Here is a 57,671-nt window from a genome sequence, read left to right as displayed (position 1 = left end):
GGATGCAGGAGAATTACGACGATCAGATAGAAATTGTATTGGGTTACGGTGCTTATCATAAAAAAAGCGGTCTGCTCAACAAACTGATCCGTTTTGAGACATTTCATACCGCACTGCAGTATTTCTCCTATGCGCTGGCAGGCAGGCCTTATATGGGCGTTGGCCGTAACCTCAGCTATAAAAAAGACATTTTTCTCCGCAACAAGGGCTTTTCCTCTATCAACCAGATCCCCAGCGGGGATGACGACCTGTTCATCAACAAAGTAGCAACCGCAGCCAATACTGCTATCTGCATCGATCATGAAGCCCATACTTTGAGTGAGCCCAAAGAGACCTGGAACGACTGGATGACACAGAAATACCGTCATTACACTACCAGCAAATATTATAAAGGCAGCCATAAACGCTGGCTGGGCATGTATTCACTGACTTTGTTCCTGGTATATCCTTTACTGGCATTCAGTATCATCTTCTTCAACTGGTGGATGGCGCTGGCTGTATATGGCGTTCGTTTGCTGGTTCAGGCGATCGTGATGTACAAGGGCATGAAAAAGCTGAATGAGAGCGATCTCTGGGGCTGGTTCCTGTTCATGGATATCTGGATGTTCTTTTATTATCTTTTTACACTGCCCGCAATATGGAAAGCACCCCGCAAAAACTGGAACTGATCCGGAAATACTTCAGCGATTTTACCGAAACGCAGCTTGAACAGTTTGCTGCACTGGAAGAATTATATAAAGACTGGAACGCCAAAATAAACGTGATCTCACGGAAAGATATAGACAGCATTTATCTCCATCACGTACTTCATTCGCTCAGCATTGCAGCGGTGGCAGATTTTGCACCGGGCACACAGGTGATCGATATCGGCTGCGGCGGCGGCTTTCCCGGTGTACCACTAGCTATTTTTTTCCCGGAAGTAAAATTCCTGATGGTAGACAGTATCGCCAAAAAACTGAAGGTAGTGGATGCAGTTGCAGAAGGTGCCGGTATTAAAAACATCACCACCAGGCATACCAGGGTGGAGGACATCAAAAACCGAAAATTCGATTTTGCCGTTTCAAGGGCCGTAGCACCGCTGAAAAGCCTCTGGGCCTGGGCTTCTCCCCTGCTGAAAAAAGGCCAGGACCAGGATATTGCCAACGGACTGATCTGCCTCAAAGGCGGGGATCTGGCACAGGAGATTTCAGAAAGCGGGGTCCGGCCGAATATCATGCCGGTTGATAAGATCTTTCCGGAGAGTTATTTTGAGGGGAAGTTTGTGTTGCATGTGAGGAAGTGAGGTGGGTTTGGGGTGAGGGCGAAGTGGAGGGGTGCTTGTTGCACGGGTGAGGGCGAAGTGAGGGGGTGCTTGCTGCACGGGTGAGGGCGAAGTGGAGGGCGTGCTTGTTGCACGGGTGAGGGCGAAGTGAGGGGGTGCCGGTGGCACGGTTAGGGCGAAGTGAGGGGGCTAACCGGGGTTAGCGGTGGGGGTGGTGGCCCGGATAAGAGAGGAGAGGCTTTTAAATATATTTTTCCTTTGCCGGAAAAGCGGTTCCAGCTCGGCGGCAGTAATGTATTCCAGGGCTTCGGCTATACCAAGTGCTGCATCTACCTCCACAAGTGAGCTTCTTGAGATTTCGAAAAAACGGGCCCTTTCTTTTGGCGATCTCCGGGCGCAGCCTTCGGCGAGATTCAGATGAACTGATAATGCTGCACGACGGATCTGAGAAATAAGACCAAAACGCTCATCAGCAGGTAACTTCTTTGTGATCCTGTAACAATTCACTACAAAACTTTTCGATTCTCCGAAAATATACATCCGGGCATGAACTAGCGATGATTCCATGCTTTGCAATGTACTATTGCCATGACTTGTAACTGGTACGTATAAATACGCTATTTAATTATAGGGACTTGCACTTTTTACGCAGGCCGTACATAAAAAAAGCGACAGTATTTACGTACTGCCGCCTTTTTATAAGAACCTGAAACGATTAATCAGGAATGACCAGCTTGTTATTGCTGCGGTTGATATCGGCCATGCGTTGTGACGGATCGATCTCTACTGATTTAATGTCTTTGATGCTGCGTGAGGTTTCGAAAGTGTATTCAGGATGCGTCCAGCGCCATTCGGTATGAACAGTGCGTGGGGTCTGGTCTTCTGCTGCTTTCTCGCCGTACATCAGGTTCAGCGGGATGTAGTGCAGTTCCTGGGTTCCATCCTTGAAGGTAACCAGCACATCTACAGGCATGGGCATTTTACCGATCCTTTTCAGGGTAATAGCAGTTTTGCTGCCGTTCACATTGATATCACCTACTGCATAATCGATGGTTTTGGTGCTGTATACCCAATACTCTTTGTACCACTGCAGTGTAATACCACTTACTTTTTCTGCTACACGGATAAAGTCGTTTGCATTCGGATGTTTGAACTTCCAGAGATCATAATATTTCAGCAATACCTTATCACGCACTTTATCACCCACGATATATCCGAGCTGGCCCAGGAATGTAGCGCCTTTTGAATACGATGCGCTTGAATAAGCCATATTGGTATTGAAATGATCTGAGTGTGTGGTCAGTGGTTCTTCAAAACCGCTTTTCGCGAGTGAGAAATAACCATTATAGTTAGATGCCTGCTTGGCAGGAAGTGCATTCCTTCTCTCGCTGCCGCGCTGTGCATTTTTCTTGGCGGCTTCGCTGGTGAAAGGTGAAAAGGCCGCGCAGCTGTCGTTATAGAAAGAAGAGACTTCTTCAGATGCGTAATTGGTGAATCCTTCATCCATCCATGGGAAAAGGCTTTCATTGGTACCCATGATCTGCTGATACCAGCTGTGCATCCATTCATGGAACACAGTTCCGAGGCCGGAACCTTTCAGCAGGGTAGCCATGGCATATTCCATACCGCCGTCGCCACCTTGTATAAATGAATATTGCGGATAAGGATATTTCCCGAAACGGCGTTCGATATAAGGCAATACTTTTTCAGCAGCCCACAGTACATTGTTCCAGGCACTGTCGGTCTTCGCATCGCCGGCTTTGTAGAATGCATGCAAAGTAACAGTAGGCAGTTTCTTTGAAATGTGAACGTACTTATCATCGGCAGCCCATACAAAGTCGTGCACGTTGTTTCCTACGAAATTCCAGGTAAGGGTATTACCGGTTGGTGCAGGGATTTTTACGTTCGGTGCCTGGTAACCGAAACCGATCTGGTTAGGGTTTTGAAGTACACCTGTAGCAGCTACCATATAGTTTTTATCGATCGTGATCTTCACATCGAAATCACCCCAAACGCCATAAAATTCCCTGGCGATATAAGGATTGGCATTCCAGCCCTGGTAATCATATTCTACCATTTTAGGATACCACTGGCTCATGCTGTAGCGAACGCCTTCCGCGTTATCACGGCCGCTGCGGCGGATCTGCACCGGTACCTGGGCTTCGAATACAACATCCATCACCGTTTTACTTTTTGGCAGCAGTGGCTTATCGAGCTTTACTTCAAGAATAGTCTCATATTCGCGGAGTTGCTGCGCTTTACCGTTGATCATAACGCTCTTTACTTTCTGGTAACCGATCTCGGTATCGGAAAGTTTGCTGATACGGTCTTTTACACGTGCATCCCAGTCTGCAATGGGTTTACCTTCCCGGTCTGTACGGCCGCTGTTTTTTCCCAGCTCCCTGCTGCGCACGTCCATGCTGCTGTTAGGCTGAAATGCATTCCAGTAAAGATGGAAATAAACCTTATCGAGGGTATCGGGTGAATTGTTGGTGTACTCGAGTTTTTCAGTACCGGTGAACCGGTTGGTCACCACATCCATTTTCACATCGATATTGTACTTGATCCGTTGTTGCCAGCGATCGGGCTGTGCCTGTGCGGCCGACAAAGTGCAGACTGCTGATGTCAGCAGTAAAAATCTTAGCAGGTGTCTTCTCATGATTGTTAAGGCTCGTTTATGTGATAGCGGTAAATTTCAGGATTTTACGCTTACAAAACACATGAAAATGACCAATGGGCCAATCTTTTTTGGCCCCGAACACCTGGCTATAGCTGATATTAGGTTATAATGTAATGGCTTCCCTTTTGAGCTGACCTTTTTCGTCGAAAAACAGGTATTTCTTTTCGAGACCGCTTTTGCGGACCAGCAGGCGAAACCTTGTTTCTTTTCCTTTTTCGCTGATCTCCTGTACTTCTTTTACTTCCCATCCGGCAAAACGGCTTTTGTGAAATCCGTCTTTAACCGCAGCACTCAGCTGATCGTAGTTCAGCTCACGGCTCGTTTCAAGCCAGCTGCCTTTACTGTTGAATTTTGCAGCGGAAGGAACACCGTTATCAGAGAACCCGGCTTCGAAATTGGTAAGATTATCTTTCCAGGAAACTTCGGAAGCGGCGGGGTATTTTGCTTTGAACGCTTCCGTAACGGCAGCCGGAACATTACGCAGCTGCGCGAATGAAGTTACTGCGGTTACCAGGCCAAGCAGTAATATTGCCAGGGATTTTTTCATGATATTTTTTTGATGCAGATGCAGCAAGAGTTATGCCAGCTATTCTTTTCCGGCAACGATCAGAACGATCTCTCCTTTCACGGTCTTTGCCTTGAAATGTTCATGCACTTCTGCCAGGGTACCACGTTTATTTTCCTCGTATAATTTGCTGAGTTCGCGTGTTACCGAGCAGGCTCTTTCAGCACCAAAAACAGTAATGAACTGTTCGAGCGTTTTAACCAGCCGCATGGGACTTTCATAAAAGATCATCGTCCGCTCTTCTACTGCCAGCTGGTTCAGTAAGGTCTGCCGGCCTTTCTTCAGCGGCAGAAATCCTTCGAACACAAAACGGTTGGTGGGAATACCGCTGTTAACCAGCGCGGGTACAAAAGCGGTAGCGCCGGGGAGGCATTCTACTTTTACATCTTCTCGGATGCATTGTCTTACCAGCAGGAATGCCGGGTCTGAAATACCGGGTGTACCGGCATCCGTGATCAGCGCAAAGGTTTTTCCGGCTTTCATCTGGCTGGCCAGGTGTTCCACCACTTTATGCTCATTATGCTGGTGATATGGCGTCAGCGGTTTCTGGATCTGGTAATGCTGTAACAGTTTGGAAGATGTGCGGGTATCCTCACAAAGGATCACATCTACCTGCTGCAGCACTTCCAGCGAACGCAGCGTGATATCTTTCAGATTGCCAACAGGTGTGGGAACCAGGTACAGCATGAGGTATGATTAAGGCATGAACCGGCAGGTACGTGCGGCCGGCCAGACCTGCACGGCAGCTCAGTAAGATCAGTTCACCAGTTCGATCTCGTAAAATTCCATTACAGGATTTGCAAGCAGTTTTTTGCTGGCTTCTTCTGCCACCTGTTTTGCTTCTGCTTCACTCGCAGCATCGATCTGCAGGGTGATGTGTTTGCCTACCCTTACATCATTCACAGATTTTACACCAAGGTTCTGCAGGCCGCCCAATACAGCTTTTCCCTGCGGATCCAGCAAATCTTTCAAAGGCATCACCTTGATCTGAACATTATAGGTCATGATTCTTGTTGTTTAAGCGACAAAGATAGAATTACATAAGCAATAAACGTTAACGGAACTGCAAGCCAGCCCAAAGAAATGCCGCCAACCGTTGCTATTACTGCAAGAATAATAAACGGCATTGCTTTTTTCAGTGTGAGTTTTTTGAATTTCAGCGCCATCATCGGCAATGTGGATACCATCAGGTAACTCACGATCAATGTAACCGCATACCAGAACCATTTGTTCAGCATACATTTCATTACCCACGGCTCACTCGTATTCCAGTAGATCAGCGGAAAAGATGCAAATAAAAGCCCTGCCGCAGGGATCGGCACCCCGCTGAAACCATATTGCTGTTTCGTATCGATATTGAAACGGGCCAGGCGGTATGCACCGGCACAGGGCAGTATAAAAGCCGGCAACAACCAGAGCATACTGATGTTAAGTCCGTCTTCCTGCTGCGCATAGCTCAAACGCAGGAACTGGTAAACGATCAGCCCGGGCGCAACCCCGAAACTCACTACATCCGCCAGCGAATCGAGCTGCTTTCCCATTTCGGATGGCACTTTCAGCAGGCGGGCCGTGAATCCGTCGAAAAAATCGATCACCGCGGCCAGCAGCATGAACAGGCTGGCCATATAGATCCTTTCAGGAATCTCTACAATTATATCACCATTTATATCGGACGACATGCTCAGTCCTGTCTGCATAATGCATACAATAGCAAGGCAACCGAATAAAAGGTTAAGAAGCGTAAACAGGTTGGGGATTTGTTTCATGATCTTGACGGCCGTGTAAAAAATGTTGAACAATCAATTATTGAATTGTATCAGCGTTTTTTCATTAATGTTTCTATTTCCTCTGCGGTGATCGGGATATTTTTCATCAGGTCGGTGCTGCCGTTTCTGGTCAGCCATACATTATTTTCGATCCTGATGCCGGTCTGCTCCTCTTCAATATAAATACCCGGCTCAATGGTGAGCAGCATACCTGCCTTGAGCGGCCCGGTACGCGTACCCAGGTCGTGTACGTCGATACCCAGATGATGCGAAATGCCATGATAGAGGTATTTACGGTAAGCACGGTTCTCCCGGTCCTCGTTCTTTACATCCGCTTTGCTCAGCAGCCCCAGTTTGATAAACTGATCTGTTGCTTCCTCACCTACTTTTTCTGTATAGTCAACTACACTGATACCGGGTTTCAGGATGCTCTTGGCGTAATTATGCAGGTGGAGACAGGCATTGTACACCTGTTTCTGCCTTTTGGTGAATTTACCGTTTACAGGTATTGTACGGGTCAGGTCGGCACAGTAACCACCGTATTCGGCTCCGAAATCCATCAGTAACAATTCGCCATCCAGGCATTCCTGGTTATTGCTTACATAATGAAGAGTCCGCGCACGGTCGCCGCTGGCGATTATGCTGTTATAAGCCGGTCTTGTGGCGCGCTGTGAAAGAAAACTATGCCAGATCTCGGCTTCGATCTCGTATTCCATCACGCCAGGCTTGATAAACTGCAGTAATCTGCGGAAAGTTGCTTCCGTAATATCTACAGCCTGCTGCAGCACCACCACTTCTTCCTTCGTTTTGATACCGCGCAGTTCTTTCATGATCTTAGCCGCCCGGTGAAACTGGTGCAAAGGATATTGCTGCTTCATTTCATCTATAAAACGGTAATCACGCGTACGTACGAGTGATGCTTTGCGGTCGTTCTCGTTCGAATCCAGGTAAATACCATCCGCCAGGTGGATCCAGCCCTGCAGGAGCGCATCCAGTGAATCGAGCCAGATCACGGTTTTGATACCGGAAATGGCGGTGGCTTCTTCTGCCCTTAACCGGCGGCCATCCCATTTTTCCTTCAGTTCATTCGGGCGAACCAGCACCAGCACTTCGCGGTATTTAGGATCCGGGCAATCAGGGAAAAGGATCACCATGGAATCTTCCTGCTCGATACCACTGAGCCAGAAAAGATCACTGTTCTGTTTAAATGTATAAAGTGCATCGCCATTGGAAGGCGTTTCATCATTGCTCACAAACACGGCAATGGTTGCCGGAAGCATCTCTTTTACAAACCTTTTCCTGTTATTAACGAACAAGGCAGGATTTACAGGTAAATATTTCATAGCATGGGTTGTTGCACGCAAGATAGATATTAACGGCCCGACCCCGTCAATCACCCCGCAGCTATTTGTTAAAATTTATAAAAGAAAGCAGGATTATTTTTCATTTACGAATATGATCGTACATTTACTACGAAATAATTCGTCAATCATTTAAAACTAATAATTATGTCAGCTTTTACATTAAAACACGCCATGATCGCAGTTGCCGCTGTTTGCGCCGGGATCACATTTGCCGCCTGGCAAGCGCCCGATTCGGGCAAACCTGCCGGAACAATAACTTTCCAGCCGGTGAAAGACACCCTTCCGAAATCCAAACGTTCTTACAGGTATGAACGCAGTTATACAGCCCAGGACCTGGAGAAAGCCATGCGGGAATTAGACATTGCCATGGATAAATTAGACCGCGACGTTATGATCGATACAGGCAAACTGAATGTTGACATCAAACTTGCATTTGATGAGATCGCCAAGATCGATTTCGAACGTATCGGGGTAGATATCCGAAAAGCACTGAATAATATCAACTGGACCGAAACCAAGAATGCCGTAAAGAAATCACTGGACGAAGCTGAGATCCAGCTGAAAGAGATCGACACCCGCGCCATTGAAAAGAGTGTTCGTGAAGCAACCAGGAATGTGAACCAGAATATTTCGCTCGACATAGACGGCATTGTCAAATCCAGCCTGAAACACGCCAAAGAAGGTCTCCGCAAAGCACAGAAAGAAATTGCAGAACTGAAGGAATTCACCGGTACGCTGGAGAAAGACGGCCTGGTTAATCCTAAAAAAGGCTACCGCATTGAAGTGAAGGACAAAAAACTGATCATCAACGGTCAGAAACAGTCAGACGAGATCAACAAAAAATACAGCCGCTTCCTGGATCGTGAAGATTTCAGCATCAGCACCGATGCAGAGGGTGTTTATTCCGTTTAACACGGATATGCCTTACAGCAGCCAGGCCCGCATGGATCGTTGAGAATCGATGCGGGCCTGTTTATATTTATCCGGAAAATTTTCTTGTTATTAATACCCGAATTTAACCGTTGGGCAGCGGACCGAGCGGCCAAGCGAATTGGAGAATACACCACTTTTCACAACCGACAATTCATAGGCACCCCTTGTTCCGTTGAGGTTACTCAGGGTAGAAATGGTAGCGTCGTAGTTCAGTATGATCTTCAGGTCGTTCACTTCATAACCGATCATGGGAATGATCGCGTCTGCATTGCGGTAATAAAGTCCGAAGATCATCTGCGAAGTTCCGTCGCCGCTGAGGTTACGGTTGGCATTGAAACCGATCACCGTTTCCCAGGCTGTTCCCATTTTGCTTACATATAAGTTAGGGTTGATGATCCAGAGGTCTTCAATTTTAAGGCTTGCATTCGCAAACCCGGTGATCCGTCTTTTTACACTCGCATCGGACACTGAAGGATCAAAAAAACTTTCTCTCGGTTTATTCACGTGCATGATGCTGACCCCGGCATTGAAATAAAGATTGTCGGAAGCGAAATAAGCATAGTTCAATCCTATCTGCAGATCGAGATAGGATACGCTGCTGTTGGCGAAAGCCTCATTGGGTGGAATCGAAACATCAAAGAAACGTCCGTTCCACTGGTTATCGAAAGTAAGTTTGGAAACATCTACCCTTTTATTCACATAACCAAGACTGAATCCGCCGCTTAACAGACTGTTGTATCCGATCATCTGGTGATAAGCGATCGATCCTACAGCAGTTGTGGCGCTGAGATTACCTGAGCCGGCCACATCTTTCATCAGTGAAAGCCCTACACCCATCCATCCGTTCTCGAACCGGTCTGCAAAGATCTTTGCATCGCCCCAGGCGCTCATGGTTTTGTAGGGGTTGCCCACGGATGCCCACTGGTTACGGTAATTTCCACCTACACGGTAATCATAATCCGGGTTGAATCCGGTATTGGCCGGGTTCACCAGCATGGGTGTATTGAAGTACTGCGAAAAATGCAGATCCTGCGCCTGCAGCGATGTAACTGCGGCGAAGCATATCAGCAATCCTATATATATTTTTCTTGCACTGTCCATATCTCGCTATCTATCTGAGTAAAGTAATATCGCCTTTCCTGGTTATTTTTTTGCCGTCGGAGAACTCAAGCAGGAGGGTATAATGGTATACATCCTGTGGCTGGATCGCGCCTTTATACGTTCCGTCCCAGCCTTCGTTCTTATCTACTCCGGTATATACCAGTACTCCCCATCGGTTATAGATCTGCCAGGTCATTTTGGCAATGCCGTAACCCCGCACGTAAATCCTGTCGTTCCTGCCATCGCCGTTCGGAGAAAATGCATTCGGTATATCGATCAGCGGTATAATGGTGATCGGTATTACCTGGCAAACCGTATCCGAGCAACCTGCATTGTTATAAGCCACCAGGCAGGCATTGTAATTCCCTGAACTGTTATACAAATGTTGTACTATGGTATCGCGCCTGATCGTCATCAGGGTATCGCCATCGCCAAACAGCCATTTATAATAATCCGCTCCCGCCGATATATTATTGAATGTTACCGGTGTATTCGGCTGGGTTGGCTTGGGGGTATAACTGTAGCCTGCCTGCGGTTTGTCTTTTACGGATATCGTAAAATAGGCCGTATCCCTGATGTTACAGGTATTGGGATCTATCGCGATAAGCCGTATTGTATAATCGCCTATGTTATTATACAGGTGTGTTGGACTGGTTGCCGTTGATGTGGCACCATCGCCAAAATCCCATTCAAAACTCTGTCCGCCGAGCGACGTGTTATCGAACACGGCCGTATAAGGAGCACAGCCCAGGGCAGGTGTATTGAACTGTGCTTTTACATTGGTAGCTATCCGGAGCTGCATGGATATTGTATCGTCGTAATTGCAATAACCCGTATCCCTGAGCACCAGTTTTACATCGTAGGTACCGGCTGCGGCATAAGTATGTGTTACGGCCCTGCCGTCTGTTATCATGGTAGTACCATCGCCGAAGATCCAGAGGAAGCTGGTATCATTAAAAGGTTTGCCCGGCGGTGCGGTGGAGGTATTCGTAAACAGATAATTGAGTGCTGTACAGGGAGGTTGTTTGGTGGCGGTGAATCCAAGCACCGCTTCATCATTCCGCACCCGCATGGTCACATAGCTCGTATCGGTGATGTTACAGGAAGAAGAATCCACCGCGATCAGCATTACCCTGTAATCACCCACATTGCTGAATGTATGTGTAGCTGAAGGAATGGTAGTGGTATCACGCCTTGACCCATCGTTATAATCCCAGATATATGTTTTTGCGATCGCCAGTGTATCCGAAAAGACTGCTGTTAAAGGCGCGCAACCTGTGGTATCCCTGATCACGCCATTGATGGAAGAACGTAGACCTGCGCCTACACCTGCAAGATTAAATGCAATTTTCAGCGCCGCCAGGTTACAGTTGGGTGAACCGTTGTTCGGCGCCCATACACCTGCCGACGTAGGGAACCGGCCACCACGGCCGCAATTCGCACACATCGACTGGTAGATCACACCGTTTTTGTCAAACCTGCTGGTACCGCCGTCCACGTGATCAGCACCGCCGATCTCACCGAAGAATGAACCATACAACTGTGCTTTTGCATCACGTTCCAATACGATAAAATAAAAATCGCTTCCATCGGTTACATTCTGGTAAGCATCCGGGGTAATTGCCAATCCACGGGTGCCGCTGTTGGGGTAATTGTTTCGTATATCCAGTTCACCGCCCCATCCTGATACATACAGGTTCTCGCACCTGTCTACAAGAAAGGCTGTTGGCGAGATATTAGGCGTTGCTGCTGCGGTTCCGAAAGTGGTAGAGAACACATAATCCGAAAGATTCTGTTCCAGCTTGCTGATAAATTGTTTACCTCCTGCCTGCTGGAAAAAAGTTGCTGCACCTGCAGGCTGTTTTATTGTCCAGCCGCCGGTAGTGGTACCCATGATATAGGGATAACCCGATTTATCGAACTGCAGTCCGTAAACCAGGTCTGTTCCTGACGTACCAACATAAGTACTTCTCACATAGGTTCCGGCGGGTGTAAATTCGTAAATGAAACCATCGCTTGTACCGCCGTTGTATGCTGCGCCGATCACGCCGCTGCGTGCGCCGGGCATATCTGCACTTGCAGTTGCACCTCCCACCAGGATATTACCGGTGAGCGGACTGATGGCAAGTACAAATGCCGCATCATTATCGGTTCCGCCCATGCGCGTACTCAGTAATACGGCCGATAAATTCGGGGTGAATTTCAGTAATACAGCATCCTGTTTCCTGCCTGTACTGCCCGGCATCGGTGCAGCCTGGAAAGCTCCGGGCGTAGTTGGAAAATCATCAGACTGCGTACAGGATGCCACAAGTATATTTCCGGCTCCATCCAGGATCACTTCACTTCTTGCATCATCGCCATAATTCACATCAATGGATTCAGGACCCGGGTTAGGATATTTATTGCGGATGTTCACACCATCATTACCTGATCCTGCTACTTTCACAGACCCGACCAGGTTTGTTCCCGTGGCGTTGAGTTTGGTAACAATAATGTCCAGCCCGCCGCCCGGCGAACCTGCAGACCTGTATTCTCCTACTGCCCCGCGTAAAGGATAATTGGGTGAATTGGTGCGCCCTGCAATAACAAGGTTACCGGAAGCATCCACTACCATACTGTGCGGCTGTTCATTACCAGAGCCGCCTATATAAGTTGCATAAACCCTGTTAACGCCGGTAGGGTCGAATTTCATAATACCGATATCATATGCACCCGTACCATCTGAAGTAGAGCCGCCCTGGAATGTTGACTGAAACGCACCATTACTCACCGGAAATCCTGCAGAGAACACAGTTCCTCCCGCGTAAAAATTACCGGCACCGTCGTAAGTGGCCGTATAGCCCCAGTTATCAGCAGCGCTGCCTGTGAATGTTGAAAACACCAGGGAAGGATCTATTACCAGTGTGGCCGCTTTCGAATAAGAACCATCTATTTTGAACCGAACGATATTTCCTTTTACCTCGAACCGGCTCGGTATTTCCTGGCGGGTTCCGTTTACCAGCTGATAGGTGTATGGGGGTAATTCTTTTACTTCATCTACCGTAGTCTTCATTACCAGCCCGCCCTCACTCTGTTTAAGACTTTCCAGGCCTTCATAATACATGGCTACCTGAGACACATCTGCACCGGGATTAACGATAATATCGTATTTCAATGTACCGTTGGCAGTATAATACCGCACGTCAATGCCAGGATACATGTTCTTATATGTGATTGCCTGGAAAATTTTGCAACCCTCGCCCCATTTGGAAGGATCATTGCCGATAATGTAATTATTATAAGCAGGCAGGGCCTTATCAGGCACTGCCTGTGCAGCAGGATTGGCATTGAGAAAACGCATCTGGTAAACATGCCCTCTCAGCGTAACCTTATCGGCAGGCTGCGAAGTTCCTCCATTGCCGCCTGAACCACCACCGGTTTCTGGTAACGGGCGTCCTTCTTCATCTGCGAGGTTTGTTTTTTTATTGGTTGTTGCGGAAGTTTTATGAAGAGGGTGAGCCATTTCGTAGAACTTCTCCATATCATCCTGGTTATAGAGTATAATTCTATAACCGTCCTTATGCAATGCAAAAGCACCGGCGCCGATATCACCCTTGTAACGGATGGCTGCATCCCATTGTCCTTTGTTCTCAATAAATTCAAGATACCCCTGCGCAGAACAATACCCACAGATCATCATCAGCATGCAAATCCTGACTAATCCTTTCACTACAGTCAAAGCAATTTTTTTTAAAAGTTACGATTTAAATACGGTTTTACCGCTCAACAGGTTTGGTTATGATATCTTGCTCCAGGCATTTTTACGCCCCTGCGACTGCAGATGGATTTTTAACTGCAAATTCTTTGCCATATCCAGTTCCGGGTCTTCGCTGCAGAGTTGTTCGGCTTCTGTTTTTGCCTTTTCCAGCAACTCTTTATCGTTTACGATACTTGCGATCCTGAAATTGAGCGCACCGCTCTGCCTGGTGCCTTCTATGTCGCCCGGACCACGCAATTCTAAGTCCTTTTCCGCAATTTTAAACCCGTCGTTGGTCGCACACATTATCTTGATCCGTTCGCGGGCATCTTTGCTGGCTTTGACACTAGTTAATAAAATGCAAAAACTTTTTTCACTGCCTCTTCCCACGCGTCCGCGGAGCTGGTGCAGCTGGGAGAGACCAAATTTTTCTGCGCTTTCAATTACCATAACCGATGCATTAGGCACATTTACACCTACTTCAATTACAGTGGTGCTTACCATCAGCTGCGTATCGCCGGTAACGAAGCGTTGCATGTTGGTTTCTTTCTGTTCGGCGGGCTGCCTGCCATGGACCATGCTGATGCGATAAGGCGGATCGGGGAAAAAGCTTTTTACCTGTTCATAACCCTGCATCAGGTCTTCATAGCTTAACTTCTCACTTTCTTCAATCAGCGGATAGATAAAATAAGCCTGCCTTCCTTTGGTGATCTCGGTTTTCACAAAATCCATCACGTTTGCCCTCGCGGTTTCATAGCGATGTACGGTTGTGACAGGCTGGCGGCCGGGTGGCAGTTCATCCATGATGCTGTAATCAAGATCGCCGTAGGCAGTCATGGCAAGTGTACGCGGGATTGGCGTTGCCGTCATAACGAGTACGTGCGGAGGAATGACGGCTTTCTCCCAGAGTCTTGCACGTTGCGCAACGCCAAAACGGTGCTGTTCATCAACGATCACTAGACCGAGGTTTTTAAATTGTACCGTGTCTTCAATAACAGCGTGCGTTCCAACAACAAAATGAATCGTGTCTTCCTGCAGGCCCTTCAGTATTTTTTTACGCTGCGCAGCTTTGGTACTGCCGGTGAGCAATGCTATTTCAACAGGCATTTCCTTCAGCAGTTCACTGAGACCGTTGTAATGCTGTTGTGCCAGTATTTCTGTAGGTGCCATCAGGCAACTCTGGTAACCGTTATCTGCCGCCAGCAGCATGCTCAGTAATGCCACGATCGTTTTACCGCTGCCCACGTCTCCCTGCAGCAGCCGGTTCATCTGGCGTCCGCGCCCCGTATCTGTCCGGATCTCTTTCAGCACCCTTTTCTGTGCACCTGTGAGCTGGAAAGGAAGGTATTTTGAGTAAAACGTGTTAAAGTAATCGCCCACCTTTTCAAACACAACACCTCTGCTGCTGTTATGTCGCTGTAGTCTTACCAGGTTTAGCCGCACCTGTGCAATAAACAGTTCTTCAAATTTCAGTCTTTGCAGCGCCCTCTCATAGAGTACCGGTGATGCCGGGAAATGAATATTACGGTAAGCTTCATACCGGCCCATGAGCCGTAGTTTTTCTACCAGGTATTGCGGCAGGTTCTCGGGAATATCTTCTGCCTTCAGTTGAGCCAGTAAAGTATAGGTGAGCTTGCCGATCTGTCTTCCGTTGAGCGATTTTACCTTCAGCTTTTCCGTTGTGGGATATACCGGCTCAAGGAACTGTTTGCCATCGGCTTTGGCGGGAACATAAGGTTCTATTTCAGGATGAACGATCTGGGGTTTCCCGTTGAAAAAGCCGGTACGGCCGAATACGAGGTACTGCATCCCTTCCGTAAGTGATTTCTGCACCCAGCTGATTCCCTGAAACCAGGTCAGTTCCAGTATACCGGTATTGTCTTTCAGTATGGCGGTCAGGCGCCGGCTTCTTTTTTCGCCACTGATGGTCATCTGCAGGAGTTTTCCCGCCACCTGGATATATTCCGTGGCAGGGCTGATCTCTGCAATGGCGCTGACTTTGGTTTTGTCGATATGCCGGTTGGGAAAATGCAGCAGCAGATCGGAGAAAGTAAAAATATTCAGTTCTTTCTTCAGCATATCGCCGCGCAGGGGTCCCACACCTTTCAGGTATTCGATCGGGGCAGCTAATATGTTCGACGGTGTGCTGATAAGATTCTTTTTACTGATACATTAATCAGCAAATATCGGTGTAATGATCATTAGAAATTCCATAGCGGTATTCCGGCATTTACATCCCGAAACCATTCATTATCTTCGCGCCCATGGAAAAAGAGGTTGTAGTAAGCGGTATCCGCCCCACAGGTTTCCTGCATCTGGGCAATTATTTCGGCGCAATGCGCAACTATGTGCGTATGCAGAACGACGAGAAGTTCAATTGTTATTTTTTTGTAGCCAACTGGCATAGTCTCACCACTCACCCCGATACAAGAGAGCTGCAGAGCAGTGTGCACCGGGTGATTGCAGAAAATATCGCCTGCGGGCTCGACCCGGATAAAGTAGCCCTGTACATCCAGAGTGATGTTCCGGAGATTGCAGAACTCTACCTCTACCTGAACATGCTCGCCTATAAAGGCGAGTTGGAAAAAACACCAACATTCAAAGACAAGGTAAGGCTGCAGCCCGATAATGTAAACGCAGGTCTGCTCACATATCCGGTACTGATGGCCGCCGATATCCTGATACACCGCGCCGTGAAAGTACCTGTAGGAAAAGACCAGGAACAGCACCTGGAGATCGCCCGTAATTATGCAGACAGGTTCAACCACCGCTACGGCGAAGTACTGCCGGCACCTTATGCTTTCAATTATGGTGGCGAGCTGGTTAAGATCATGAGCCTTGACGGGAACGGGAAAATGAGCAAAAGCGAAAACCAGATGAATACGCTTTACCTGGCCGACGATGCCGACCTGATCCGTAAAAAGATCATGAAAGCGAAAACAGACCAGGGACCTGCCGAGCCAAATTCGGTGAAACCGGATTATATAGAGAACCTCTTCACCCTGATGAGGCTGGTAAGCACCGAGGATACTGTGGCAAAATTCGAAGCCGATTTCAATGCAAGCTCAGCGGGTAATGTAGTGATCCGTTATGGCGACATGAAAAAGCAACTCGCGGAAGACATGGCAGCTTTTATGAAACCGATCTCCGAAAAAGCGGCTGATATACAGAACAATAAGGAATTACTGAACAGGATCATCAGGCAGGGAGCAGATAAGGCAAGGGCCAGCGCCAGCGCCACGCTGAAACTGATCAGAAGCGCCATCGGGATGGATTACAGTTAGACCGGCTTATTTTGTAAGCCCGTTTTAAAATCTTTACCTTAAGTTCGTAATTCTTACCTCCAAACTGTTGTTCATTTTATGTCTATGCCAAAACTTAAGAAACCAAAACATGTAGCGGTAGCCGGTAATATCGGTGCGGGAAAAACCACGCTGACCGAAATGCTGAGCAAGCACTATCGCTGGATACCACAGTTTGAAGATGTGGATCATAACCCTTACCTCATGGATTTCTATGAGGATATGCCACGCTGGAGCTTTAACCTGCAGATCTTTTTCCTGAACAGTCGCCTCAACCAGCTGCTCGATATTCATCATGGTACAGAAACGGTTATCCAGGACCGCACTATTTATGAAGATGCCAACATTTTTGCACCTAACCTGCACGAAATGGGGCTGATGAGCAAGCGCGATTTCGATAATTACTACCAGTTCTTCCAGACCCTGAAAACCATGGTACAACCACCGGACCTGCTCATTTACCTGAAGGCATCCGTACCTACGCTGGTTGCACAGATCCAGAAAAGAGGGCGTGAATACGAAGAGAATATCCGCCTGGATTACCTCAAAAGACTGAATGAATATTATAACAAATGGATCGACGGGTATAAGGAAGGCCAGTTGCTCGTGATCGATTGTGATAAAAATAAATTTGCCGAGAACGATGAGCATTTCGGGGACATCATCGGTAAAATAGACGGCATGCTGTTCGGATTATTCTAAGAACAGCTGTTGTGAAATCATTGAAAAGCATACTCCGGTATGCTTTTTTTATCCCCGGATCCAAATAAAAACTCCACCCGAAGGTGGAGTTTACAGACAAAGCAATCGAAGAGACCGGTAAACAAAAACTTATACTTTCGGAGCGGCTGCGAGTATCTCTTCATTAACGCCATCTGCGTATTTTTTGAAGTTCTGGATAAACTCTTTCGCCAGTTCCGTACATTTTACATCATAGGCAGCAGGATCGCTCCATGTGCTGCGTGGGTTTAAAATTTCTGCAGGTACGCCGGGACAGCTCTGCGGTACTTCCATACCGAAAACAGGATGCGCTTCATAGTGCACATTATTCAGATCTCCGTTCAGTGCCGCAGTGATCATGGCCCTGGTATAGCTCAGCTTCATACGGCTTCCTTCGCCGTAAGCACCGCCGCTCCAGCCGGTATTGATCATCCATACGTTCACCTTATTCTCCTTCATTTTCCGGCCCAGCATTTCTGCATACTGACCAGGATGTAAAGGCAGGAAAGGTGCGCCGAAACAGGCGCTGAATGTAGATTTAGGTTCTGTAACACCCGCTTCCGTACCTGCCACTTTAGCTGTGTAGCCGCTGATGAACTGGTACATGGCTTGCCCGGGGGTCAGTTTGCTCACCGGAGGCAATACGCCTTTCGCATCGCAGGTGAGGAAGAAGATATTCGCCGGCAGTCCGCCCATAGCAGGCTCCTGCGCATTGCTGATATAGGAAAGCGGGTAGCTTACCCTTGTGTTCTCGGTTATTTCCTTGCTGGTGAAATCGATGGTATTGGTGCCGTTCAGGAAAGTAACGTTCTCCACCAACGCACCCGGACGGATCGCGTGGAAGATCTCAGGTTCTTTTTCTTCCGTGAGGTCGATCGTTTTGGCATAACAGCCGCCTTCGAAGTTGAACACACCATCTGCGGTCCAGCCATGCTCATCATCTCCGATCAGTTTACGTGCAGGATCAGCACTCAGCGTTGTTTTACCCGTACCGCTCAGTCCGAAGAATACAGCCACATCACCTTCATTACCCATATTGGCACTGCAATGCATGCTGAGCACATTCTTTTCGTGCGGCAGTACATAATTCAGGATCGTGAAAATGCCTTTTTTCATCTCACCGGTATAACCCGTTCCGCCGATCAGGATGGTTTTATGTGTAAACGATACTATGGCGAAATTATGCTGACGGGTACCATCCACTGCAGGGTCTGCCTTGAAGCCCGGTGCCTGGATAATATGCCAGTCGGCCTTGAAATTCTCCAGTTCGTTTTCGGAAGGACGCAGGAACATATTGTAAGCAAAAAGATTGCTCCACGGGTTCTCATTGATTACACGGATATTGATCCTGTAAGCCGGGTCTGCACAGGCCGCCGCATCCCTTACCCATACAGCAGGACGCTGGTTCAGGTAAGCCATCATTTTCTCCTTCAGCTGGTGAAAATATTTTTCGTCGATGGGAATATTGAAATTATTCCAGTTCACTGTATCTGCCGTAACAGCATCTTTTACAATGAATTTATCCTGCGGACTGCGGCCGGTGAATTCGCCGGTGCGGATGCAAAGCGCGCCTGTATCATTACGTACGCCTTCGCCGCTGATCACAGCCTGTTCCACAAGTTCTTCAGGTGATAACTGGTAATGTACACGGGTTGATGCCTGAAGACCAAGTACTTCAAGCTCTTTGCCAGGGATAGATAAGGTTTGTAAAGTCATATGCGAACAATCGTTAGTTAGTGAGGCAAAAATAGGAGTTTCGATGCATGTATCATTTGCTTTGTGTTTTGGCTACACGTTAGTATTCATCAATGTTTCGGAGATATTGGTATATAATTTCAAAACATATTACGGGTAATTGCGGTTTCTAATAGAACAACATGACCATAATTGAAGATTTACAAAAAATAAATCTGGAAAAACCGGCAGAATAACGCACATCTCCGCTCAAGCATCTATTTTTACAAAAAATTGAAAAGTATGCAGGCAACAGCGCCAAAAGGACTGGTAACAGCTGAACATCTGGAGTTTTTCAAGGCAACCATTGGTGAGCAGTACGTGCTGGTTGACCAGGAATCACTTACAGATTACGGTCATGACGAAACGGAACGTTTACAGTATTATCCTGAAGTGGTGTTGAAACCACGGACCGCAGAAGAGATTGCGGCAATTATGAAATGCTGTAACCAGTTTCATATTCCTGTTACCCCACGTGGTGCCGGAACCGGGCTGAGCGGCGGTGCACTTCCGCATCTCGGCGGCGTACTGATCTCCAGCGAAAGGATGAACAGTATTCTTTCGATCGACGAACGCAATCTTCAGGTTATTACCGAACCGGGTGTGATCACTGAAGTGTTGCAGAATGCTGTAAAAGAAAAAGGCCTGTTCTACCCGCCGGATCCGAGCAGCCGCGGCAGTTGTTTCATCGGCGGTAATATTGCCGAGAACAGCGGCGGACCGAAAGCAGTTAAGTACGGCGTTGTAAAAGATTATGTGCTGAACCTCGAAGTGGTATTGCCTACCGGCGAGATCATCTGGACGGGCGCCAATGTATTAAAAAATTCCACCGGCTATAACCTCACACAATTACTGGTAGGAAGTGAAGGAACACTCGGCATTGTTACCAAGATCGTTCTGAAACTGATCCCTCACCCGCAATACGACCTGCTGATGCTGGTCCCCTTTGCATCGCTCGAAAAAGCAAGTGAAGCTGTGAGCGCCATTTTCAGGGCAGGATTTGTACCAAGCGCACTCGAGCTGGTAGAGATCGATGCACTGAAGATCGTAAGCACTTTTGTAGACAGTACGGCCGTGCCTGTTAACGATGATATAGCCGCACACCTGATCATAGAAGTGGATGGTAACAATATGGATGTACTGATGGGCGAAATGGAGGCGATCTCTGAATTGCTGACCCAGTTCGATGCCGGGGAAATATTTTTTGCAGACGATGCCCAGCAGAAAGCGGAACTCTGGAAGCTCCGCCGCCGCGTTGCAGAAGCAGTAAAGACTACCGGTTATACCATTGAAGAAGACACTGTAGTACCAAGAGCCGAATTACCGGCGCTGATCAGGGGTGTGAAAGAACTGGGCAGACAGCATGGTTTTCACGCGGTTTGTTACGGACATGCCGGCGATGGCAACCTCCATATCCGCATCAATCACCCGACCATTAAGAATAGTCATGGCAATGCAGAAATGACCGCAGCGCTGACCGAATTGTTCCACCTTGTAAAAAAGCTGGGCGGAACCATCAGCGGCGAACATGGCGTTGGGCTGATCCAAAAACCGTACCTTGATACTGTTTTCCAGGCAGCGAACCTGCGGCTGATGCGGGAGATCAAAAAAGCATTCGATCCTAACAATATTTTGAATGCCGGAAAGATTTTCGATCTGCAATAATCAGTTAGGTTTGTATAAATGAAAATGATCATGAAGAAATTCTTTTTTACCTGTTGCCTTTTATTAGGCACCGCGGGACTTTTTGCGCAGCAGGAAGAGAACCCGGACCCTGAAAAAGGAAAGTTCAAAAAAGAGAATATATTTCTTGGTACCAGCCTCAATCTTGGTTTTGCCGGCAATTCTTTCAATCTCGGGCTGAACCCGGAGATCGGCTACAGTATTGCCAACTGGCTGGACGCGGGCATGTCGTTCAACGTGAATTATTTTTCGCAGAATGCTTCAGATTATAACAGCATCCGTTACAGGAATTTCAGTTTCGGCGGCGGGCCCTTTATCAGGCTCTGGCCGGTGAACTTCCTGCACGTGCAGGTGCAGCCCGAACTGAACTGGATCAGCTCTTCCCAGAAAAACATGGTGAGCAACCAGTCCAACACCTACAAATTCAATTCTAGCAGCCTGCTCGTAGGCATCGGTTATGGTTCCAGGATGATCGCCGATCATTATTCCTACATCACACTGATGATCGATGTGCTGCAAAACCCGAATTCGCCGTACCGCGACCGTTACAACGATCCGTTACCGGTATTCAGGGCAGGCTTTGGTTTTTACCTCAGCAAAGGGCGCCGATAGCTGTTTCCGCATCATGACAAACGATCAGGCGTTCTTCCCAGTTCTCATAAAGAAAACCCTGGTAGCTCATATTCCTGATATGGGCCACCAGGTGATCATAATATCCTGCTGTATTCAGCAGGATTATTTTTTTATCGTGGATCTGTAATGTGTTCCAGGTAAGCATTTCGAACAGCTCATCGAGTGTGCCGTGCCCGCCGGGAAGTACAATGGCAGCATCACAACGCTCATACATCATACGCTTCCTGATATGCATATCCGGCACCACGTGGATCTCCGTAAGCGCATCGTGCATCTGTTCCCAGGCCAGCAGCAGTTCGGGTATCACACCGATCACTATACCGCCGTTATCCATCACACCGTTGGCCACAGCTCCCATCAAGCCTTTATTACCGCCACCATAGACCAGGCTGATCTGCTTTTCCGCCATCAGTTTCCCCAGCGCTGCCGCTTCCTGCTCAAACAAAGGGTTATTACCGCTTTTTGAACCGCAGAAAACTGCTATACATTTTACCTCCATACCTTTATTTTTCGTGTCGCAAGGTAGTAATTGCCGGGAGCATTTAATGGTTGGTTTCAAAAACAGCAGAAACACGCAAACTGAATGCTGATTTCATCATCACTTCCCTATCTTTACCACCGTTGTCCTGTCATATTTAAAATATAAATGTTATTAGTATGTCCCCATTGCTGCTATTTTCTTTTGTGATCCTTTATTTTCTTTTATTGCTGGTGGTAGCCTGGTATACCGGCCGCAACAGCAATAACGAATCTTTTTTCATTGGTAACAAGAACAGTAACTGGATGCTGGTTGCTTTCGGCATGATCGGTACTTCACTCAGCGGTGTCACGTTTGTAAGTGTGCCGGGTGCAGTGGGCGATGTGGCAGGCAACAGTTTCAAAGGCTTCGCTTATATGCAGGTGGCTATCGGTTACCTGATCGGTTATGTGGTGATCGCTTATGTGTTGCTGCCGCTCTATTACCGGCTCAATCTTACATCGATCTATAACTACCTGCAGCAGCGTTTCGGGAATGTGGCATACAGAACAGGTGCATTGTTCTTCATCATCAGCCGTACCGTTGGTGCAACAGCAAGGTTATACCTCGTGATCAACGTGATCCAGTTCTTTATCCTGGATAAAATGGGTGTTCCCTTCGTGGTTACCGCGGCCGTGATCCTGCTGATGATCCTGCTCTATACTTTTGAAGGCGGTGTAAAAACCATCGTTTACACCGATACCCTGCAAACATCGCTGATGATCGCAGGCCTGATCATCTGTGTGGTGTATATTCTCAGTCACCTCAACCTTTCTGTAGGCGAATCACTCAGCCAGATGAAAAGTGTGGGCTATCTCAACGTATTCAATACCGATGTGAACAGCAAAGGTTTCTTCCTGAAACAGATCATCGGCGGAGCATTCATTACCATCGCCATGACTGGTCTCGACCAGGAAATGATGCAGAAAAACATCAGCGTAAAACGACTGGGCGATTCGCAGAAAAATGTAATCACGCTGGCCATCGTGCTGGTATGCGTATTATTCCTGTTCCTCCTGCTGGGCGGCCTGCTTTACCTGTATGCCACATCCCAGGGTGGTGTTTACCAGGATGTGATGGTGAACGGTAAAGCGGTAAAACAACTGGTGCTCGACAACAACAATATCATCGGTGATAAAATGTTCCCTTCCGTGGTGCTGAATTATTTCCCGCCTGCGGTTGGTATCATTTTCATTATCGCGCTGATCTCAGCACTTTTCCCGAGTGCAGACGGAGCTCTGACGGCACTCACCTCTTCATTCTGTATCGATATCATCGGCCTGAAGGAAAGGCACGACCTGGACGAGAAGCAGAAAAAGAAACTGAGGCTCACGGTTCACCTGAGCTTTACGGTAGTGTTCCTGTTATGCATCATGGGCTTTAAGGTGATGAACGATAACAGCATCATCGACAAGATCCTGGACCTCGCAGGTTATACCTACGGACCGTTGCTGGGCCTGTTCGCCTTCGGCATCTTCACCCGCAAAAGCCTGCCAAATACACTGGCCATAACGGTGATCTGCGTGCTGGCGCCGGCAATCTCCTATTTCCTGAGTATCAATGCGAAGGACTGGTTCGGTGGTTACCAGATCGGTATCGAGCTGCTGATCATCAACGGACTGATCACTTTCCTCGGCCTGCTGGCCATAGCCAAACCGGCTCCGGGGGAAGCAAAGCTCACAGCCGTATAAATTACCTGAAATAATCATATGAATGAACGGGATATCCTCACAGGGTATCCCGTTTTCATGTTTGACCGGCAGCCGTTTTCCCTGAAAAAACGGATATTTGCAGGATGGATCTTATATCTCCCCTCGTTGAAAGCTATGCCGGGCAGTATACTTCTGCCGAAGATGCCCTGCTTCAGGCAGTGAACGAGCAAACCATGCGCGAGCACCCGCAATCGCATATGCTCAGCGGGCATGTACAGGGGAAATTTTTATCGTTCATCAGTACTATACTTCGTCCCCGCTACGTTTTAGAGATAGGAACATTTACAGGCTACAGCGCGCTTTGCCTCGCGGAAGGCTTAACGGAAGACGGCGAACTGCATACCCTTGAACTGAGAGAGGCAGATGCCGCCACCGCAAAAAGCAATTTTAGCAAAAGCAAAAGAAATAAGCAGCTACATTTGCACGTCGGCAACGCCCTGGAACTGATTCCGGCGCTGAACAGGAAATGGGACCTGGTTTTTATCGACGCAGATAAAACCGGTTATATCGATTATTATGAAATGGTGGTTCCGTTGCTGAATGAAAATGGTATCATATTGGCCGACAACGTGCTTTTTCACGGCCAGGTACTGGAAGAGCCTGTTACGGGCAAGAACGCCAAAGCTATACAGGCTTTTAATGAGCATGTACAAAAAGATCCCAGAACAGAACAGGTATTGCTGACCATCAGGGACGGCATTCTCCTGATTAAAAAGAAAAACGCATGAAAAGACTGATCCTGCTCCTCTGCATCGCCGTTTCACTGACCGCGCATGCACAAAGAGAAAAGGCCGAAGCTTATATCAATACTTACAAAGAGCTGGCCATCAGGGAAATGATCCGGACCGGCGTGCCTGCTTCCATTAAACTGGCGCAGGGCATCCTGGAATCACAGTATGGCGAGAGCAACCTTGTAAAGACCTCCAACAATCATTTCGGCATTAAATGCAAGACCGAATGGACCGGTGCAAAAACATACCATGATGATGATGAGAAGGGTGAATGTTTCCGTGTATACGGAACATCCGAGGATTCTTACAGGGATCATTCCGATTTCCTGAAAAGCCGCCCGCATTATGCGTTCCTGTTCAAGCTCGACCCAACCGATTATGAAGGCTGGGCAAAAGGTTTGAAAAAAGCAGGTTATGCAACAAGTCCTACTTATCCCCAAAGCCTGCTGAAAGTGATCAATGATTATAACCTGCAGCAATACAGCCTGGATGCGATTGCAAGGATCAAACAGGGCATTACACCTGCCGATACCGAATTGACGGTGATCGCAGCAGCGCCATTACCCGGCCCTTCTGATGTACAAGCCACGGTTCACCCGCCGTTGGTAAAACCAGCAGAAACTACGGTTGCACAAAAAGAAAAAGAGGAAGAACATAAAGAAGCAGAAACGGTGACGCCTGTTGTAAGCGCCCCGGTAGCAGCCGTAAAGAAAACATCCTTATATCCCCAGGGTATTTTCACCATCAATCACACCAAAGTGATCTATGCAAACGAAGGTATTTCACTGCTGGCGCTGGCAACTACTTACGATATCAGTCTTGCCAAACTCCTCGAGTTCAATGACCTTGCCGAAATGGATGTGCTGGATACAGACAGGCTGATCTTCCTTGAGAAGAAACAGAAAAAAGGCGCAAGCGATTTTCACGTTGTAGCCGATAATGAGACCCTGCACGATATCTGTCAGAAAGAAGGCATCCGTATGGAGAGCCTGCTCGAATACAACAAGCTCAACAAAACTGCAGTACCTGCCAACGGCCAGAAACTCTATCTTCGTGCCGCGATACCGGCAGCAGCCAGATCGCGTACTTAATAAAATTCATCATTCGTTTCCAAAACCTGCAACCATGTCAGTCATCAACGTACATGATAAATCATTTGTACCCTATCTTTCAGAAGAAACCATTCTGGGCAAGATCAGGGAACTGGCCGCAGCGTTGAGTAATGACTATGCAGGTAAAAGGCCGCTGTTCATTGCAGTACTGAACGGCTCTTTCATGTTTGCATCTGACCTGTTCAAAGAATTACATATCGATGCGGAAATATGCTTTATCAAGCTCGCATCTTACAAAGGCACCAAATCAACCGGGCATGTGATCACCGCTATCGGACTGGATACTGATATCACCGACAGGCATATCGTGATCCTTGAAGACATTATTGACACCGGTAAAACAATGAGTGAATTTTTGCCGCAACTCAGGAACCAGCATCCCGCATCACTGAAGACAGCAGTGCTGCTGCATAAACCGGACGCTACCGCATATGAAGTGCCGGTGGATTATTGCTGTTTTTCTATCCCCAATAAATTTGTTGTAGGCTATGGTCTCGATTACGACGGGCTCGGACGTAATATCCGTGAGATCTACCAGCTGAAAGAAGATTAAGAAAACAGATCGCCGCTTCCTTAAAAACCAGATGCCCCTGCATGCAAGGGCATCAAGCTCATTTTATTTAACAACCAACTACCTAAGTAGCTATTGCAAAGTTAGACGATAAAACAAGGTTTTCACCCGTTTATCATTAAAATACCATTAAAACCTGTATTAAACCGCAAAATTGATCACTACCCGCTGACGGTAAGCTACAGGAACATTATCGCGTTTGGCGGGGTTCCAGCCCGGCCCCTCTTTGATCAGCCTTGCCATTTCTGCATCGATGCCGTAGCCATTTACTTTGTCTGTACGGAAATCAGAGATCCTGCCGCCGGCATCTACCATGAAGGACATCGCTATCTGGTACTGGCCTGCAGGGGCACCATTGGCCCTGATGGATTTTACATTGATATTGCTGCTGATATATTTCAGAAAACCAGCCGTTCCTTCTTTGCATTCGGGCAGTACCTGCGGAGGAGGTGTCCTTGTTGCCCGGACCGTTACATCGGATAAATGGATGCTATCCGCTTTCAGCTGAATGGTCTTTGCCGGCAGTTTAGGCATCACCGGCAGCTTATCGTACTTCCGCTCTGCCCTTTTCATGCTTTCCGGGTTATTGATCAGGTAAGTTTCAGTGGTTCCGTCCTTCAGCGTAACAATGAAGCTTGCCGGTTCTACAGACCAGCGATAGGCTTTAACATCGGGGTTGGCATTCAGAAACGCCTGGTATTCGCTGTTCTCTTTATTAGGCAGACTGATCCACAATTTAACACTGTCTTTTCGTGTCCGGATATCGATCACACCATTACGGGCAGGTTCACCGTATTTATCGATCGCGGCCTGGTCTTTCAGGATACGGACATCAGTAACTGAATTCGGGTTCAGTTGCCTGAACTCTTCCTGCGAAACCAGTTCGCCGTTGATAACAAACAGGGGACGCCTGGTGGAATCTACTTTCCAGCGGTCGAAAAGGTTGTCATCTTTTATATTGTTCACTGTTGAGAATTGCAGTCTGTTCGCGCCTTCCGGCCTGCTCAGGATCAGATCATCGCCTGATCCTTTGGTCAGGAACCTGATGGTGTCTGCTTCAAAAGTTGGCGTATCATTGGTACGTGCATTATATTCAAGACCTTTAAGGTAATACTGGATCGCATTCAGCAGTGAAACAGCAAGACGTTCCCGGTAGCTGGCAGTTTTAAGCTTTGCGAGATCTGAAGGATTGGTGATATAACCGGCTTCGAACAAAACCGCAGGACAAGAGGGCTGGTCTATCATGTACAGCTTACGTGCACTGTTATCGATGATCTTGGTGGCCCCATTCGCTTTAAGTGTATTGGCCATATAGGAAGCGATGCGGTGATTACCTTCTTTCTTTTCAGGAGATGCGGTCTGCTGACTGATCATGATCTCCATGCCGGATGATTTGTCGGCCTCGCGGGCAAGAGCACTGTTACAATGTAAGGAGATGACCAGTTCGGGACGCAGTTCTGTGATCATCCTGTTACGTTCAGCAACAGACTGGGTGATGTCTTTGCTCCTTGTGAGTTCGATATTGATTCGGTCATTGGCATTGAGTTCTTTGATGAGTTTCGCAAGTTCCAGCGTGATGGATTTTTCGCTGGTACCATCGGCGCCGAAAGTACCGTTATCAGCACCACCATGGCCCGCATCGATCACAACGGTATACCTGCCGTTAAGTGCTATGGAGGCCATTGATGCAGAAGCAGCAGGTTCATCCTTACCGGAAACAGAAGCAGCAATGGAATTCACCACACTTTCAACCACCGTTTCAACAGAGATGGTTTTGCCCTGGTTGTATTCTTTGTTGCGGAATGCGAAAAACACAACTACAACGGCGAGCAAAGGCAATACAACCAGTCTGCGCAGGTAGCTGAAGCGGGGATCTGCATTATTGGTAAGCATCAGCAATCTTCTTTTGATGGGCGAAAAGAAGAATGGGTGCGCCAGCTCAAATTTCCGTTTAGGATAAGCCGCAGTGAGCAGCATCTGTGCCAGCAAAGCAGTATCACCATTGTTAACGGCTTTTTTATCCGCGATGAATTCATGGATCATTTCCATTTCCTTTTTCAGCAGCCAGAAAAAAGGATTGAACCAGCCGCCGATCAGTAATATCTGCACTACGAGTTTATCGATAGTGTGGCGCTGACGGACGTGGGTAAGTTCGTGCTGAAGGATCTGTTTACCGGCTTCACTGCGGATATCGATCTCATCGTTCCAGAAAATATAACGGAAGAAGGAAAAAGGCGTTCCTTCAGCCTGAGTGAGGATCAGGTATACATCACCCACATTTTTGCAGGAATGTGTACGCAGGAGCCGGTATAACCGGTATATACCACGCACCAGGAAAAACAGGAACATCCCGGTAACGGCGATATATACTCCTGTTACCAGCAACTCCCAGTTGAAAGTGAACTGCGGGTTGGCAACAGTAGCTTCTATGGCAGAATTATTATCGGCCAGCACCGCAAGCAGGCGCATCATTTCAGGATTGATATCTGCATTGCCCGGATTAAGCTGGATCTTGATCAACGGCACCAGCCATGAAAGCACAGCAACAGCCAGCAGATAGAAACGGTTATACTGGTGAAACTTCTTATTCCGCAGCACCAGCATGTAATATCCCATCATAACCGCGCTGCAGAGGATCACCTGGACGAAGTAATAAGCAGTGGTTAGCATCGTAAATAAGTTTTAGTGTTTTTTATGTTTCATCTGCTGCAGCAGCAACTCAAGGTCCTTAATACTGAGTTCTTTACTTTTCACCATAAAAGATACCGCATCGCTGAAAGAACCTTCGAAATAACCTTCCACCAATGTACGCATCGAGTTGGATGAATACTCGCTCTTGGAAACCAGCGGGTAATACTGGTGTACCCTCCCTATGGGTTTTACACCCACAAAACCTTTGTCCACCAGGATCTTTACAATGGTGGCAACGGTGTTGGAATGAGGACGCGGTTCGGGCTGGGCTTCCACGATATCTTTCAGAAAAGCCGTTTCAAGCCGCCAGATAGATTGCATGATCTGTTCTTCAGCTTTGGTCAGTGGTTTCATAATGATCTGTTGATGATCAAATATAAAACTATATTTTTAGTTTTAAAACTATTTTTTTAGTCAATTAAATGTTAATCCGGAGCATCCGCCGGCTCGGCTTAAACTGCTAACTTGCAAGCTGAGTTATCCTGATTATGAAGTATTATTTAATTGCAGGCGAAGCCAGCGGCGACCTCCATGGCAGCAACCTGGTGAAACAGCTTCACAGTAAAGATGCCCGCGCGGAGATCCGTTGCTGGGGCGGCGACCTGATGGCTGCGGCCGGTGCGGAAGTGGTGAAACATTACCGCGACCTGGCTTTCATGGGTTTTGCCGAAGTGGTGAAGAACCTGCCTGTGATCCTGCGGAATATCCGTTTCTGCAAAGAGGATATTCTTGCCTGGAAACCCGATGTGCTGGTGCTGATCGATTACCCCGGATTTAACCTCCGGATTGCATCCTGGGCAAAAGAACAGGGTCTGAAAGTGGTGTTCTATATCTCACCCCAGGTTTGGGCATGGAAGGAAAAAAGAGTGATCAGAATGAAACAGTGCATCGATAAAATGCTTTGTATCCTTCCCTTCGAAAAAACCTATTATAAAGAACGCTGGAACTGGGATGTTGATTATGTGGGTCATCCGCTGGTGGAAGTGGTGAATGAAGCGCTTGCACAGTATACACCTGCTCCAGACCGGGTAAAGACCATTGCACTGTTACCCGGCAGCCGTAAACAGGAGATCTCGCGCAAGTTGCCGGTGATGCTGGAGGTAGCGGCACATTTTCCCGGCTATCGTTTTGTGGTGGCTATGGCGCCGGGGCAGGAAGAGGCTTTCTATACGCCATTCCTTCAGCCTTACAGCAATGTGGCCGCTGTTCGTAATCAGACCTATTCCCTGCTGCTTCAATCCGATGCAGCGCTGGTCACCAGCGGTACGGCTACACTTGAAACAGCATTGCTTGGAATTCCGGAGATCGTTTGTTATAAAGGAAATAATATCAGCTACCAGATCGCGAAAAGGTTGATCCGCATCAAATATATTTCACTGGTGAACCTGATCATGGATAAACCGGTGGTAAAGGAACTGATCCAGCATGAACTTACCACCGCTAACCTTGTGAAAGAGTTACAAAGCCTGCTTACCGATGAACAGAAACGTGCAGTGCTGAAAAAAGATTATGCCGATCTGAAGACATTACTCTCGAAGGAAGGAAATGCATCTGAACGCGCAGCTGCGATTATTTATGATTTTGTAACCGGCTAAAAACGACCGTTACCTGAATAAGGGTAACAACACCAGTTTAAAAATGATGATCAGTACAGCGATCAGGAACATGATCAGGGAAATACGATTCATGCCGTGCATATACTTCATCCACTGGGTACGCGGTTCGTTCGGGTCCCTTTTTTTGATGTAGAGATATTCTGCAAGCTGACGCCAGATACCCATAGACTTTGTTTCTGTAAAAATAACAAGACTTATTCATTCAAACATACCCTGTTCAATCAATACACCATGAAAAAAACATTCACACTGATTGCCCTGCTCCTCTCGTCCGTTCTCTTCGGCCAGGTGAAAGAAGGTTATATCAAATATGCCGTATCTGTTGACAACAGCAGCGACGAAACAATGAAAGCCCTGATCGGCAATATGCAAAGCCGGCTTCATTTTAAAAATACAAAAGCCTTATATGAACTTTCGGGTGGGATCTTTTCCATGAAAACCCTGGTTGACGATAAAGGCTTACTGCTGCTGACAGACCAGATGGGCAAGAAATTCTATATGCGCAAGAACAGGGCGCAGTTGTCGGCACAGCCATCTCCCGCTCCGGTGATCACTTATACTACGGAAAAAAGGACCATCAAAGGTTATCCCTGTTCCAAAGCGGTGATCACTGTAAAAGCAGGAAAAGCAGGTGAAACAAAGACCACGATCTGGTTTACGGAAAAACTGCAGAATGCGGCCGCACTCGAAGGAGCCAATACATTGTTTAAGGATCTGAAAGGGCTGCCGCTCGAATTTGAAGTAACTAACGGCCCTGTGAAATTCAAACTTACCGCAACCGAGATCAGCACCGCACCGGTTCCTGATGCCACATTCAATGTTTCACTGGCGGGCTACAAGGAAGTGTCTGTTAAAGGCTGATCACCGGTGCAGCCATTGTTTCAGGCAGTCAGTGATCTGGCGGGCTTCGATGATAAAACCGTCGTGGCCGTAAGCTGAATCGATCTCTACCAGCGTGGCATGGGGCATATGCGTGTTCATGAAACGCTGTTCTTCGGGCGGACAGAGAATATCGCTTCCGATGGCCATGATCAGGGTTGGCTGGGTCAGCTGATTCAATGCTTTCATCAGGTCTCCGCCACGGCCACGCGCCAGGTGATGGCTGTCCATCGCTTTTGTGAGCAACCAGTAGCTATACGCATTAAAACGTTTAACAAGTTTATCGCCCTGGTACTGGATATAGGATGAGGCTCTGAAATTGTCGATCTTCTCCGGATCCGGGTCTGTTTGCGCATCCTGGAAAATCCCGTAGTTACGATACGTCAGCATTCCGATGGCTCTTGCAGCTTTAAGTCCTTTGGCGCCCGCATCCGGTGCCGGATCCCGCCAGGTACTGTCGGCCTCAATGGCCAGCCGCTGGGCAGTATGCACTGCTACTCCCCAGGCGCTCTCAGATGGTGAAGTGGCAATGAGGAAGAGTTTTTCAATGCGATCCGTTTCCATCGCACACCATTCCAGCGCCTGGTAGCCGCCCATGCTTCCGCCCATCAGCAAAGCGATCTTTTCAATGCCGAGATGTTTGCGCAGCAGTATATGCGCCTGCACCATATCCCTGATGGTGATGTTGGGAAAAGTTGAATAATATGGTTTCCCCGTTTCCGGGTTGGTGCTTGCAGGGCCGGTGCTTCCGTAACAGGAACCCAGTATGTTCGCACAGATGATAAAATCCTTATCCGCATTCACCGCTTCGCCTCCGATCACACCTTTCCACCAGTCGGCACAGTCTGCATTGGCCGTAAGCGCATGGCAGACCCATACCACATTGCTCCCGGCGGCATTCAGTTTGCCGTAGGTATGGTAAGCGATCTGCAGGCCGGGCAGCACTTCCCCGCATTCCAGTGTAAAAGGCTGCTCATATTGAAAGACGTTCATCATCGATTATTCCGTATTTGAACGCAAAATAAGTGCATGGTTAAACTACATTTGCATAAATTTTTCCGGTCACCCAAATATTACCCCCTCATGACCACCAGGATCGACATTACCCGTACCGGCACCGATTATGCTTTTGAAGCGGTTGACAGCAACGGCCACCGGATGCAGATGGACGCCGCCGAAGCCATAGGCGGCCATAACAGCGGCATCAGGCCTATGCAGACTATCCTGATGGGACTGGGTGGCTGCAGTGGTATCGATATCGTATCCATTCTGAAAAAACAGCGGCAGGAGATCAGCTCATTCCGGATGGAGATCGAAGCGGAGCGTGAAAGCGGTAAAGAACCTGCTTTATGGAAGGAAGTGAAGATCCGTTTTGTGTTTGAAGGTAATATCGACCCGGAAAAAGCACAGAAAGCATGTGCCTTGTCGATAGACAAATACTGTTCTGTGGCCGCAACCCTGCGCGCTGCCGGATGCAGCATACAATGGCAGGCAGAAGTGATCTCACCAGACAATAATGTTCATCAATCTTAATTTCCCCGATTATGCAGCACCGGCAGACACAGGTGATCCGGACAAGGATCGAACAGACACCCGAGATGGAACATGCAGCGCCAATGTTCCTTACCAGCAGCTTTTGTTTTAATGATGCAGAGGAAATGCGTGCGGCATTTGCCGATGAGAACGACAATAATATCTACAGCCGTTTCAGTAATCCGAACGTACAGGAGTTCACAGACAGGATGTGTACACTGGAAGGTGCAGAAGCAGGATTTGCAACCGCATCGGGCATGAGCGCCATTTTCGGATCGTTCATGGCTTTGATGAAGCAGGGCGATCATCTCCTGTCCTGCAATGCGATTTTCGGGAGCACGCATACTGTCATCGCCAAATACCTGCCCAAATATGGCATCAGCCACAGTTATATCCCTGCCACGGCAACGGAAGCAGAATGGGAAGCTGCCATCACACCGCAAACGCGGATGATCTACCTGGAAACGCCTACCAATCCCGGGCTTGAAATACTGGACCTGGAAATGATCGGCAGGGTTGCAAAAAAACACAATGTAATTCTGAACGTCGATAACTGTTTTGCCACACCCGTTGCGCAACAGCCAATCCGTTTTGGTGCCGACCTCGTTGTTCATTCTGCTACCAAATGGCTCGATGGCCAGGGCAGGGTACTCGGAGGTGTGATCGTTGGTAAAAAGGAACTGATCAAAGAAATCTATCTTTTCTGCCGCAGCACCGGTCCGTCGTTATCTCCGTTCAATGCCTGGCTGCTGAGCCGGAGCCTTGAGACCCTTGAAGTGCGCATGGAAAGACATGCATCGAACGCATTGTACCTCGCCCAATCACTGGAAGGACATGCTAAACTAGCCGGCGTTCGTTATCCTTTACTGCCCACACATCCGCAACATGCCATTGCAGTGCGTCAGATGCAGAACGGCGGCGGGATTGTTTGTTTTGAATTAAAAGATGGCCTTGAAGCAGGCAGAACATTTTTGAACAGCCTGAAAATGCTGTCGCTCACCGCTAACCTCGGTGATACCCGCAGCATCGCATCTCACCCTGCAAGTACAACACATGCGAAGCTGACAGAAGCCGAAAGACAGGCAGTGAATATAACGCCCGGACTGATCCGTATCTCCGTGGGACTGGAACACAAAGAAGATATCCTTGCAGATATCCTGCAGGCACTCGATCAGGCATAAATAAAAGCATCATCCGGAAATCAGCAAACTATTTCCGGATGATGTCCTTACCATTTACCATTCCACCACAATCCATTTCAGCAGTACCATCACTGCCGCAGTGGTCATGGCGCTGCGCAAAAGCAGTCCTGCAAAATAATTTCGCTTAACACCCTGTCTCCGCCAGCCGGCATCGCCTGCATCCAGCCTGTATTCGTTAAAACTCATTGCCAGCAGTGCAACTACCGTAACAATAAAGACGATCGCTCCGATAAGATAAAAGGATAACATGGAATTTATTTTAGGATAAGGAATCTATGCGTGGCTTGCATGATTGGTAAGCAGAACAACGGAATCATCTACTGCACGGAGGCCATGTTTTACGTTTTCGTGTACAAGGATCATCTGGCCTGTAGCGAGTGTGAACACATCGTCTTTCAGTGAAACACTCACTTCGCCTTCTATCACCTGGATGATCACAGTACCGTTCACTGTATTTTCCGTTGTATCAGCGCCCGCCTGCAGGCAGATCAGCACGCTGGTTACATGGTCGGTCTTGAATAAGGTAATGCCATTACGGTCGTTCTTCTCCCATGCATCTTCGTTCACCAGTTGCATGGTAGCGATGTTAACATCGGCAAGCACATAAGGTGCATCGATCACCCGCTCTCCGTCGGGCCTGTTGTAGGTAGCTTCAGTGTATTTCATCAGGTCGTTTTATGGATATGGATATAATGCAAAAAGAATGCGAGACCGCATTCCTTTTGTTTGATTCTTATAAAATCAGTTACTGAGGAGATATTTCCTCAACGTTTTAATTGTTCGTTTTAGGTTTAACGCGGCCGGTCTTCCGGTCGTTAGCACGACCGATCACATAACCGGTACCGGCACCGAGGGCTGTACCGATCAGGATACCTTCCGTGCGGTTACCATCCTTACCATCGATCAGCGCACCGGCAACGCCGCCCGCCACACCACCAATGGCAGTTCCTTTAGCCGCATCACTCCAGCCTTTCTTTTGCTGGGTTGGAGCAGGTGCTGATGCTTCTGCCGCATCATATGCGGGTTCCACACTGCGTCGTACAGGAACTTCGCGTTCCCTCACTGTGGTCTTAACCACCACTACCGTATCTTTTTTAGGTTCTTCCTTGGGTGCATTTCTGCAGGCTCCGAGGAATGCCGTTGCGGCTATAATTGCTATTGCTGTTTTCATCGTTGAAAGTTTTAGTGAACAAATCCGTTTTACTTTCACGATGCAAAAAAAATGCGCAGTATAGCTTCTTCGCGTTCAGAAGCCAGAATTGTGGAAGCTATTCCCCACCCTTACCCAGAGCGTAGACAATTCCCATCGCAAGATGCCTGAGGAAAAGCGGATCTGTATAAGATTCTTCGGTATGCCCTAATGCGGTATAGAATGAACGCCCCCCATCGAATTTTCTTTTCCAGCTGATCGGATGGAGTGCTCCGTTCTGACCTCCTGTATAACTGCTTTCATCTACAGTGAGCAGGATCTGCAGTCCCGGCTGGATATCCCTGAAATTGTACCATTCATCTTTCTTTTTCCATTGCAGCGGCAGGTGTTTCGTTGAAGCGTCGCCGGGACCCGCTACCTGTACAATTGCCTCCTGTTGTTTGGGGTGGTTTGTAAAATAAGCGCCGGCGAGTTGCCCGAACCAGGGCCAGTCGAACTCGGTATCGGTAGCTGCATGTACTCCGGCAAAACCACCACCATTACGGATAAAGCGGATGAATGCATCCTGCTGTTCATCATTCAGCACATCGCCGGTTGTGTTCAGGAAAAGTACGGCAGCGTATTGATTCAGGCTTTTATCATTGAAAACGCCTGCGTCGGTGGTTGTATCTGCCGTGAAACCATATTCCCTGCCTAATTGAACCACTGCCCTGTTTCCTGCGGCGATGGATGCATGATGATAGGCTTTGGTAAGTGAAAACACAAGCAGGCGGGGCGATTTTGCAGCGGGTGCAAAGGCCATGATGATACATAAAGCCGGCACGGACAACAGGAAAAGGAGCTTACGGCACATAGGAAGGATTTAAAAGCTGTTGCTCAGGGATGAATAATTCAGTGTTATAAATTAAGAATTATACGTATTTTGAACACGTACAGCCATTCATGTAAATCTAACGAAACCAAACCGTAAAAACAACCGCTTTATGAAAACCAAAACCGGTTCACTGCTTGCATCAATGATGTTCATTGAATACTTTATCTGGGGCGCCTGGTATGTTACCATGGGCACCTATATGAATGAACACCTGAAAGCATCCGATGTGGAAATAGGTGCAGCTTACAGTGCGCTTGCCATTGCCACCATGATCTCGCCTTTTTTCATAGGACTGGTGGCCGACCGCTTTTTCGCTGCGCAGCGTATCATGGGTGTGCTGCATCTCGTGGGCGCCGCATTGCTTTTCCTCGCCACCACCATAGAAAACAGCAATACTTTTTACTGGATCATCCTGGGTTATTCGCTGTTGTATATGCCAACCATCGCATTAAGTAATAATGTGGCATTTGCGCAGATGACCGATCCCGGCAAGCAGTTCCCCTGGATCAGGGTATTCGGCACCCTCGGCTGGATCGTTGCGGGCATACTGATCAGTAAAATGGGGATTGAAAAAACATCTTCCACCTTTTATATGGCTGCCGGTGCTTCAGCCGTACTGGGTCTGCTGAGCTTTGTGCTGCCCAATACACCGCCCAAAGCCGCTGCAGGCACTTCCGCATCAAGCGCGCTGGGAACAGAAGCATTTGTGCTTTTTAAAGAACGCCCTTACCTGATCTTTTTCATTGCAGCCATCCTTGTCTGCATTCCGCTTTCTTTCTATTATGGTTTTGCAAACCCATTCCTCAACGAAGTGGGCTTTGAGAATGCCGCAGGTAAAATGACCCTGGGGCAGGTATCCGAAGCACTATTCATTCTTGCGATACCATTCCTCTTTAACAGGATCGGGGTAAAGAAAATGATCCTGCTGGGTATGACGGCCTGGATCCTGCGTTATGTATGTTTTGCCTACGGCGATGCAGGAGCGGGCGCGTGGATGTTGTATGCAGGCATTATCCTCCATGGCATCTGTTATGATTTCTTTTTTGTAACCGGCTACATGTATACAGAAAAGAAAGCGGGAGAAAAGATCAAGAATGCCGCGCAGGGGCTGTTCACTTTTGCCACTTATGGTGTAGGTATGTTCGTGGGTACCTGGTTCAGCGGGTATGTGGTAGACCAGCATAAAACAGGAGCAACGCATAACTGGCAGAGCATCTGGTATGTACCGGCTTATATTGCACTGGGAGTGCTGATCTATTTTATCCTTTTCTTCAAAGAGAAAAAATCTCCGGCTAAAGCCTGAGAACATTGTTTTAATTATTGATTTATTGCAGAAAAAACACAGCATGAAAAAAATTGCCATGCTCGGATCCGGCTTTATCGGAAGATTCTATGCGGATTCGATACAGGGATACAGAAGCAAAGACAAAGTAGTAAGCGTTTATTCAAGACGCGAAGAAAGTGCAAAGAAATTTGCGGAAGATTACAGGTGCAGCCACTGGACCACCGTAATGGAAGAAGCCATCGCGCATCCTGATGTTGACATTGTTTGTATTGCATTGCCCAATAATCTGCATGAAGAAGCGGTGATGTTATGCTGCAAACACAAAAAAGCGGTAATGACCACCAAACCTCTTGGCCGCAATGCAGCAGAAGCCAAAAGGATGCTGCTGGCGGTTGAAGAGGCCGGTATTTTCAACGGTTACCTGGAAGACCTGGTTTATACCCCGAAATTCATCAAGGCAGTGGACAGCGTTAAAGCCGGCGCACTCGGACGGATACTCTGGGCCAAATCACGCGAAACGCATCCCGGCCCGCACAGTGAGTGGTTCTGGGACCTGGAGCAGGCGGGCGGCGGCTGTATACTCGACCTGGGCTGTCATTGCGTAGAGATCTCGCGCAGTTATATCGGCAAAGACATCAAACCGGTAGAAGTAATGTGCTGGGCAGACACGCAGGTAAAACCCATCGATGCAGAAGATCATGCCATTGGTCTTGTGAAATACGAGAACGGTGCTATCGGTCAGTTTGAAGTAAGCTGGACTTTCCGTGGCGGCCTCGATCTGCGCGACGAAGTAATGGGTACCGAAGGCACCATCTGGATCAACAGCTTCCTTCGCACGGGATTTGATATGTTCACTACAGGTAAAGGCGGCGATTATATTGCCGAGAAAGCGGAGAGCAACAGCGGCTGGTTATTCCCTGTGGGCGATGAACTGAACGAGCTCGGTTATAATCATATGTTCATGGACATGTTCAATGCGCACGACAGCGGCACCGATCCGAAGGAAACTTTTTACGACGGTTATGTGGTGAATGCGATCCTGGACGCTGCTTATCGTTCCGCAAAATCAAAATTGTGGGAACCAGTAGTGCTGGATATCTGGAGAGGGAAAGAAGGGCTTACCAAGGAAAGTCACCTTGTATCTTATGATGATGCGCATTATCTCATCAAAGAAGAAATGACGCATTACGGCGATAAAAAACTGATCCTGAAACATAAGGAAACAGGCGCCATATCGGAGCAGATCATCAAATAAACAAAATATGCTGAAGCAGGAACATTTCATTCACCAGGTTTATTTCTGGCTGAATAATCCCGGGAATGAAAACGATTATATGGCATTGCTGAAAGGGTTGGAAAAGCTGGTTAAGATAGCCGCCATTCAGCAATGCCATATCGGGGTTCCGCATACAGCATCAACGGGCGAAACAGTGGAAGGAAGCTATTCATTCTCCTTCCTGGTTGTTTTTACTTCAAAGGACGCTTACGAGCATTACCTGCAAGACCCGATCCATCTTCATTTTGTAGATACCTGCAAACATCTCTGGAACAAAGCGCTGGTGTATGACAGCGTTGGGGCAAAACCTGTTTAACTTCTTTCTTCCCAGACCTGCACCAGTTCTGTGAGCACCTCAACAGCTTTTTCCATATCGTGCACACCGATCCATTCATGCCGGCTGTGGATAGCCTGCATACCTGTAAATATATTGGGACAGGGCAGTCCCATAAAGCTGAGCCTGCTGCCATCAGTACCACCGCGTATAGGCTCTTTGGTTACCGTTAAACCCGCACGGGTGTAGGCTTCCATGGCATAGGCACTCACCTGCGGGAAATTATCGAGCACTTCTTTCATGTTACGGTACTGTTCAGTTACCGTGAACGTCATACCTGCATTGGGATATTCGGCCAGCACTTTTGCTGCGATATTTTTCAACCGCTCTTCATGCACTGCGAGCATTTTTGTATCGAAGTCCCTGATGATGAACTCAAGCTCTGCCTGTTCTGCAGCGCCTTCTATTCTTACAGGATGAACAAAGCCTTGCCGGCCTTCCGTTACTTCCGGTGCCCATTCCTCAGACGGAAGTGCCGCAAGGATCTTTCCGGCGATCTTCATTGCATTCACCAGTTTACCTTTTGCATAACCCGGATGAGCGATCACACCCTGAATCCTGATCTCAACGCCATCCGCACTGAATGTTTCATCTTCAAATGTGCCCAGCTCGCCTCCATCCAGCGTGTAACCGAAATCGGCGCCGAGCTTCTGCATGTCGAGCATCGCTGTTCCCTTTCCCACTTCTTCATCTGGCGTAAACAGTATTTTAATATCGCCGTGAATGATCTCCGGATGCGTTACCAGGTATTGCGCCAGCTGCATGATGATCGCAACGCCGCTTTTATCATCGGCGCCCAGTAAGGTAAGTCCGCTCGCCGTGATCACCGGCTTGCCTGTATGCTGAAGCAGGTACGGATAATCAGCAGGCCTGATCACCTGCTTCGGATCATCCGGCAGAATAATATCCCCGCCATCGTAAGCAGGATACAGTATCGGCTTTACATGGGTGCCGCTGCAGTCGGGCGCTGTATCCACATGACTGCAGAAACAGATCACAGGCACCTGCTTTGCACTGTTCGACGGGATAGTGGCATATACATAACCATAAACATCAGTTTCTGCTTCGATGCCCATTGCATTGAGTTCCCCGGCCAGCAATGCAGACAAATGCTTCTGCTTTTCTGTGGAAGGATGTGCTGAAGACTGCGGATCACTCTGTGTGTCTACCTGCACATAACGCATAAACCTTTCTGCAACCGGGGAAAGAGTAGAATTCATATACTTGCTTTGAGCGGCAAGTTAGGGTATTTGAAAAAAGCAAAGCGCTCACTCGTATATAACAGGTGAGCGCTCTTACATTTATGCTGACAAATGATTAAGGCATAATGATCAGCGGACTGCCGCCATCGATAGCAACCAGTTCCAGGTCGAAGATCAGGTCTTTGCCTGCGAGCGGATGGTTGGCATCAAGCACTACCACATCTTCCTTTACTTCAGTGATAGTTACCGGTAATTGCTGTCCTGCACCATTGTTCATAGCCAGTTGCATACCAACTTCCGGGGTCATATCCTGGGGAAAACGATCTTTAGGGAATTCCATGATCAGTTCATCCTGCTTGGGGCCATAGGCCTCGTCTGCAGGGATATGGATTGTTTTCTTTTCCCCGATGGCCATACCGGTAACGCCATTATCAAAACCCGGGATCACCATTCCGCCACCTACTTCAAACTCCAGTGGTTCGCGGCCTGCTGAAGAATCGAAAGTACTGCCGTCTTCCAGTTTACCGTGATAATGTACTTTAACAGTATCACCTTTTTTAACTTGTTGCATGTTTTACTATTATAATCAGAAAATCTTTCCGCCAAAAGTACAACCTAAAATGCAGTGCCGGGAGTTTTTTTGGCGTATTGCGGCATCAGCCCTTTTTACGGGGATTATTTTACGCAATTAACCGCTGCAGGAGTACAGTGTTTTACATTTGCAGCATGATAAGCGGTACAATTTCTTCATTACAGCAGTTAAGGATCATATTCATGGGTACGCCCGAATTTGCAGTGGCATCGCTGGATGCGCTTGTTAAAGCGGGCGGTAATGTGGTGGCAGTGGTTACGGCTCCGGACAAGCCTGCCGGGCGCGGACTGAAACTGTCGGAAAGTGCGGTAAAGAAGTACGCGGCAGAACAGGGGCTTCATCTGCTCCAGCCTGAAAAACTCCGCGACCCGGGTTTTATCGCAGAACTGGAAACGCTGAAGGCTGATGTACAGGTAGTAGTGGCATTCCGCATGCTTCCGGAAATGGTCTGGAACATGCCCCGCCTCGGTACCATCAACCTGCATGGTTCCCTGTTACCACAATACCGTGGTGCTGCACCGATCAACTGGGCGGTGATCAACGGGGAAAAGGAAACAGGTGTGACCACTTTTAAACTGCAGCACGAGATCGATACGGGTAACATTTTATTACAGGAAAGTTTTCCGATCGGACCGGATGATACTGCCGGCGATGTGCACGACCGGATGAAAACCATCGGCGCATCGTTGCTCGTAAAAACAATACAGCAGCTCGCTGAAGGCACATTGCAGGATCATCCGCAGCAGGCACCTGCAGGCGGACTGAAACATGCACCCAAGCTATTTACGGAAACCTGCCGTATTCAATGGGATCTGCCTGCAGAACATATTTACAACCTGGTGCGTGGCCTGGCCCCTTTTCCAGGCGCGCTCAGTTCGCTGGATGGAAAGATCCTGAAGGTATTCGCATGTGCCAAAGAGATCGTTTCGCACCATGATACGCCCGGTACAGTAAATAGTGATGGGAAAAGCTTTCTGAAATTTGCGTGCGCGGATGGTTATATCCATATCCTGGATATGCAGCTGGAAGGCAAAAAAAGAATGCTGGTTGCAGATTTTCTCCGCGGCTACCGATTAGGCGGAAAATAGTACAACATCAGTTCATTAATTGCGCTTTCAGGTCTTCGTATGTCACCACACCCTGTTTACGCCAGGTTTCTTTCCCGTTTTTATACACGATAAAAAAAGGAATTGCAGGAACGTTGAGCGCTTTCATCAGGTCTGTATGTACGCCACCATCTATACGAACAGGAGTGTATTTTCCTTTCAGATCTTTTCCTAGTTTGTCCAGCACAGGCAGCATGGCCTGGCAGGGCGGGCACCAGTCGGCACCAAATTCTACCAGCACCAGGCCTTGCGCAGGGATGCTTTGCTTATATGTTTCCAGGCTGAGCTGTAGAATATTATCGGAAGTTTCTACCTTATTGCCAGCCAATTTCCAGGCAACCAGGCCGCCTTCCAGGTTCTGAACATTTGTAAACCCCTGCTCCCGCAACATTTTGGCAGCCTGTGCACTGCGGATGCCCGATGCACAGTAAATGAGCAGAGGTTTCTGTTTGTCGAGGTATTTTGTTCTTTCTGTAAACTCATCTTTCCGAAGCCAGTCCGCCTGTAATGCATGCTGTAAATGACCGGATTTAAATTCAGCCGCCGTACGTACATCCAGCAGTTGTATACCGGACACAGTCATTTTTTTGCTGAATTCGGCCGGACTGATCTCATCCTGCGCAACAGCATTAAAAGATAAGAGGAATAAATAAAAGAATGGGACACAAAAACGTGCTGAGACCTGCTTCATAACAATAGAACCTGGTTATTCAAAAAAAGTAACGGAAACCGGGAAGCGTGTATCAGACATCCCCAATGCTGCAGCAGCAGAATTGCTCATACGCAGCAGCAATCCTGTTCCGCCTTTGGTTTCTACCAGTGAAGAAAGTACTTTGGCGCAGATGCTTTTATTGTTCGTTCCGGTAATACGTACAATAGTTCCGGGTGCTACATCATTGATCAGCACATAGAATTTTCTATCCGACCAGCCACTGATGGTTTTGAATGTAGCCGCATCTCCGCTCCTGAATTGCTGTGTGGCGTTTGCCTCTTTTTTTGCATATGGGATAGCAAAATAGCCTTCATCGCCCTGCTGAGGTGTATAAGCATATTCATCTGCAGGGGCTGTTTTGGCTACAGGCTCAGGTGCAATGGTTTTTGGAGCCGCAACCGGTGTTACCGGTGTTGTGGTGGCTGCCGGTTCTTTTTCTTTTACAGCAGGTATTTCTTCTTTTTTAGCAGGAGCTGTACTAACCGGAGTTGCTTCCGCAGTTACCGGTGCCTGCTGGATGATTACCGGTTCCTGTGCCGGGGCTGATTTTACGGCAGAGACATTATCGTTGGATTTGATATAACCAACAATGAGTTGCTGCCCCACTTTTACCACATCATTTTTGAGCCCATTCCATTCACGGAGGAGTTTCACATCTACTTTATGATAAGCCTGGCTGATCTTGTACAGGTTCTCTCCTTTCGCCACTTTATGATAAATAGCAGTACCGGAAGCAGATGATGTGGTATTGGTAGCAGGTTGTGTGCTTAAGTTTTTGGCTGTAACGGGTATTTTAAGGACCGCACCTTTTTTAAGAAGTCCCGAAGTTTTGATTTTATTGGCTTTGGCAATCTGGGCTACAGTTTTACCATATTTTCTGCCGATAGAACCTAATGTTTCCCCGTCTTTTACTTTATGTTCAATATACTGTGTTGGCGGTGTTCCCTTGATCACCTGTTTATCCTGTGCGGATAAGGCTATGGTAAAAAGTGAAGCGATGATCAGAAAATATTTCTTCATATTCTTGGGAGTTGCAATCTGCAATTTTAGTTTTTCAAAATACGCCATTCGGCGGGATAATAGTTGTTTACCCTGTTCGGTAACACTTTCACCCAACCCAGTGGCAATCCTTCACAGCGTATCAGGTTCCAGCCTTTTACGCCTTCCGCACTGAACTCTTTGCGCCGAAGATATTGCAATGCATCCTCTTTTTGAAGGTTCAGCGCCGGAAAATGCCCCAGAGGGAACAAACTTAATGCCAATTCATGCGCCGGAATCACATCCTTTCCCTTGATACTGCCGATTTCTGTACCTGCGCGCCTGATATAAAGTCTTGCTGCCAGCATTTTCAGATCGGTCAGCCATTGTTCAGGTATTGCACGGATGCTTTCTGCCTGTTTGAAATAAGCATAACCAGCCGGTAAAGGCATAAAATCTGCCAGTTGCTGCATTTCCTGCTTTCCGGGAAGTACAAGCTGCTGTTCTTTGAGCCGCCCGGAACTACCGGCCCCTTTTTTACGGAATACGGCCATGAAAAAGCCTTCCCCGTTCAGACGGTGCGGGTAAAACCGATAGCCGTACGCGCCCTGCTCCGATCTTGTGGTTATGATGCCCCATTCTTCTACTGGTATTTCCACCGATTCCATATCCATTTCGCGGATCAGCCAGTCGGCTATATCCTCGTTCTCTGCCTGCGAATACGAACAGGTGGAGTAGTATAACATACCGCCTTCTTTCAATGCAGGAAGACTGTCTGCCAGTATCCGCTGCTGACGCTGGCTGCAGAGTTCAACATTGCCTTCACTCCATTCGGTTACTGCATCAGGGTCTTTCCTGAACAGGCCGCTGCCGCTGCACGGAGCGTCTATGATCATCGCATCGAAATAATCTCCGAAAGGTTGAAAATGCGCCGGGTCGTTGTTGGTTACAATGATATTTCCTGTTCCCCATTTAGCCGTGTTCTCAGCCAGAACAGCAGCCCTCGCACGGATCACTTCATTGGAAACCACCAGTCCCTTTTCAAAATATGTAGCGGCCAGTGTGCTTTTTCCGCCGGGTGCCGCACAGAGATCCAGCACTTTCATTCCTGCCGGTTCTGTTATGGTTGCCTGCAGTGCATGCCAGAGGAACATACTGCTGGCTTCCTGTACATAGTAAGCACCGGCATGAAATATGGGGTCGAATGTGAAAGAAGGTCGTTCAGACAAATATCTCCCATCCCTGCACCAGGGTACCTGGCCGGAAAAAGGGAGTGAAAAAGTATCGGGTTGTTTGGCCGGATTGAGCCGCACAGAAGTTACCTGCACTCCTGAAGCATGCACAGCTTCAAAGTCGGCACGACTGAAACCCGGCATACTTTCCAGCGATTGTAAAAGAGAGGAAGGGATCAATCTTTTTTTATGCAAAGATACGCCGGAATCAAAAGCCCGGACCGGCTATATATTTTTGATCTCTGTAACCAGTTTCTGCAATGCTGCTTTTGCATCACCGAACAGCATGGATGTACGCGGATGAAAGAAAAGTTCATTTTCAATACCTGCATAACCGGGCTTCATGCTGCGTTTGTTCACGATAATGGTTTTGGCCTGTTCCACTTCCAGCACCGGCATACCATAGATAGGCGAAGCCGGATCGGTTTTGGCTGCAGGATTCACAACATCATTGGCGCCCAGCACCAGCACTACATCGGTTGTTTTGAACTCGTCGTTGGCCTGCTCCATCTCCATCAGTTTATCATAACTGACGTCCGATTCGGCCAGTAATACGTTCATATGTCCGGGCATTCTTCCCGCTACCGGGTGGATAGCATAAGCAACCGTAACTCCTTTTTCTTCCAGCAGCTTCTCCAGTTCATGACAAACGTGCTGTGCCTGCGCAACGGCGAGTCCGTAACCCGGCACAATGATCACTTTATTGGCATAAGCCATGCAGACAGCCGCGTCTGATATACTGATCTCTTTGTAGCTTCCCTGGCTTCCTCCCGAAGCTGAAGCAGCACCTGCCTTACCACCGAATGAACCTACAAGCACATTCACCAGGCTGCGGTTCATCGCCTTACACATCAGTATCGTGAGCAGGGTTCCGGCAGCTCCTACCAGAATACCACCGGTAAGCATTACCTGGTTGTTGTACAGGAAGCCACCACAGGCTGCCGCAACCCCGGTAAAAGAGTTCAGCAGGGAGATCACCACCGGCATATCGGCACCGCCAATGGGCAACACAAAGAAAATTCCGTAGAGCAGTGCCAGTCCTACCGTAATATAAAACGGCATACGTGCATGCTGTACATCCGACGGGTAGGTTAAAAAGAAAGCCGCCATCAGTATTGCTGCAAATAAGATAAGATTGAATATATGCTGACCGCGGAAAGAGAAGTCTTTGATCCTGCCGTTGAGTTTACCCCAGGCAACCACGCTGCCGGCAAAGGAAATACTGCCAATGATAGCGCCCGCTATAATGGTAAGGTAATGACCGAACGGAACAGCTGCAGAAAGCGACATGCTTTCCGTTGCTTTATGTACCTGGTAAATATGATCGAATTCCACAACAGATATCAACATGGCACAGGCACCGCCCATTCCATTGAAAAGGCTTACCATTTCTGGCATCGCCGTCATCTTTACTTTCTTCGCGGCCATCAGACCCGTAATGGTACCGATGGCAAGTCCGCCGAAGATCCAGGCGTAATTATGGAGTTTTACACCATCTTCTTCATACAGGAAAATAGTGCCGAAGATGGCTATTGTCATGCCTGCAGCTGCCAGCAGATTCCCTTTGCGGGCAGTTTCCGGATGTGAGAGCATTTTCAATCCTACAATGAATGTAACAGATCCGAGCAGGTAAATAACTGTAAGGAGACTTAAACCCATAAAGCTTTTTTTGAATCGTTGCGTTGATGAAAGATGATCAGGCTTTTTTCTTTTTGAACATTTCGAGCATCCTGTCGGTTACCATGAAACCGCCTACCACATTCAGCGTTCCCAGGATCACTGCCAGAAACCCTACAATCAGCGCTGCGTAATTATCAGCTTCTACCCTTCCCATAACAATGATGGCACCGATAATCACTACTCCGTGAATGGCATTGGCACCGCTCATTAAAGGCGTATGCAATACGCTGGGCACGCGGCCGATCACTTCTATCCCGAGGAAAACGGAGAGGATCACGATGTAGATGATCTCAATGTTTGCATGTATCCAGCTGAGCATTGTTTCCATATTTTTTACTTTATCACTTTTTACAACAGGCCAAGTACACGGTCATGTACTACTGCGCCGTTATGTGTAACACAACTTCCTTTTACAATATCATCTTCAAAATTCAGCAGCAGGTTTCCTTCCTTATCCATGATGAGCTGCATAAAATTGAGCACATTTTTCCCATATAATTTACTTGCATCCGAAGGCATATCCGATGCCAGGCTGCTGTTGCCTACGATACAGATCCCTTTATGATAAACAGTTGTATCGTTCTGTGTACCGGCCACGTTTCCGCCTGTTGATGCTGCAAGATCAATGATCACACTGCCTGCGCGCATGCTGTCGAGCATGGCTTCGGTGATCAGCAGCGGCGCTTTTTTGCCGGGGATCTGCGCTGTTGTGATGATGATATCTGATTTGGCCACAGATTCAGCAAGCCGCTGCTGCTGCCTGCGTTTATACTCTTCCGATTGCTCAACCGCATAACCACCTGCGCCGGAAGCATCTGCAGCACCTTCCACTTCAATGAATTTGGCACCGAGACTCATCACTTCTTCTTTCACGGCCGGTCTTGTATCCGACACTTCCACCACAGCACCCAGCCTTCTTGCCGTTGCCACTGCCTGCAATCCCGCCACACCGGCTCCGAGTACCAGTACTCTTGCAGGCGTGATACTTCCTGCTGCGGTCATGAACATCGGGAAATACCGTGGATATAAGGTTGCGGCCAGCAATACGGCCCTGTAACCCGCTATATTCGCCTGACTACTCAATACATCCATGCTCTGCGCGCGGGTTGTACGGGGGATCATATCCAGGCTGAAAGTGGTGAGTTGTGCCCGGGCCCAATCCTGCATCAGCGGTGCCGTAAACAGGGGCTGGTAAACACCAATTACTACGGTACCGGACTTCAGTTTAGTGAGATCATTTGCTGTAAGCGGCTGGATAGCCAGTATAAGATCACTTTGCTGCAGGATCTCATCGCGCGAAGCGATGGCAACACCCGAAGCAACATAGGCTTCGTCTGCTGCAAACGCCGCTGCGCCTGCCCCCGCTTCTGCCAGTACCCGCGTATTGTTTTTGATCAGTGACTTCGCCTGTTCGGGTAACAGGGACACTCTTTTATCGTGGTTTGGTTCCCTAAGTATGCCAACAATCATGACTTCAATGTAAGATTTTTTCGCCATTTCTGACCGATGGATATACCAGCGGTTAAAGAAAGATCATATGCGTGCGAAAATCTTATCCGGGTCAGAAACGAATGCTGAAATGCTGCTTCTCTTTTTGTTCTTTTCTGAAGAAAACGATGCCGATAAAAAAGAGGTCGATACTCAGGGTCACTTCTTCCATCCCGCGTACCTCATCCCAGGCCTGTTCCATTTCGGCGCTCCAGTGAATATCGTCTAGTATCACGATGCTGTGCTCCTGCAGGTGAGGGAGAATTTGCCTGAAGTACCTGACCGTAGGCTCATAACGATGATTGCCATCGAGAAAAGCGAGGTCGATCAGGGGTATGGTTGTTAAGGTTTCTGCAAGTGTATGATCGAAATTGCCTTCAACAACCCTGATGTTGCCGAGGCCAAGTTTACTGAAATTATTTTTTGCCACAGCAGCCACAGCAGAAGCCCCTTCCATCGTAGTGATCCGGGCTGCGGGATTTGCAGATGCAAGATAAGAAGTGGTAATACCCAGTGAGGTTCCCAGTTCAAGGATCACGGAAGGCTTAAAATGATCTGCTATACGGAACAGCAGCTGGCTGAATTTGGCCGGTTTCAGTGAAGTGGCTGCAATGGAAGATAACTTTCTTACATTGTCTTTTTTAATACGCGAACCGGCACCGAAATCTTCCAGTGTTATTTCCCGGTGATCGGACAATAAATCTTTACGTAATGCTTCCAGCTGCGAATACGCATAAAACTGACGCTGATCGTTCAGCACCTGTGTAATAAAACTGAATACAAAAGGTGAATGAACGCCGTGCCCTTTACCGTTGGATGCGGTGATATAATACCTGAGATACTTAAATCCTAACTGAACCGGTGAATACATAATTGCCTGCTGGTTTTATGAGTGCCGAACCCTGTTGCGCCGCTGAAACGGCAATAAGGCCAAAAGCCAAAGTAAAGCATATGCCGAACATAACAGGCATATATAATTCAATATCTTGAAAAACAGGTCGAAGGTATTCCAGGTAGACGCCGGATGATCCTTGTACAATAAAGCCAGCATAACAACGCTGAGTATCCCGGAAGAACGGAATTTTCCGAAAAGGAATAATACACAAAGAAGCACCAGCGCAATAAAACGAAAGGCAACCGCATCCGGCGGCCATAAAGAAGTATGTTCCGCTACAGTACTGGTAACACCCAGGCTTTTCATCAATTGTATGATCCCGATCGCCTGGCGTACAAGAAATACGGCATAGATCACCATCAGCAGGTTTACCGAAGCCAGTACTGCACGCGAGTAACCGGCAAGACGGGTACCAGCTGTCCATACTATTACTAATAATAATGGAACAACCAGGGAATATGCTATTTCAAAAAAGCTGATCATACCGCAGTATTAAGACCGGATACGATCCCAGACCTGGAAACTGTATGCATAAGCATGCTTCTCGTCTGCTTCATAACGGTGTTCGGAAGCCAGTTTCCATTCAACCGGGTCAAGTTCGGGAAAAAATGTGTCTCCGTCGATCTGTGTATGTACTTTGGTGAGGTAAACCTTATCAGCCTGCGGCAATGATGCTTTGTAGATCTCGCCACCGCCTATTACATATACTTCTTTATAATCCGCTTTTTCCGCCTCGCTGATCGCAGCTTCCAGTGAGTGAACAACCACAATACCTTCTGCCTGAAAATCCTGCTGGCGCGTGATCACGATATTCAGCCGGCCCTGCAGCGGCTTGCCCGACAATGATTCGAATGTTTTTCTTCCCATTACCACCGGCATTGCCCAGGTAGTGCTTTTGAAAAAACGCATATCGTTCGGCAACTTCCACAGCAACCGGTTATCCTTCCCGATAGCATTGTTTTCTGCAGCTGCCACAACAAGTGAAATAAGCATAGCTCTTGTTTAAATCTTGAAACCATTCCGGTGCTATACAGCTACCGGTGCCTTGATATGCGGATGATGCTGGTAATTCTCCAGTGTGAAATCCCCGAAGGAGAAACCGAAAATATCTTTCACTTCAGGATTCAGTTTCATTACCGGCAGCGGGTAAGGTTCGCGGCTGAGTTGCAGCTTTGCCTGTTCCAGGTGATTGCTGTACAAATGCACATCGCCGAAACTATGCACAAAATCACCGTATTCCAATCCGCAGACCTGTGCCACCATCATGGTAAGCAAGGCATAAGATGCGATATTGAAAGGCACACCGAGAAAAGCATCCGCACTGCGCTGGTACAGCTGGCAGCTCAGCTTGCCATCAGCTACATAAAACTGAAACAGTGCATGGCAGGGCATCAATGCCATTTTGGGTAGTTCTGCCACATTCCAGGCGCTTACGATCAGGCGGCGGCTATCCGGGTTTTTCTTAATCTGGCTGATCAGGTCTGCGATCTGGTCCACAACCGTCCCGTCTGCGCCCGCCCAGCTGCGCCATTGCTTGCCGTATACCGGCCCCAGTTCGCCATTGGCATCGGCCCATTCGTTCCAGATGCTCACACCATGATCGGTTAGGTAACGGATATTGGTATCCCCTTTCAAAAACCAGAGCAGCTCATAAACAATGCTTTTGAGGTGCAGTTTCTTGGTGGTGACCATCGGAAAACCTTCCTGCAGGTTGAATCGCATCTGGTACCCGAAACAGCTGATCGTGCCCGTACCGGTACGGTCGGTCTTTTCGGTTCCGTTGTCAAGGATATGCTGAAGTAATTGCTGGTATTGCCGCATAAGGTGCAAATTACGTTTCTGCAGCCGATGAAGCGCCGAATGATTTTCACCTTATGGGGAAAAAACCTTAGCGGCCTTTTCTTCTTGCCAGTTCCTTATTGATGAGCGACAGTTCGCGGCCTGTTTGCCCGCTTACACTGCTGTTCTCCTGTGCCCGGCGCATCAGGTAAGGGATCACATCACGTATAGGACCGAAAGGAAGGTATTTGCTTACGCTGAATCCTTCCTTGGCGAGGTTGAACGTAATATTATCGCTCATGCCGTATAACTGTGAAAAATGGATATGGGGATGATGGTGATTGATGCCTTTTTCATCGAGCAGTTTCGCAGCACGGAGATTGCTCTCTTCATTATGCGATGCCACAATAACGGAGATCTCATCCAGGTGATCAATGCAATAGGATACTGCCGCATTATAATCCCTGTCGGTACTTTCCTTATCAGGCTGTATCGGCGAAACGCCTTTGCGTTGTGCGGCTCGCGCCCTTTCCTTTTCCATATAAGCGCCGCGTACCAGCTTCACACCCAGCAGGAAGCCCTGCTCACGTGCAATGCGGTGCGACATCTGCAGGAAATGCAGCCTGTCGTGCCTGTATAACTGTATCGTATTGTAAACAATTACTTTCTCTTTATTGAACAGCGCCATCATTTCCATGGTCAGCCTGTCTACCGGGTCCTGGATCCAGCTTTCCTCCGCATCCACCAATACACCGATACCCTTTTCAGCTGCGGCTTCGCAAATCGAATACATTCTTTCACGTACACGGTCCCATTCCTGGATCTGGGCTTCATGATCATGAATACCACTTCTCAGTCGTGGCGCTTCATCGAGCGTCTGCAGCAATGCAAAACGGGCGATACCGGTCACTTTTACACTGATAAAAGGGATATTTCCCTTGGTAGCGGCATACTGGATCACACGTATGAACTCGTCTGTAGCATGATCGAAGCTGGCTTCACCTTCTTTTCCTTCAACACCATAATCAAGAATCACATCAACGCCGTATTTACCCAGGATATCGCCAACTTCCGCAGTCTGTTCCAGTGTTTCACCTCCTACAAACTGTTTGAAAATGGTTTTACGGATCAGGCCATGAACAGGCAGGCCGGTTTTCATGATAAAAGGCGTGAGGCGGGTACCCAGCTGTACAAACCAGGGATAACCCATGGTCCTGAACAACAATCTGGCTCCTTTCAGGTCTTTATCGGACTTATAGGCAAATGCATTCTCTGTATTGTCGAAAGATATATTCATGTGCTAACATTCGTTCGTTACGCGAATATCGGTTGCTGTTCGGTAAGTAAAAAAAGGTTTTGCGATAATCGGCAATAATTTTTGGTGGCGGGCTTTGTTCATACGGGTAAAACATAATATGATCCGCCCTTAAAAAAGCTTGCGGGTATAAGTCAGAAATCCTGAAATTCGCGCATGATCATTACAAGCATAGAAATCTATAAGTATTCGATCCCGATGGTTCCATTTACCATAGCCACGGGCACGATGCATTTTGCACAGAATCTTTTTATCCGTGTACATACGGATGCCGGTATTACCGGTGTGGGTGAATGTTCTGCATTCCCGATGATCGTTGGCGAAACCCAGGCTACCTGTTTTGAAATGGCCAAAGATTTCGCGGCTGTCTGGAAAGGAAAAGATGCGTCGGATATCAGTGCCCGGCTCGCCGAGCTGGACCTGTTCACTGCGCGCAACTATACCGCCAAAAGCGCTTTCGACCTTGCTTTATACGATATCGCGGCCAAAGCTGCCAACCTGCCGCTGTATAAATTCCTGGGCGGTGAGCTGAGAGAGATCGAAAGCGATCTTACCATTGGTATCGGCACACCAGCTGAAATGGCCGCAACTGCTGCCGGCTTCCGTGAAAAGGGAGTAAGAGTGATCAAGGTAAAACTGGGTAAAGAACCTCTGGAAGATATTGAACGGATCAGGCAGATCAGGGAAGCCATCGGTTACGAAACCAGGATCCGCATCGATGCCAACCAGGGCTGGAGTTATGAAGGTGCCGTACAGGCGCTGACCGGCCTCGCCGCTTACCAGATCGAATTCTGTGAGCAGCCCATGCGCACCTGGAACGATGAACTCCTTCCCGAGCTCTGCAAGATCTCGCCGATACCTGTAATGGCTGATGAAAGTGTGTATACCCACCATGATGCGGCAAGGATCATCCGCAACCATGCGGCGGCTTATATCAATATCAAATTTGCCAAAAGCGGCGGCATTCACGAAGCTATCAAGATCAACCGGGTAGCAGAAGCTGCCGGCATCCCCTGTATGATGGGCGGCATGCTCGAAAGCCGTGTAGCGCTCACAGCCAAAGTCCATTTCGCCATGGCATTTACGAATGTAAAATTTTACGATCTCGATACCTGCCTGCTCGGACATCTCGAAGATCCGGTAACCGGCGGCGTTACTTACCAGGGCATGCACCTGTACTTACCTGAAAATACAACAGGAATCGGGGCCGATGTGGCAGACAGCTACCTCGCAAAGCTCGAAAAACAGGTGATTTAGCGGCCCCATCCTATCTTTGCACAAATAGCAAAGGAATGGAAGCAAAAACACCGGCCGAGAGTTTCACCATTATGAATGAACTGGTGCTGCCGAATGATACGAATACTTTTGGTAACCTCATGGGAGGCCGACTGATGTACTGGATGGATATTGCAGCCGGCATTGCAGCCGGAAGGCATTGTAATACACCGAGCATGACGGTTTCGGTAGATAACCTCAGCTTTAAGAATCCTATTAAACTGGGTAATGTGGTGCATATTGAAGCTAAAGTCTGCCGTGCCTTTAATACTTCGATGGAAATTCACCTGAAAGTATGGGGAGAAGACCTGCTTCATCAGTATAAATATGAAAGCAACGAGGCATTCTTCACTTTTGTAGCCCTGGATCCCAATGGCAAACCACGCCAGATCCCTTCACTGCGCCCGGAGTCTGAAGAAGAGAAAAAACTGTATGAAGGCGCCCTCAGAAGAAGACAGATCAGGCTGATCCTGGCCGATAAAATGAAGCCGGAAGATGCAAATGAATTAAAAGCGCTTTTCGCCGAAAAGATCAGCTAAGAGGAAAAGGCAGGATTTTGATCATCCTGCCTTTTCTTTTGCCTTTCATGATCCGTGACTCACCGGCACTCTCATTTAACGAACAGCCGGCAGCCCCGAAACAAACATTTATTCCACATAACCTCCCGGATCAGCCGGACTACCTATATTTGTCCTGCCCACGCCCGGATCTCTGCCATCCCTAAAAAGGAGTATTCGGCAGGATTTCCCCTAAATCTATCTTCGTCTGTTAAAATTTGTTAAATTGTAGGTCATGTAACAAGCCTGCCAGCAATGTGATGAGCTCTACTCACTTATCATATTCCTGTGAGGTTAAACCAGAACTATTATTCTCAGAGACTGCTATAACAGAGGAAAATGGAAATATTAAATAAGTATATCTACGACCCGCAATTGGATTTGCTTGGTAAAGGTGGATTTGCAACCGTGTATAAAGCCTACGACAAAGTGCTTGAAATGCCCGTGGCTTTGAAGTTCTTTCATCCCCAGGATCAGTCGAACAAGTACACGATCATCAACGAGATCAAAAGAGCCATTATACTGGCGCACCCCAACATCGTAAAATATTATGGTGTTGAAACCCTTGTGAACCGGAATTTCCACGGTCAGGAAGAAGAAGTGCAGATCGGAGTAATGGAATTTGTGCAGGAGGGGCAGATGAAGACCTTCATGAGTCAGAATCCGCTTACTACCGAACAGTTGAAAAAACTGCTGATCGACATCCTGGAGGGATTACGTTACCTGCACAGTGAAGGCATCATACACCGCGATATCAAGCCACAGAATATCCTGCTGGGGCGCGACAAACAGAATCGCCTGGTGGCCAAGATCGCGGATTTCGGGATCAGTAAGGCAGCCGATTCCAACCAGGCAAGTGCTTCTATCCTGCTCGGCACGATTGAATATATGGCCCCGGAGCAATTCAATCCCGAGCGTTATGGCATCAATAAAAAGATCAGTTACAACGTAGACGTATGGGCTTTTGGTGTAACGGCTTATTACCTGTTAACAGGCGATCTGCTGTTCGGGTCACGTTCCGGTGATACTTCCGCTGCACAGATGATCACCAAAATCGTAAGCGCAGAGGGTATAGAAGAAAGATTGCTGAAACTGCAGGAGCCATTCAAAAGCGTACTGCTGAAATGTATCATCCCTGATGCAAATAAAAGAACAAGTGACATTGAGGAACTGATCTCTATACTCAAGGGACAGGCTTACCAGAAAAAGCACGATCCTTTCGAAAACAGCGCTTCACCTGCGCCGGCATCCACACTCAATCATTTTACACAATCTGCACCGGCGGCTGTTTCCGATGATCACACCATGGAGATCAGTACACCGCAACCTGCTTCAAAACCGCCACAGCCTGCGAAAGCAAAAGCAGCCAGGAAACCGGTACAGGCCGCAGCTGATGACAGTACCCAGGAAATCAATCCCGCAGACCTTCCCAAAGCGGCAGCATCTACTGTTCCTGATGAAGCTCCTGAAGAGAAAAAAGCAGGCAGCAAAAAATGGCTTATTGCAGCAGTAATTGCAGTTGTTCTGGGTGGCGGTGGTTACTGGGCCTACAGCAATTTCGCTGCCGGAAACAAGGATGAAAAAGCAGCTACTGAACCAGATATGGTACTCAGCATTGGTTCTAACCTGGTACCCCTGCAGGGAGGTTCGTTTGCCATGGGCACCAACGACCCGAAACGTAATCTTGACGGGCCCGAGCATACGGTACAGGTAAATCCGTTCCTGCTTAACAGATATGAAGTAACACAAAGGGAATGGAATGCCGTGATGAAGGACAACAGGTACAAGGATACAACCTTCGCTGATTTCCCTGCAGACAGTATTTCATGGGAAGATACACAGGCGTTTATCACAGCGCTTAATAAACTGCTGGAAGAAGGCACCCGTAAAGGAAATAAATACGAGATAAGCAGGTTCCGTCTGCCTACTGATGCAGAATGGGAGTTCGCATGTGTTTCCGGACATCCTGCAGGAAAGGAACCCGACCTGGCCAATATCAGCTGGAATATGAACAACTCAGGCAAAACAACCCATAAAGTAGGTACAAAGGCTGGAGATGACAATGCATTATTCGACATGCTGGGTAACGTATATGAGTGGACATCAGACTGGTATGGTCCGTACCAGCAGGCATCACCACAGCAGGGAAAGGTTTTACGGGGCGGTGATTATGAGAACGATGTATTCTTTGTGCATGAAAAAGCCCGTAATGCCGAAGTGGTCAACAAAAGAAATAAGAATATCGGCTTCAGACTTGCGGCCGACAAATCAGCGAACTGAGCAACCAATAATAATCACTGAATGAAAGTGAATTCATTCGGTATCAAGACTACAAGCTATGAAGATCAAAGCGTTTTCATTAAATGAGATCGGAGGAAGGAAAAATGTGGAAGATGCCATCATGCCCGGGCAATACACACCGCAGTCGCCGGCGCTGTTTATTGTCTGCGATGGTGTAGGCGGAAGCAGCTTCGGGGAAGTGGCTTCAGAGATAGCAACAAAAAGTTTTTATGCAACATTTGAAAAGGCGGAGATCCGGAATGAAACGGATTTCAGGCAACTCCTTGAAAAAGGATTAAAACTTTTTCAAACGGAAACAGCTGTTTTTATCAGTAATAATCCGTCTGCATCCAATACCAGTACAACCTTAACGCTGGCCGTATTGCAACAGGGCAAAGCCTATGTTGCCTGGTGCGGAGACAGCAAGATCTTTCAGCTGAGAAACGGAAGGCCCGTATTCAAAAGTAAAGACCATTCACTGGTAGCGGAGCTGGTAATGCAGGGCGTGATCACCGAGCAGGAAGCAGAAACACATCCGCAACGCAATATTATCACGCGGAGCATTAATGTAAATACAAAGGCAACGGATATAGAACATGCAGTACTGCAGGACATCCGGCAGAACGACTGGCTCCTGTTATGTACTGATGGCCTGATGGAACAGTTTACGGAAAACCGTTTCCCCGAACTGCTCGGCGAATTTGCTGCTGATGTGAATTACAGCGAAAAGATCAAACAGATCTGTGAAGGAAAGACCAAGGACAATTACTCCATGTACCTGCTGCATATCGGCCAGGCCGGAGGAAAAGCAAAAGGAAAAATCCTGCTTCCCCTGCTACTGCTGATCGTTGCTGTAGCGGCTGGCGGCTGGTTCGCATACGATCGTTTTTCAGCGAAAGAACAACCGGCAAATACGGTTGAAAATACTGCGGAGAAGAAAGATACTGTCAGGTCTATCATGATGGTTCGCCCGCAGGAAGACAGTTCAGGTAAAAAAGACAGCACGCATGCTGCAGCAGGAAGCGACAGTATCACTGTAAATAAAACATCACCCAAAAAATAAAACCTATGCCAGTAAATGTAACCGCATACGAGGCAGAACTGGAACAGTTGGTAAACAGGAGCAGGCTTGCCCTGGCGGAGATGGAAAGTGTGATCACCAAGATAAAGAATTACGAATCGCTTGCCACTACTTCGTCGCAGAAAGCGCAGCAGGAAGCGAACGAGGCAACGCAATTCTCGAATAAAGCGCAGCAGGAGGCGAATGAAGCCATACAGGCAGCGCAGCGCGCGCAGAATGAGATGAAAGAAGCGATGGATGCATCGCAGCGCGCGCAGGCAGAAATGAAGGAAGCAACTGATGCGGCGCAGAAAGCACAGGCCGAAGCACAGGCAGCCGACAAAGCCAAACAGGATGCAATGGCGGATGCACAGGCGGCAGATAAGGCTAAACAGGACGCACTCGCAGATGCACAGGCGGCGGAGAAAGCAAAGCAGGATGCAGTGAACGATGCGCAGGCCGCTGAAAAAGCAAAACAGGATGCACAGGCAGACGCGCAGGAAGCAGACAAGCATAAGCAGGATGCATTGGCAGATGCACAGGCCGCAGATAAAGCAAG

56 protein-coding genes and 1 pseudogene (1 of these 57 running past the window's edge) are annotated in these 57,671 nt (G+C 48.0%); 24 read left to right on the top strand and 33 right to left on the bottom strand.

All coding sequences use genetic code 11. The features are described from left to right. On the top strand, window positions 1-668 hold the 3' portion of the coding sequence (locus B5D42_RS03455; protein ID WP_078830061.1) for a glycosyltransferase. 457 nt of this gene lie to the left of the window's left edge; 668 of the gene's 1,125 nt are visible here — the last part of the coding sequence; its start codon lies beyond the left edge, outside the window; it ends in the stop codon at window positions 666-668. Further along, complete coding sequence (gene rsmG, locus B5D42_RS03450) at window positions 638-1,282, top strand: 16S rRNA (guanine(527)-N(7))-methyltransferase RsmG (RefSeq protein ID WP_078830060.1); 645 nt, start codon at window positions 638-640, stop codon at window positions 1,280-1,282. The genes B5D42_RS03455 and rsmG overlap by 31 nt, the downstream gene beginning before the upstream one ends. Window positions 1,283-1,450: 168 nt before the next feature. On the opposite strand, the gene B5D42_RS03445 is transcribed toward rsmG, so the two are convergent. The 7 genes from B5D42_RS03445 to B5D42_RS03415 form a co-directional block, all read right to left on the bottom strand. Further along, window positions 1,451-1,828, bottom strand: coding sequence for a four helix bundle protein (locus B5D42_RS03445; RefSeq protein WP_078830059.1), 378 nt, complete (start codon window positions 1,826-1,828; stop codon window positions 1,451-1,453). Between the two features lie 148 nt (window positions 1,829-1,976). Beyond that, on the bottom strand, window positions 1,977-3,920 hold the full coding sequence (locus tag B5D42_RS03440) for a M1 family metallopeptidase (protein WP_078830058.1): 1,944 nt from the start codon (window positions 3,918-3,920) through the stop codon (window positions 1,977-1,979). Between the two features lie 124 nt (window positions 3,921-4,044). Then, entirely contained in the window at window positions 4,045-4,488 is a 444-nt protein-coding gene (locus tag B5D42_RS03435) for a PepSY-like domain-containing protein (protein ID WP_139366967.1), read from the bottom strand. Window positions 4,489-4,527: 39 nt separating this feature from the next. After that, a complete protein-coding gene (gene rsmI / locus B5D42_RS03430) occupies window positions 4,528-5,193 on the bottom strand; it encodes a 16S rRNA (cytidine(1402)-2'-O)-methyltransferase (RefSeq protein WP_078830056.1) in 666 nt (221 codons plus the stop codon). A 69-nt stretch (window positions 5,194-5,262) separates the two neighbouring features. After that, complete coding sequence (purS, locus tag B5D42_RS03425; RefSeq protein WP_078830055.1) at window positions 5,263-5,511, bottom strand: phosphoribosylformylglycinamidine synthase subunit PurS; 249 nt, start codon at window positions 5,509-5,511, stop codon at window positions 5,263-5,265. Next, window positions 5,508-6,272, bottom strand: a complete 765-nt coding sequence (locus B5D42_RS03420) for a CDP-alcohol phosphatidyltransferase family protein (protein WP_078830054.1) — start codon at window positions 6,270-6,272, stop codon at window positions 5,508-5,510. The genes purS and B5D42_RS03420 overlap by 4 nt, the downstream gene beginning before the upstream one ends. A 50-nt stretch (window positions 6,273-6,322) precedes the next feature. Continuing rightward, window positions 6,323-7,615: an aminopeptidase P N-terminal domain-containing protein gene (locus B5D42_RS03415; RefSeq protein WP_078830476.1), complete on the bottom strand. Its 1,293-nt coding sequence runs from the start codon at window positions 7,613-7,615 to the stop codon at window positions 6,323-6,325. A gap of 165 nt (window positions 7,616-7,780) precedes the next feature. Between B5D42_RS03415 and B5D42_RS03410 the strand changes: the two genes are divergently transcribed. After that, entirely contained in the window at window positions 7,781-8,548 is a 768-nt protein-coding gene (locus B5D42_RS03410) for a hypothetical protein (RefSeq protein WP_078830053.1), read from the top strand. Window positions 8,549-8,638: 90 nt separating this feature from the next. On the opposite strand, the gene B5D42_RS03405 is transcribed toward B5D42_RS03410, so the two are convergent. The 3 genes from B5D42_RS03405 to recG form a co-directional block, all read right to left on the bottom strand. Continuing rightward, the gene (locus B5D42_RS03405; protein ID WP_078830052.1) at window positions 8,639-9,670 is read right to left on the bottom strand and encodes a PorP/SprF family type IX secretion system membrane protein; all 1,032 of its coding nucleotides are present in this window, start codon (window positions 9,668-9,670) and stop codon (window positions 8,639-8,641) included. A gap of 10 nt (window positions 9,671-9,680) precedes the next feature. Beyond that, a complete protein-coding gene (locus B5D42_RS03400) occupies window positions 9,681-13,379 on the bottom strand; it encodes a DUF7948 domain-containing protein (RefSeq protein WP_245825571.1) in 3,699 nt (1,232 codons plus the stop codon). Window positions 13,380-13,445: 66 nt separating this feature from the next. After that, the gene (gene recG / locus B5D42_RS03395; protein WP_262507774.1) at window positions 13,446-15,539 is read right to left on the bottom strand and encodes an ATP-dependent DNA helicase RecG; all 2,094 of its coding nucleotides are present in this window, start codon (window positions 15,537-15,539) and stop codon (window positions 13,446-13,448) included. A gap of 131 nt (window positions 15,540-15,670) precedes the next feature. On the opposite strand from recG, the gene trpS reads away from it, so the two are divergent. Together trpS and B5D42_RS03385 are read left to right on the top strand one after the other, a co-directional pair. Then, entirely contained in the window at window positions 15,671-16,690 is a 1,020-nt protein-coding gene (gene trpS, locus B5D42_RS03390) for a tryptophan--tRNA ligase (RefSeq protein WP_078830049.1), read from the top strand. An 84-nt stretch (window positions 16,691-16,774) separates the two neighbouring features. Beyond that, a complete protein-coding gene (locus B5D42_RS03385; protein WP_078830048.1) occupies window positions 16,775-17,410 on the top strand; it encodes a deoxynucleoside kinase in 636 nt (211 codons plus the stop codon). A 129-nt stretch (window positions 17,411-17,539) separates the two neighbouring features. Here the strand turns inward: B5D42_RS03385 and pckA are convergent, their stop codons facing one another. Beyond that, the gene (gene pckA / locus B5D42_RS03380; protein WP_078830047.1) at window positions 17,540-19,144 is read right to left on the bottom strand and encodes a phosphoenolpyruvate carboxykinase (ATP); all 1,605 of its coding nucleotides are present in this window, start codon (window positions 19,142-19,144) and stop codon (window positions 17,540-17,542) included. A 261-nt stretch (window positions 19,145-19,405) separates the two neighbouring features. On the opposite strand from pckA, the gene B5D42_RS03375 reads away from it, so the two are divergent. Together B5D42_RS03375 and B5D42_RS03370 are read left to right on the top strand one after the other, a co-directional pair. Then, window positions 19,406-20,827, top strand: a complete 1,422-nt coding sequence (locus B5D42_RS03375; protein ID WP_078830046.1) for an FAD-binding oxidoreductase — start codon at window positions 19,406-19,408, stop codon at window positions 20,825-20,827. Between the two features lie 30 nt (window positions 20,828-20,857). Then, window positions 20,858-21,457 (top strand): hypothetical protein, encoded by a 600-nt coding sequence (locus B5D42_RS03370; protein ID WP_139366965.1) that lies wholly within the window; start codon window positions 20,858-20,860, stop codon window positions 21,455-21,457. 52 nt (window positions 21,458-21,509) lie between these two features. Here the strand turns inward: B5D42_RS03370 and B5D42_RS03365 are convergent. Further along, a pseudogene (locus B5D42_RS03365) lies at window positions 21,510-21,977 on the bottom strand (LOG family protein); the annotation flags it as partial. Window positions 21,978-22,135: 158 nt separating this feature from the next. Between B5D42_RS03365 and B5D42_RS03360 the strand changes: the two are divergent. The 4 genes from B5D42_RS03360 (at window position 22,136) to hpt (ending at window position 26,103) form a co-directional block, all read left to right on the top strand. Further along, window positions 22,136-23,686: a sodium:solute symporter gene (locus B5D42_RS03360; RefSeq protein WP_078830043.1), complete on the top strand. Its 1,551-nt coding sequence runs from the start codon at window positions 22,136-22,138 to the stop codon at window positions 23,684-23,686. A 104-nt stretch (window positions 23,687-23,790) separates the two neighbouring features. Next, complete coding sequence (locus tag B5D42_RS03355; protein ID WP_078830042.1) at window positions 23,791-24,435, top strand: O-methyltransferase; 645 nt, start codon at window positions 23,791-23,793, stop codon at window positions 24,433-24,435. Then, on the top strand, window positions 24,432-25,529 hold the full coding sequence (locus B5D42_RS03350; RefSeq protein WP_078830041.1) for a glucosaminidase domain-containing protein: 1,098 nt from the start codon (window positions 24,432-24,434) through the stop codon (window positions 25,527-25,529). Before B5D42_RS03355 ends, B5D42_RS03350 begins: the two co-directional genes overlap by 4 nt. A 34-nt stretch (window positions 25,530-25,563) precedes the next feature. Then, complete coding sequence (gene hpt / locus B5D42_RS03345) at window positions 25,564-26,103, top strand: hypoxanthine phosphoribosyltransferase (protein ID WP_078830040.1); 540 nt, start codon at window positions 25,564-25,566, stop codon at window positions 26,101-26,103. Between the two features lie 159 nt (window positions 26,104-26,262). Here hpt and B5D42_RS03340 read toward each other — a convergent pair whose 3' ends face one another. Together B5D42_RS03340 and B5D42_RS03335 are read right to left on the bottom strand one after the other, a co-directional pair. Further along, a complete protein-coding gene (locus B5D42_RS03340) occupies window positions 26,263-28,791 on the bottom strand; it encodes a M56/M15 family metallopeptidase (protein WP_078830039.1) in 2,529 nt (842 codons plus the stop codon). A gap of 12 nt (window positions 28,792-28,803) precedes the next feature. Then, window positions 28,804-29,166, bottom strand: coding sequence for a BlaI/MecI/CopY family transcriptional regulator (locus B5D42_RS03335; protein WP_078830038.1), 363 nt, complete (start codon window positions 29,164-29,166; stop codon window positions 28,804-28,806). 134 nt (window positions 29,167-29,300) lie between these two features. On the opposite strand from B5D42_RS03335, the gene lpxB reads away from it, so the two are divergent. Beyond that, complete coding sequence (gene lpxB / locus B5D42_RS03330; protein ID WP_078830037.1) at window positions 29,301-30,407, top strand: lipid-A-disaccharide synthase; 1,107 nt, start codon at window positions 29,301-29,303, stop codon at window positions 30,405-30,407. A gap of 9 nt (window positions 30,408-30,416) precedes the next feature. Here the strand turns inward: lpxB and B5D42_RS17825 are convergent, their stop codons facing one another. Then, the gene (locus B5D42_RS17825; protein ID WP_176112889.1) at window positions 30,417-30,593 is read right to left on the bottom strand and encodes a DUF6728 family protein; all 177 of its coding nucleotides are present in this window, start codon (window positions 30,591-30,593) and stop codon (window positions 30,417-30,419) included. A 66-nt stretch (window positions 30,594-30,659) separates the two neighbouring features. On the opposite strand from B5D42_RS17825, the gene B5D42_RS03325 reads away from it, so the two are divergent. Beyond that, window positions 30,660-31,289 (top strand): hypothetical protein, encoded by a 630-nt coding sequence (locus tag B5D42_RS03325; RefSeq protein WP_078830036.1) that lies wholly within the window; start codon window positions 30,660-30,662, stop codon window positions 31,287-31,289. On the opposite strand, the gene B5D42_RS03320 is transcribed toward B5D42_RS03325, so the two are convergent. Beyond that, window positions 31,290-32,303: a homoserine O-acetyltransferase family protein gene (locus tag B5D42_RS03320; protein WP_245825536.1), complete on the bottom strand. Its 1,014-nt coding sequence runs from the start codon at window positions 32,301-32,303 to the stop codon at window positions 31,290-31,292. It lies immediately after the preceding gene. Between the two features lie 87 nt (window positions 32,304-32,390). Between B5D42_RS03320 and B5D42_RS03315 the strand changes: the two genes are divergently transcribed. Both B5D42_RS03315 and B5D42_RS03310 read left to right on the top strand, forming a co-directional pair. Continuing rightward, window positions 32,391-32,840 (top strand): OsmC family protein, encoded by a 450-nt coding sequence (locus B5D42_RS03315; RefSeq protein ID WP_078830035.1) that lies wholly within the window; start codon window positions 32,391-32,393, stop codon window positions 32,838-32,840. Window positions 32,841-32,851: 11 nt separating this feature from the next. Continuing rightward, window positions 32,852-34,021: a trans-sulfuration enzyme family protein gene (locus B5D42_RS03310; RefSeq protein WP_078830034.1), complete on the top strand. Its 1,170-nt coding sequence runs from the start codon at window positions 32,852-32,854 to the stop codon at window positions 34,019-34,021. A 54-nt stretch (window positions 34,022-34,075) separates the two neighbouring features. Here B5D42_RS03310 and B5D42_RS03305 read toward each other — a convergent pair whose 3' ends face one another. The 4 genes from B5D42_RS03305 to B5D42_RS03290 all read right to left on the bottom strand — a co-directional run bounded on the left by B5D42_RS03305 (window position 34,076) and on the right by B5D42_RS03290 (window position 36,045). Next, window positions 34,076-34,291, bottom strand: a complete 216-nt coding sequence (locus B5D42_RS03305; RefSeq protein WP_078830033.1) for a hypothetical protein — start codon at window positions 34,289-34,291, stop codon at window positions 34,076-34,078. Window positions 34,292-34,315: 24 nt separating this feature from the next. After that, on the bottom strand, window positions 34,316-34,708 hold the full coding sequence (locus tag B5D42_RS03300) for an AraC family ligand binding domain-containing protein (protein ID WP_078830032.1): 393 nt from the start codon (window positions 34,706-34,708) through the stop codon (window positions 34,316-34,318). A 106-nt stretch (window positions 34,709-34,814) separates the two neighbouring features. Then, the gene (locus B5D42_RS03295) at window positions 34,815-35,213 is read right to left on the bottom strand and encodes a glycine zipper 2TM domain-containing protein (RefSeq protein WP_078830031.1); all 399 of its coding nucleotides are present in this window, start codon (window positions 35,211-35,213) and stop codon (window positions 34,815-34,817) included. A 97-nt stretch (window positions 35,214-35,310) separates the two neighbouring features. Next, a complete protein-coding gene (locus B5D42_RS03290; RefSeq protein WP_078830030.1) occupies window positions 35,311-36,045 on the bottom strand; it encodes a ThuA domain-containing protein in 735 nt (244 codons plus the stop codon). A gap of 130 nt (window positions 36,046-36,175) precedes the next feature. Between B5D42_RS03290 and B5D42_RS03285 the strand changes: the two genes are divergently transcribed. Genes B5D42_RS03285 through B5D42_RS03275 form a run of 3 tightly spaced genes read left to right on the top strand, consistent with a single transcriptional unit; the run spans window position 36,176 to window position 38,943 of the window. Continuing rightward, window positions 36,176-37,369, top strand: a complete 1,194-nt coding sequence (locus tag B5D42_RS03285; protein WP_078830029.1) for a nucleoside permease — start codon at window positions 36,176-36,178, stop codon at window positions 37,367-37,369. Between the two features lie 43 nt (window positions 37,370-37,412). Then, window positions 37,413-38,606, top strand: coding sequence for a Gfo/Idh/MocA family protein (locus tag B5D42_RS03280; protein ID WP_078830474.1), 1,194 nt, complete (start codon window positions 37,413-37,415; stop codon window positions 38,604-38,606). Between the two features lie 7 nt (window positions 38,607-38,613). Next, window positions 38,614-38,943 carry a Dabb family protein gene (locus B5D42_RS03275; RefSeq protein ID WP_078830028.1) on the top strand — a complete coding sequence of 110 codons (330 nt, stop codon included), beginning with the start codon at window positions 38,614-38,616 and terminating at the stop codon, window positions 38,941-38,943. Here B5D42_RS03275 and pepT read toward each other — a convergent pair. Both pepT and B5D42_RS03265 read right to left on the bottom strand, forming a co-directional pair. Continuing rightward, the gene (gene pepT, locus B5D42_RS03270; RefSeq protein ID WP_078830027.1) at window positions 38,940-40,181 is read right to left on the bottom strand and encodes a peptidase T; all 1,242 of its coding nucleotides are present in this window, start codon (window positions 40,179-40,181) and stop codon (window positions 38,940-38,942) included. The two genes, B5D42_RS03275 and pepT, sit on opposite strands and share 4 nt — an antisense overlap. A 97-nt stretch (window positions 40,182-40,278) precedes the next feature. Next, a complete protein-coding gene (locus tag B5D42_RS03265; RefSeq protein WP_078830026.1) occupies window positions 40,279-40,734 on the bottom strand; it encodes an FKBP-type peptidyl-prolyl cis-trans isomerase in 456 nt (151 codons plus the stop codon). Window positions 40,735-40,889: 155 nt separating this feature from the next. On the opposite strand from B5D42_RS03265, the gene fmt reads away from it, so the two are divergent. Further along, the gene (gene fmt, locus B5D42_RS03260) at window positions 40,890-41,843 is read left to right on the top strand and encodes a methionyl-tRNA formyltransferase (RefSeq protein ID WP_245825535.1); all 954 of its coding nucleotides are present in this window, start codon (window positions 40,890-40,892) and stop codon (window positions 41,841-41,843) included. A gap of 7 nt (window positions 41,844-41,850) precedes the next feature. Here fmt and B5D42_RS03255 read toward each other — a convergent pair whose 3' ends face one another. The 11 genes from B5D42_RS03255 to B5D42_RS03205 all read right to left on the bottom strand — a co-directional run bounded on the left by B5D42_RS03255 (window position 41,851) and on the right by B5D42_RS03205 (window position 51,922). Beyond that, complete coding sequence (locus B5D42_RS03255; RefSeq protein ID WP_078830025.1) at window positions 41,851-42,552, bottom strand: rhodanese-like domain-containing protein; 702 nt, start codon at window positions 42,550-42,552, stop codon at window positions 41,851-41,853. Between the two features lie 15 nt (window positions 42,553-42,567). After that, the gene (locus B5D42_RS03250) at window positions 42,568-43,593 is read right to left on the bottom strand and encodes a LysM peptidoglycan-binding domain-containing protein (protein WP_176112888.1); all 1,026 of its coding nucleotides are present in this window, start codon (window positions 43,591-43,593) and stop codon (window positions 42,568-42,570) included. Window positions 43,594-43,619: 26 nt separating this feature from the next. Then, complete coding sequence (locus tag B5D42_RS03245) at window positions 43,620-44,963, bottom strand: methyltransferase RsmF C-terminal domain-like protein (protein ID WP_262507763.1); 1,344 nt, start codon at window positions 44,961-44,963, stop codon at window positions 43,620-43,622. Window positions 44,964-45,008: 45 nt separating this feature from the next. After that, on the bottom strand, window positions 45,009-46,442 hold the full coding sequence (locus B5D42_RS03240) for an NAD(P)(+) transhydrogenase (Re/Si-specific) subunit beta (RefSeq protein ID WP_078830022.1): 1,434 nt from the start codon (window positions 46,440-46,442) through the stop codon (window positions 45,009-45,011). A gap of 37 nt (window positions 46,443-46,479) precedes the next feature. Further along, on the bottom strand, window positions 46,480-46,791 hold the full coding sequence (locus B5D42_RS03235) for an NAD(P) transhydrogenase subunit alpha part 2 (RefSeq protein ID WP_078830021.1): 312 nt from the start codon (window positions 46,789-46,791) through the stop codon (window positions 46,480-46,482). A 20-nt stretch (window positions 46,792-46,811) separates the two neighbouring features. Beyond that, a complete protein-coding gene (locus B5D42_RS03230; protein ID WP_078830472.1) occupies window positions 46,812-47,933 on the bottom strand; it encodes a Re/Si-specific NAD(P)(+) transhydrogenase subunit alpha in 1,122 nt (373 codons plus the stop codon). 91 nt (window positions 47,934-48,024) lie between these two features. Continuing rightward, window positions 48,025-48,822: an O-methyltransferase gene (locus B5D42_RS03225; protein WP_078830020.1), complete on the bottom strand. Its 798-nt coding sequence runs from the start codon at window positions 48,820-48,822 to the stop codon at window positions 48,025-48,027. A 15-nt stretch (window positions 48,823-48,837) separates the two neighbouring features. Beyond that, window positions 48,838-49,329, bottom strand: coding sequence for a hypothetical protein (locus tag B5D42_RS03220; protein ID WP_078830019.1), 492 nt, complete (start codon window positions 49,327-49,329; stop codon window positions 48,838-48,840). Window positions 49,330-49,338: 9 nt separating this feature from the next. Beyond that, window positions 49,339-49,839 (bottom strand): dihydrofolate reductase, encoded by a 501-nt coding sequence (locus tag B5D42_RS03215; RefSeq protein WP_078830018.1) that lies wholly within the window; start codon window positions 49,837-49,839, stop codon window positions 49,339-49,341. A gap of 33 nt (window positions 49,840-49,872) precedes the next feature. After that, entirely contained in the window at window positions 49,873-50,667 is a 795-nt protein-coding gene (locus tag B5D42_RS03210) for a thymidylate synthase (RefSeq protein WP_078830017.1), read from the bottom strand. A 67-nt stretch (window positions 50,668-50,734) separates the two neighbouring features. Next, the gene (locus B5D42_RS03205; RefSeq protein WP_078830016.1) at window positions 50,735-51,922 is read right to left on the bottom strand and encodes a proline dehydrogenase family protein; all 1,188 of its coding nucleotides are present in this window, start codon (window positions 51,920-51,922) and stop codon (window positions 50,735-50,737) included. 174 nt (window positions 51,923-52,096) lie between these two features. On the opposite strand from B5D42_RS03205, the gene B5D42_RS03200 reads away from it, so the two are divergent. The 5 genes from B5D42_RS03200 to B5D42_RS17820 form a co-directional block, all read left to right on the top strand. Then, complete coding sequence (locus B5D42_RS03200; RefSeq protein WP_078830015.1) at window positions 52,097-53,197, top strand: mandelate racemase/muconate lactonizing enzyme family protein; 1,101 nt, start codon at window positions 52,097-52,099, stop codon at window positions 53,195-53,197. A gap of 35 nt (window positions 53,198-53,232) precedes the next feature. Next, the gene (locus B5D42_RS03195; protein WP_078830014.1) at window positions 53,233-53,754 is read left to right on the top strand and encodes an acyl-CoA thioesterase; all 522 of its coding nucleotides are present in this window, start codon (window positions 53,233-53,235) and stop codon (window positions 53,752-53,754) included. A 357-nt stretch (window positions 53,755-54,111) separates the two neighbouring features. Continuing rightward, window positions 54,112-56,052: a bifunctional serine/threonine-protein kinase/formylglycine-generating enzyme family protein gene (locus tag B5D42_RS03190; RefSeq protein WP_078830013.1), complete on the top strand. Its 1,941-nt coding sequence runs from the start codon at window positions 54,112-54,114 to the stop codon at window positions 56,050-56,052. Window positions 56,053-56,110: 58 nt separating this feature from the next. After that, entirely contained in the window at window positions 56,111-57,115 is a 1,005-nt protein-coding gene (locus tag B5D42_RS03185; RefSeq protein ID WP_078830012.1) for a PP2C family protein-serine/threonine phosphatase, read from the top strand. A 5-nt stretch (window positions 57,116-57,120) separates the two neighbouring features. Continuing rightward, window positions 57,121-57,671 (top strand): hypothetical protein (locus B5D42_RS17820; protein WP_217698778.1); only part of this gene is annotated, 551 nt, incomplete at its 3' end.

Source organism: Sediminibacterium ginsengisoli (assembly GCF_900167075.1).
Taxonomy (GTDB): Bacteria; Bacteroidota; Bacteroidia; order Chitinophagales; family Chitinophagaceae; genus Sediminibacterium; species Sediminibacterium ginsengisoli.
The sequence above is the reverse complement of the archived record's forward strand: the minus strand, read 5'-3'. Positions and strand labels throughout refer to the sequence as shown.

Excerpts from the sequence above, each read along its gene's own strand:
- rsmG (WP_078830060.1), top strand. The coding sequence starts at position 638 with ATGGAAAGCACCCCGCAAAAACTGGAACTGATCCGGAAATACTTCAGC.
- B5D42_RS03445 (WP_078830059.1), bottom strand. The coding sequence starts at position 1,828 with ATGGAATCATCGCTAGTTCATGCCCGGATGTATATTTTCGGAGAATCG.
- B5D42_RS03440 (WP_078830058.1), bottom strand. The coding sequence starts at position 3,920 with ATGAGAAGACACCTGCTAAGATTTTTACTGCTGACATCAGCAGTCTGC.
- B5D42_RS03435 (WP_139366967.1), bottom strand. The coding sequence starts at position 4,488 with ATGAAAAAATCCCTGGCAATATTACTGCTTGGCCTGGTAACCGCAGTA.
- rsmI (WP_078830056.1), bottom strand. The coding sequence starts at position 5,193 with ATGCTGTACCTGGTTCCCACACCTGTTGGCAATCTGAAAGATATCACG.
- purS (WP_078830055.1), bottom strand. The coding sequence starts at position 5,511 with ATGACCTATAATGTTCAGATCAAGGTGATGCCTTTGAAAGATTTGCTG.
- B5D42_RS03420 (WP_078830054.1), bottom strand. The coding sequence starts at position 6,272 with ATGAAACAAATCCCCAACCTGTTTACGCTTCTTAACCTTTTATTCGGT.
- B5D42_RS03415 (WP_078830476.1), bottom strand. The coding sequence starts at position 7,615 with ATGAAATATTTACCTGTAAATCCTGCCTTGTTCGTTAATAACAGGAAA.
- B5D42_RS03410 (WP_078830053.1), top strand. The coding sequence starts at position 7,781 with ATGTCAGCTTTTACATTAAAACACGCCATGATCGCAGTTGCCGCTGTT.
- B5D42_RS03405 (WP_078830052.1), bottom strand. The coding sequence starts at position 9,670 with ATGGACAGTGCAAGAAAAATATATATAGGATTGCTGATATGCTTCGCC.
- trpS (WP_078830049.1), top strand. The coding sequence starts at position 15,671 with ATGGAAAAAGAGGTTGTAGTAAGCGGTATCCGCCCCACAGGTTTCCTG.
- B5D42_RS03385 (WP_078830048.1), top strand. The coding sequence starts at position 16,775 with ATGCCAAAACTTAAGAAACCAAAACATGTAGCGGTAGCCGGTAATATC.
- pckA (WP_078830047.1), bottom strand. The coding sequence starts at position 19,144 with ATGACTTTACAAACCTTATCTATCCCTGGCAAAGAGCTTGAAGTACTT.
- B5D42_RS03375 (WP_078830046.1), top strand. The coding sequence starts at position 19,406 with ATGCAGGCAACAGCGCCAAAAGGACTGGTAACAGCTGAACATCTGGAG.
- B5D42_RS03370 (WP_139366965.1), top strand. The coding sequence starts at position 20,858 with ATGAAGAAATTCTTTTTTACCTGTTGCCTTTTATTAGGCACCGCGGGA.
- B5D42_RS03360 (WP_078830043.1), top strand. The coding sequence starts at position 22,136 with ATGTCCCCATTGCTGCTATTTTCTTTTGTGATCCTTTATTTTCTTTTA.
- B5D42_RS03355 (WP_078830042.1), top strand. The coding sequence starts at position 23,791 with ATGGATCTTATATCTCCCCTCGTTGAAAGCTATGCCGGGCAGTATACT.
- B5D42_RS03350 (WP_078830041.1), top strand. The coding sequence starts at position 24,432 with ATGAAAAGACTGATCCTGCTCCTCTGCATCGCCGTTTCACTGACCGCG.
- hpt (WP_078830040.1), top strand. The coding sequence starts at position 25,564 with ATGTCAGTCATCAACGTACATGATAAATCATTTGTACCCTATCTTTCA.
- B5D42_RS03340 (WP_078830039.1), bottom strand. The coding sequence starts at position 28,791 with ATGCTAACCACTGCTTATTACTTCGTCCAGGTGATCCTCTGCAGCGCG.
- B5D42_RS03335 (WP_078830038.1), bottom strand. The coding sequence starts at position 29,166 with ATGAAACCACTGACCAAAGCTGAAGAACAGATCATGCAATCTATCTGG.
- lpxB (WP_078830037.1), top strand. The coding sequence starts at position 29,301 with ATGAAGTATTATTTAATTGCAGGCGAAGCCAGCGGCGACCTCCATGGC.
- B5D42_RS17825 (WP_176112889.1), bottom strand. The coding sequence starts at position 30,593 with ATGGGTATCTGGCGTCAGCTTGCAGAATATCTCTACATCAAAAAAAGG.
- B5D42_RS03325 (WP_078830036.1), top strand. The coding sequence starts at position 30,660 with ATGAAAAAAACATTCACACTGATTGCCCTGCTCCTCTCGTCCGTTCTC.
- B5D42_RS03320 (WP_245825536.1), bottom strand. The coding sequence starts at position 32,303 with ATGATGAACGTCTTTCAATATGAGCAGCCTTTTACACTGGAATGCGGG.
- B5D42_RS03315 (WP_078830035.1), top strand. The coding sequence starts at position 32,391 with ATGACCACCAGGATCGACATTACCCGTACCGGCACCGATTATGCTTTT.
- B5D42_RS03310 (WP_078830034.1), top strand. The coding sequence starts at position 32,852 with ATGCAGCACCGGCAGACACAGGTGATCCGGACAAGGATCGAACAGACA.
- B5D42_RS03305 (WP_078830033.1), bottom strand. The coding sequence starts at position 34,291 with ATGTTATCCTTTTATCTTATCGGAGCGATCGTCTTTATTGTTACGGTA.
- B5D42_RS03300 (WP_078830032.1), bottom strand. The coding sequence starts at position 34,708 with ATGAAATACACTGAAGCTACCTACAACAGGCCCGACGGAGAGCGGGTG.
- B5D42_RS03295 (WP_078830031.1), bottom strand. The coding sequence starts at position 35,213 with ATGAAAACAGCAATAGCAATTATAGCCGCAACGGCATTCCTCGGAGCC.
- B5D42_RS03290 (WP_078830030.1), bottom strand. The coding sequence starts at position 36,045 with ATGTGCCGTAAGCTCCTTTTCCTGTTGTCCGTGCCGGCTTTATGTATC.
- B5D42_RS03285 (WP_078830029.1), top strand. The coding sequence starts at position 36,176 with ATGAAAACCAAAACCGGTTCACTGCTTGCATCAATGATGTTCATTGAA.
- B5D42_RS03280 (WP_078830474.1), top strand. The coding sequence starts at position 37,413 with ATGAAAAAAATTGCCATGCTCGGATCCGGCTTTATCGGAAGATTCTAT.
- B5D42_RS03275 (WP_078830028.1), top strand. The coding sequence starts at position 38,614 with ATGCTGAAGCAGGAACATTTCATTCACCAGGTTTATTTCTGGCTGAAT.
- pepT (WP_078830027.1), bottom strand. The coding sequence starts at position 40,181 with ATGAATTCTACTCTTTCCCCGGTTGCAGAAAGGTTTATGCGTTATGTG.
- B5D42_RS03265 (WP_078830026.1), bottom strand. The coding sequence starts at position 40,734 with ATGCAACAAGTTAAAAAAGGTGATACTGTTAAAGTACATTATCACGGT.
- fmt (WP_245825535.1), top strand. The coding sequence starts at position 40,890 with ATGATAAGCGGTACAATTTCTTCATTACAGCAGTTAAGGATCATATTC.
- B5D42_RS03255 (WP_078830025.1), bottom strand. The coding sequence starts at position 42,552 with ATGAAGCAGGTCTCAGCACGTTTTTGTGTCCCATTCTTTTATTTATTC.
- B5D42_RS03250 (WP_176112888.1), bottom strand. The coding sequence starts at position 43,593 with ATGAAGAAATATTTTCTGATCATCGCTTCACTTTTTACCATAGCCTTA.
- B5D42_RS03240 (WP_078830022.1), bottom strand. The coding sequence starts at position 46,442 with ATGGGTTTAAGTCTCCTTACAGTTATTTACCTGCTCGGATCTGTTACA.
- B5D42_RS03235 (WP_078830021.1), bottom strand. The coding sequence starts at position 46,791 with ATGGAAACAATGCTCAGCTGGATACATGCAAACATTGAGATCATCTAC.
- B5D42_RS03230 (WP_078830472.1), bottom strand. The coding sequence starts at position 47,933 with ATGATTGTTGGCATACTTAGGGAACCAAACCACGATAAAAGAGTGTCC.
- B5D42_RS03225 (WP_078830020.1), bottom strand. The coding sequence starts at position 48,822 with ATGTATTCACCGGTTCAGTTAGGATTTAAGTATCTCAGGTATTATATC.
- B5D42_RS03220 (WP_078830019.1), bottom strand. The coding sequence starts at position 49,329 with ATGATCAGCTTTTTTGAAATAGCATATTCCCTGGTTGTTCCATTATTA.
- B5D42_RS03215 (WP_078830018.1), bottom strand. The coding sequence starts at position 49,839 with ATGCTTATTTCACTTGTTGTGGCAGCTGCAGAAAACAATGCTATCGGG.
- B5D42_RS03210 (WP_078830017.1), bottom strand. The coding sequence starts at position 50,667 with ATGCGGCAATACCAGCAATTACTTCAGCATATCCTTGACAACGGAACC.
- B5D42_RS03205 (WP_078830016.1), bottom strand. The coding sequence starts at position 51,922 with ATGAATATATCTTTCGACAATACAGAGAATGCATTTGCCTATAAGTCC.
- B5D42_RS03200 (WP_078830015.1), top strand. The coding sequence starts at position 52,097 with ATGATCATTACAAGCATAGAAATCTATAAGTATTCGATCCCGATGGTT.
- B5D42_RS03195 (WP_078830014.1), top strand. The coding sequence starts at position 53,233 with ATGGAAGCAAAAACACCGGCCGAGAGTTTCACCATTATGAATGAACTG.
- B5D42_RS03190 (WP_078830013.1), top strand. The coding sequence starts at position 54,112 with ATGGAAATATTAAATAAGTATATCTACGACCCGCAATTGGATTTGCTT.
- B5D42_RS03185 (WP_078830012.1), top strand. The coding sequence starts at position 56,111 with ATGAAGATCAAAGCGTTTTCATTAAATGAGATCGGAGGAAGGAAAAAT.